Origin of the sequence: Mesorhizobium sp. M0051, from assembly GCF_040323235.1 — a bacterium.
Taxonomy (GTDB): domain Bacteria; phylum Pseudomonadota; class Alphaproteobacteria; order Rhizobiales; family Rhizobiaceae; genus Mesorhizobium.
On sequence record NZ_JAMYUT010000023.1, the window covers coordinates 1 to 54,935 of the forward strand.

The 54,935-nt window shown below is 62.1% G+C and carries 56 protein-coding genes (1 of these 56 running past the window's edge); 32 read left to right on the forward strand and 24 right to left on the reverse strand.

Features of this window, described 5'->3' with window-relative positions; translation table 11 throughout:
- Nucleotides 1–84 precede the first annotated feature (84 nt).
- On the reverse strand, nucleotides 85–942 hold the full coding sequence (locus NKJ90_RS22170; protein WP_023760733.1) for an alpha/beta fold hydrolase: 858 nt from the start codon (nucleotides 940–942) through the stop codon (nucleotides 85–87).
- Nucleotides 943–1,094: 152 nt separating this feature from the next.
- Between NKJ90_RS22170 and NKJ90_RS22175 the strand changes: the two genes are divergently transcribed.
- A complete protein-coding gene (locus NKJ90_RS22175; RefSeq protein WP_023760732.1) occupies nucleotides 1,095–1,523 on the forward strand; it encodes a MarR family winged helix-turn-helix transcriptional regulator in 429 nt (142 codons plus the stop codon).
- 113 nt (nucleotides 1,524–1,636) lie between these two features.
- On the opposite strand, the gene NKJ90_RS22180 is transcribed toward NKJ90_RS22175, so the two are convergent.
- Nucleotides 1,637–3,643 (reverse strand): putative bifunctional diguanylate cyclase/phosphodiesterase, encoded by a 2,007-nt coding sequence (locus NKJ90_RS22180; protein WP_023760731.1) that lies wholly within the window; start codon nucleotides 3,641–3,643, stop codon nucleotides 1,637–1,639.
- A 293-nt stretch (nucleotides 3,644–3,936) separates the two neighbouring features.
- Here NKJ90_RS22180 and NKJ90_RS22185 point away from each other — a divergent pair, with 293 nt between their 5' ends.
- From NKJ90_RS22185 to NKJ90_RS22215, 7 genes are all read left to right on the forward strand, one after another.
- Nucleotides 3,937–4,971: a class I SAM-dependent methyltransferase gene (locus NKJ90_RS22185; protein WP_023760730.1), complete on the forward strand. Its 1,035-nt coding sequence runs from the start codon at nucleotides 3,937–3,939 to the stop codon at nucleotides 4,969–4,971.
- A 264-nt stretch (nucleotides 4,972–5,235) separates the two neighbouring features.
- Nucleotides 5,236–5,877: a 50S ribosomal protein L25/general stress protein Ctc gene (locus NKJ90_RS22190; RefSeq protein ID WP_023760729.1), complete on the forward strand. Its 642-nt coding sequence runs from the start codon at nucleotides 5,236–5,238 to the stop codon at nucleotides 5,875–5,877.
- Between the two features lie 23 nt (nucleotides 5,878–5,900).
- The gene (gene pth, locus NKJ90_RS22195; RefSeq protein ID WP_023760728.1) at nucleotides 5,901–6,626 is read left to right on the forward strand and encodes an aminoacyl-tRNA hydrolase; all 726 of its coding nucleotides are present in this window, start codon (nucleotides 5,901–5,903) and stop codon (nucleotides 6,624–6,626) included.
- A gap of 90 nt (nucleotides 6,627–6,716) precedes the next feature.
- Nucleotides 6,717–7,820 (forward strand): redox-regulated ATPase YchF, encoded by a 1,104-nt coding sequence (gene ychF, locus NKJ90_RS22200; RefSeq protein ID WP_023760727.1) that lies wholly within the window; start codon nucleotides 6,717–6,719, stop codon nucleotides 7,818–7,820.
- A 223-nt stretch (nucleotides 7,821–8,043) separates the two neighbouring features.
- The gene (gene corA / locus NKJ90_RS22205; RefSeq protein WP_023760726.1) at nucleotides 8,044–9,018 is read left to right on the forward strand and encodes a magnesium/cobalt transporter CorA; all 975 of its coding nucleotides are present in this window, start codon (nucleotides 8,044–8,046) and stop codon (nucleotides 9,016–9,018) included.
- A gap of 107 nt (nucleotides 9,019–9,125) precedes the next feature.
- Complete coding sequence (locus NKJ90_RS22210) at nucleotides 9,126–9,602, forward strand: MaoC family dehydratase (RefSeq protein ID WP_352486772.1); 477 nt, start codon at nucleotides 9,126–9,128, stop codon at nucleotides 9,600–9,602.
- Complete coding sequence (locus NKJ90_RS22215; RefSeq protein ID WP_023760725.1) at nucleotides 9,599–10,072, forward strand: MaoC family dehydratase; 474 nt, start codon at nucleotides 9,599–9,601, stop codon at nucleotides 10,070–10,072. The genes NKJ90_RS22210 and NKJ90_RS22215 overlap by 4 nt, the downstream gene beginning before the upstream one ends.
- Before the next feature lie 103 nt (nucleotides 10,073–10,175).
- On the opposite strand, the gene NKJ90_RS22220 is transcribed toward NKJ90_RS22215, so the two are convergent.
- From NKJ90_RS22220 to petA, 5 genes are all read right to left on the reverse strand, one after another.
- Nucleotides 10,176–10,721: an adenine phosphoribosyltransferase gene (locus NKJ90_RS22220; protein ID WP_023760724.1), complete on the reverse strand. Its 546-nt coding sequence runs from the start codon at nucleotides 10,719–10,721 to the stop codon at nucleotides 10,176–10,178.
- Between the two features lie 9 nt (nucleotides 10,722–10,730).
- A complete protein-coding gene (locus NKJ90_RS22225) occupies nucleotides 10,731–11,876 on the reverse strand; it encodes an alpha-hydroxy acid oxidase (protein WP_023760723.1) in 1,146 nt (381 codons plus the stop codon).
- Nucleotides 11,877–12,058: 182 nt separating this feature from the next.
- Entirely contained in the window at nucleotides 12,059–12,931 is an 873-nt protein-coding gene (locus NKJ90_RS22230) for a cytochrome c1 (RefSeq protein WP_023760722.1), read from the reverse strand.
- An 89-nt stretch (nucleotides 12,932–13,020) separates the two neighbouring features.
- Entirely contained in the window at nucleotides 13,021–14,322 is a 1,302-nt protein-coding gene (locus NKJ90_RS22235) for a cytochrome b (RefSeq protein ID WP_023760721.1), read from the reverse strand.
- A 16-nt stretch (nucleotides 14,323–14,338) separates the two neighbouring features.
- A complete protein-coding gene (gene petA, locus NKJ90_RS22240) occupies nucleotides 14,339–14,899 on the reverse strand; it encodes a ubiquinol-cytochrome c reductase iron-sulfur subunit (RefSeq protein WP_013529984.1) in 561 nt (186 codons plus the stop codon).
- A 314-nt stretch (nucleotides 14,900–15,213) separates the two neighbouring features.
- Between petA and NKJ90_RS22245 the strand changes: the two genes are divergently transcribed.
- Nucleotides 15,214–15,558: a cupin domain-containing protein gene (locus NKJ90_RS22245; RefSeq protein WP_023760720.1), complete on the forward strand. Its 345-nt coding sequence runs from the start codon at nucleotides 15,214–15,216 to the stop codon at nucleotides 15,556–15,558.
- Between the two features lie 3 nt (nucleotides 15,559–15,561).
- Here NKJ90_RS22245 and NKJ90_RS22250 read toward each other — a convergent pair whose 3' ends face one another.
- The 5 genes from NKJ90_RS22250 to NKJ90_RS22270 are packed head-to-tail and all read right to left on the reverse strand — an operon-like array spanning nucleotide 15,562 to nucleotide 20,571.
- A complete protein-coding gene (locus NKJ90_RS22250; RefSeq protein ID WP_023760719.1) occupies nucleotides 15,562–15,873 on the reverse strand; it encodes a DUF6665 family protein in 312 nt (103 codons plus the stop codon).
- 1 nt (nucleotide 15,874) lies between these two features.
- Complete coding sequence (locus NKJ90_RS22255) at nucleotides 15,875–16,360, reverse strand: GNAT family N-acetyltransferase (protein WP_023760718.1); 486 nt, start codon at nucleotides 16,358–16,360, stop codon at nucleotides 15,875–15,877.
- A gap of 4 nt (nucleotides 16,361–16,364) precedes the next feature.
- Nucleotides 16,365–18,248, reverse strand: coding sequence for an ABC transporter ATP-binding protein (locus NKJ90_RS22260; RefSeq protein WP_023760717.1), 1,884 nt, complete (start codon nucleotides 18,246–18,248; stop codon nucleotides 16,365–16,367).
- Complete coding sequence (locus NKJ90_RS22265; protein ID WP_352486776.1) at nucleotides 18,245–20,146, reverse strand: ABC transporter ATP-binding protein; 1,902 nt, start codon at nucleotides 20,144–20,146, stop codon at nucleotides 18,245–18,247. Before NKJ90_RS22265 ends, NKJ90_RS22260 begins: the two co-directional genes overlap by 4 nt.
- A gap of 29 nt (nucleotides 20,147–20,175) precedes the next feature.
- The gene (locus tag NKJ90_RS22270) at nucleotides 20,176–20,571 is read right to left on the reverse strand and encodes a hypothetical protein (RefSeq protein ID WP_352486778.1); all 396 of its coding nucleotides are present in this window, start codon (nucleotides 20,569–20,571) and stop codon (nucleotides 20,176–20,178) included.
- 488 nt (nucleotides 20,572–21,059) lie between these two features.
- On the opposite strand from NKJ90_RS22270, the gene NKJ90_RS22275 reads away from it, so the two are divergent.
- The 3 genes from NKJ90_RS22275 (at nucleotide 21,060) to NKJ90_RS22285 (ending at nucleotide 22,339) form a co-directional block, all read left to right on the forward strand.
- Nucleotides 21,060–21,518, forward strand: coding sequence for a tRNA (cytidine(34)-2'-O)-methyltransferase (locus NKJ90_RS22275; protein ID WP_023760714.1), 459 nt, complete (start codon nucleotides 21,060–21,062; stop codon nucleotides 21,516–21,518).
- A gap of 133 nt (nucleotides 21,519–21,651) precedes the next feature.
- Entirely contained in the window at nucleotides 21,652–22,095 is a 444-nt protein-coding gene (soxR, locus tag NKJ90_RS22280; RefSeq protein WP_023760713.1) for a redox-sensitive transcriptional activator SoxR, read from the forward strand.
- A gap of 43 nt (nucleotides 22,096–22,138) precedes the next feature.
- Nucleotides 22,139–22,339 (forward strand): hypothetical protein, encoded by a 201-nt coding sequence (locus NKJ90_RS22285; protein ID WP_023760712.1) that lies wholly within the window; start codon nucleotides 22,139–22,141, stop codon nucleotides 22,337–22,339.
- A gap of 6 nt (nucleotides 22,340–22,345) precedes the next feature.
- Here the strand turns inward: NKJ90_RS22285 and NKJ90_RS22290 are convergent, their stop codons facing one another.
- Nucleotides 22,346–22,603, reverse strand: a complete 258-nt coding sequence (locus NKJ90_RS22290) for a hypothetical protein (RefSeq protein ID WP_023760711.1) — start codon at nucleotides 22,601–22,603, stop codon at nucleotides 22,346–22,348.
- 117 nt (nucleotides 22,604–22,720) lie between these two features.
- On the opposite strand from NKJ90_RS22290, the gene hemF reads away from it, so the two are divergent.
- From hemF to NKJ90_RS22315, 5 genes are all read left to right on the forward strand, one after another.
- Nucleotides 22,721–23,635: an oxygen-dependent coproporphyrinogen oxidase gene (gene hemF, locus NKJ90_RS22295; protein ID WP_023760710.1), complete on the forward strand. Its 915-nt coding sequence runs from the start codon at nucleotides 22,721–22,723 to the stop codon at nucleotides 23,633–23,635.
- Between the two features lie 308 nt (nucleotides 23,636–23,943).
- Nucleotides 23,944–24,204, forward strand: a complete 261-nt coding sequence (locus NKJ90_RS22300) for a DUF1344 domain-containing protein (protein ID WP_023760709.1) — start codon at nucleotides 23,944–23,946, stop codon at nucleotides 24,202–24,204.
- A 233-nt stretch (nucleotides 24,205–24,437) separates the two neighbouring features.
- A complete protein-coding gene (locus tag NKJ90_RS22305) occupies nucleotides 24,438–24,623 on the forward strand; it encodes a DUF1059 domain-containing protein (RefSeq protein WP_023760708.1) in 186 nt (61 codons plus the stop codon).
- Between the two features lie 258 nt (nucleotides 24,624–24,881).
- Nucleotides 24,882–25,460 (forward strand): hypothetical protein, encoded by a 579-nt coding sequence (locus tag NKJ90_RS22310; RefSeq protein ID WP_031260667.1) that lies wholly within the window; start codon nucleotides 24,882–24,884, stop codon nucleotides 25,458–25,460.
- 12 nt (nucleotides 25,461–25,472) lie between these two features.
- Nucleotides 25,473–26,528, forward strand: coding sequence for a S8 family serine peptidase (locus tag NKJ90_RS22315; protein WP_352486782.1), 1,056 nt, complete (start codon nucleotides 25,473–25,475; stop codon nucleotides 26,526–26,528).
- Between the two features lie 55 nt (nucleotides 26,529–26,583).
- Here the strand turns inward: NKJ90_RS22315 and NKJ90_RS22320 are convergent, their stop codons facing one another.
- Genes NKJ90_RS22320 through NKJ90_RS22330 form a run of 3 tightly spaced genes read right to left on the reverse strand, consistent with a single transcriptional unit; the run spans nucleotide 26,584 to nucleotide 29,104 of the window.
- The gene (locus NKJ90_RS22320) at nucleotides 26,584–27,846 is read right to left on the reverse strand and encodes a CCA tRNA nucleotidyltransferase (protein WP_023760705.1); all 1,263 of its coding nucleotides are present in this window, start codon (nucleotides 27,844–27,846) and stop codon (nucleotides 26,584–26,586) included.
- Nucleotides 27,843–28,475 carry a CoA pyrophosphatase gene (locus NKJ90_RS22325; protein WP_023760704.1) on the reverse strand — a complete coding sequence of 211 codons (633 nt, stop codon included), beginning with the start codon at nucleotides 28,473–28,475 and terminating at the stop codon, nucleotides 27,843–27,845. Before NKJ90_RS22325 ends, NKJ90_RS22320 begins: the two co-directional genes overlap by 4 nt.
- Entirely contained in the window at nucleotides 28,475–29,104 is a 630-nt protein-coding gene (locus NKJ90_RS22330; protein ID WP_023760703.1) for a DUF1285 domain-containing protein, read from the reverse strand. The genes NKJ90_RS22325 and NKJ90_RS22330 overlap by 1 nt, the downstream gene beginning before the upstream one ends.
- Nucleotides 29,105–29,245: 141 nt before the next feature.
- Here NKJ90_RS22330 and NKJ90_RS22335 point away from each other — a divergent pair, with 141 nt between their 5' ends.
- From NKJ90_RS22335 to NKJ90_RS22350, 4 genes are read left to right on the forward strand one after another with little or no spacing between them, the layout of a single operon-like run.
- Nucleotides 29,246–30,250 carry an AAA family ATPase gene (locus NKJ90_RS22335; RefSeq protein WP_023760702.1) on the forward strand — a complete coding sequence of 335 codons (1,005 nt, stop codon included), beginning with the start codon at nucleotides 29,246–29,248 and terminating at the stop codon, nucleotides 30,248–30,250.
- Nucleotides 30,250–31,164, forward strand: coding sequence for a DUF58 domain-containing protein (locus NKJ90_RS22340; protein ID WP_023760701.1), 915 nt, complete (start codon nucleotides 30,250–30,252; stop codon nucleotides 31,162–31,164). Before NKJ90_RS22335 ends, NKJ90_RS22340 begins: the two co-directional genes overlap by 1 nt.
- Complete coding sequence (locus tag NKJ90_RS22345) at nucleotides 31,161–33,983, forward strand: DUF4159 domain-containing protein (RefSeq protein WP_023760700.1); 2,823 nt, start codon at nucleotides 31,161–31,163, stop codon at nucleotides 33,981–33,983. The genes NKJ90_RS22340 and NKJ90_RS22345 overlap by 4 nt, the downstream gene beginning before the upstream one ends.
- Before the next feature lie 57 nt (nucleotides 33,984–34,040).
- Nucleotides 34,041–36,119 carry a membrane protein gene (locus NKJ90_RS22350; protein WP_023760699.1) on the forward strand — a complete coding sequence of 693 codons (2,079 nt, stop codon included), beginning with the start codon at nucleotides 34,041–34,043 and terminating at the stop codon, nucleotides 36,117–36,119.
- 124 nt (nucleotides 36,120–36,243) lie between these two features.
- Here the strand turns inward: NKJ90_RS22350 and clpS are convergent, their stop codons facing one another.
- From clpS to NKJ90_RS22370, 4 genes are all read right to left on the reverse strand, one after another.
- Nucleotides 36,244–36,549 (reverse strand): ATP-dependent Clp protease adapter ClpS, encoded by a 306-nt coding sequence (clpS, locus tag NKJ90_RS22355; protein WP_023760698.1) that lies wholly within the window; start codon nucleotides 36,547–36,549, stop codon nucleotides 36,244–36,246.
- A gap of 133 nt (nucleotides 36,550–36,682) precedes the next feature.
- Nucleotides 36,683–36,988, reverse strand: a complete 306-nt coding sequence (locus NKJ90_RS22360) for a hypothetical protein (protein WP_023760697.1) — start codon at nucleotides 36,986–36,988, stop codon at nucleotides 36,683–36,685.
- A gap of 145 nt (nucleotides 36,989–37,133) precedes the next feature.
- Entirely contained in the window at nucleotides 37,134–37,412 is a 279-nt protein-coding gene (locus NKJ90_RS22365) for a hypothetical protein (RefSeq protein ID WP_023760696.1), read from the reverse strand.
- 37 nt (nucleotides 37,413–37,449) lie between these two features.
- Complete coding sequence (locus NKJ90_RS22370; protein ID WP_023760695.1) at nucleotides 37,450–37,749, reverse strand: hypothetical protein; 300 nt, start codon at nucleotides 37,747–37,749, stop codon at nucleotides 37,450–37,452.
- 233 nt (nucleotides 37,750–37,982) lie between these two features.
- Here NKJ90_RS22370 and NKJ90_RS22375 point away from each other — a divergent pair, with 233 nt between their 5' ends.
- On the forward strand, nucleotides 37,983–38,699 hold the full coding sequence (locus NKJ90_RS22375; protein WP_023760694.1) for a response regulator: 717 nt from the start codon (nucleotides 37,983–37,985) through the stop codon (nucleotides 38,697–38,699).
- The gene (locus NKJ90_RS22380; RefSeq protein WP_023760693.1) at nucleotides 38,696–40,102 is read left to right on the forward strand and encodes an ATP-binding protein; all 1,407 of its coding nucleotides are present in this window, start codon (nucleotides 38,696–38,698) and stop codon (nucleotides 40,100–40,102) included. The genes NKJ90_RS22375 and NKJ90_RS22380 overlap by 4 nt, the downstream gene beginning before the upstream one ends.
- A gap of 54 nt (nucleotides 40,103–40,156) precedes the next feature.
- Here NKJ90_RS22380 and choV read toward each other — a convergent pair whose 3' ends face one another.
- The 3 genes from choV to NKJ90_RS22395 all read right to left on the reverse strand — a co-directional run bounded on the left by choV (nucleotide 40,157) and on the right by NKJ90_RS22395 (nucleotide 43,245).
- Nucleotides 40,157–41,338: a choline ABC transporter ATP-binding protein gene (gene choV / locus NKJ90_RS22385; protein WP_023760692.1), complete on the reverse strand. Its 1,182-nt coding sequence runs from the start codon at nucleotides 41,336–41,338 to the stop codon at nucleotides 40,157–40,159.
- A complete protein-coding gene (gene choW / locus NKJ90_RS22390) occupies nucleotides 41,335–42,189 on the reverse strand; it encodes a choline ABC transporter permease subunit (RefSeq protein ID WP_023760691.1) in 855 nt (284 codons plus the stop codon). Before choW ends, choV begins: the two co-directional genes overlap by 4 nt.
- Nucleotides 42,190–42,309: 120 nt before the next feature.
- A complete protein-coding gene (locus tag NKJ90_RS22395) occupies nucleotides 42,310–43,245 on the reverse strand; it encodes a choline ABC transporter substrate-binding protein (RefSeq protein ID WP_023760690.1) in 936 nt (311 codons plus the stop codon).
- Between the two features lie 420 nt (nucleotides 43,246–43,665).
- Here NKJ90_RS22395 and NKJ90_RS22400 point away from each other — a divergent pair, with 420 nt between their 5' ends.
- The 8 genes from NKJ90_RS22400 (at nucleotide 43,666) to NKJ90_RS22435 (ending at nucleotide 54,049) form a co-directional block, all read left to right on the forward strand.
- Nucleotides 43,666–44,277: a thymidine kinase gene (locus NKJ90_RS22400; protein WP_023760689.1), complete on the forward strand. Its 612-nt coding sequence runs from the start codon at nucleotides 43,666–43,668 to the stop codon at nucleotides 44,275–44,277.
- Nucleotides 44,278–44,404: 127 nt separating this feature from the next.
- Entirely contained in the window at nucleotides 44,405–44,794 is a 390-nt protein-coding gene (locus NKJ90_RS22405) for a c-type cytochrome (RefSeq protein ID WP_023760688.1), read from the forward strand.
- A 313-nt stretch (nucleotides 44,795–45,107) separates the two neighbouring features.
- The gene (locus tag NKJ90_RS22410) at nucleotides 45,108–46,196 is read left to right on the forward strand and encodes a hypothetical protein (protein ID WP_352486786.1); all 1,089 of its coding nucleotides are present in this window, start codon (nucleotides 45,108–45,110) and stop codon (nucleotides 46,194–46,196) included.
- Nucleotides 46,197–46,227: 31 nt separating this feature from the next.
- Entirely contained in the window at nucleotides 46,228–47,373 is a 1,146-nt protein-coding gene (locus tag NKJ90_RS22415) for a hypothetical protein (RefSeq protein WP_023760686.1), read from the forward strand.
- 24 nt (nucleotides 47,374–47,397) lie between these two features.
- Nucleotides 47,398–49,308 carry an AAA family ATPase gene (locus NKJ90_RS22420; protein WP_352486787.1) on the forward strand — a complete coding sequence of 637 codons (1,911 nt, stop codon included), beginning with the start codon at nucleotides 47,398–47,400 and terminating at the stop codon, nucleotides 49,306–49,308.
- 219 nt (nucleotides 49,309–49,527) lie between these two features.
- Entirely contained in the window at nucleotides 49,528–50,826 is a 1,299-nt protein-coding gene (locus NKJ90_RS22425) for a DUF6638 family protein (RefSeq protein WP_023760684.1), read from the forward strand.
- 105 nt (nucleotides 50,827–50,931) lie between these two features.
- On the forward strand, nucleotides 50,932–52,056 hold the full coding sequence (locus NKJ90_RS22430) for a DUF2333 family protein (RefSeq protein ID WP_023760683.1): 1,125 nt from the start codon (nucleotides 50,932–50,934) through the stop codon (nucleotides 52,054–52,056).
- A gap of 313 nt (nucleotides 52,057–52,369) precedes the next feature.
- Nucleotides 52,370–54,049, forward strand: a complete 1,680-nt coding sequence (locus NKJ90_RS22435) for a formate--tetrahydrofolate ligase (protein ID WP_352486789.1) — start codon at nucleotides 52,370–52,372, stop codon at nucleotides 54,047–54,049.
- 68 nt (nucleotides 54,050–54,117) lie between these two features.
- On the opposite strand, the gene NKJ90_RS22440 is transcribed toward NKJ90_RS22435, so the two are convergent.
- Nucleotides 54,118–54,762 (reverse strand): cysteine hydrolase family protein, encoded by a 645-nt coding sequence (locus tag NKJ90_RS22440; RefSeq protein WP_023760681.1) that lies wholly within the window; start codon nucleotides 54,760–54,762, stop codon nucleotides 54,118–54,120.
- Nucleotides 54,763–54,889: 127 nt separating this feature from the next.
- Here NKJ90_RS22440 and NKJ90_RS22445 point away from each other — a divergent pair, with 127 nt between their 5' ends.
- Nucleotides 54,890–54,935: the start of a GlxA family transcriptional regulator gene (locus NKJ90_RS22445; protein WP_023760680.1), read on the forward strand. It continues 947 nt past the right edge of the window; only the first 46 of its 993 coding nucleotides appear in the window; it begins with the start codon at nucleotides 54,890–54,892; the stop codon falls past the right edge of the window.

Here is a 54,935-nt window from a genome sequence, read left to right on the forward strand (position 1 = left end):
ACCTGAAACCGCCGGGCCTTGCTCATGCAAAGCTACGATTCACTCAACAAAATCAATTATTTGCCGTTTGTGGACGGAAACTAGCTAGGCCTTGAAGAAGGCCAGCAGGTCGGCGTTGATGACGTCGGCATGGGTCGTGGCCATGCCGTGTGGGAAGCCCTTGTAGACCTTGAGCTCGCCTTTCTTGACCAGCTTGATCGTCAACAGCGCCGAGTCGGCTATTGGGACGATCTGGTCGTCGTCACCGTGCATGACCAGAACCGGCACGTCGATCTTCTTCAGGTCTTCGGTGAAGTCGGTCTCCGAGAAGGCCTTGATGCAATCATAATGCGCCTTGGTACCGCCCATCATGCCCTGGCGCCACCAATTGTCGATGATCCCCTGCGAGATTTCCGCGCCCGGACGGTTGAAGCCGTAGAACGGACCTGCCGGGACATCGCGGAAGAACTGGGCGCGGTTGGCCGCCTGGGCGGAGCGGAAGCCGTCGAAGACCTCGATCGGCAGGCCGCCGGGATTGGCCGCGGTCTTGAGCATGATCGGCGGCACCGCGCCGATCAGCACCGCCTTGGCGACACGGCCGCCCGAGCCGTATTGAGCGACATAGCGCGCCACCTCACCGCCACCGGTCGAATGGCCGACATGGATGGCGTCCTTGAGATCCAGATGGGCGGCGAGTTCCGCGACATCGGCGGCGTACGTATCCATCTCGTTGCCGACGTCCGTCTGGGTCGAGCGGCCGTGCCCACGCCGATCATGGGCAACGACCCTGTAGCCTTGTGACAGGAAGAACAGCATCTGGGCGTCCCAGTCATCGCTGCTCAATGGCCAGCCATGATGGAAGACGATCGGTTGCCCGGTCCCCCAGTCCTTGTAATAAATTTGCGTTCCGTCCTTGGTAGTGATCGTGCCGCTGCCGGAGCTGGGCTTGGGTTGCGAAGTCATCTCAATCTCCGTTCTGTTGATTTCGCGATATACAATATCGCGATAACTATGTAGCTATCGCAGTTCGAAAACCTTGTCCATAAAAATGTATATCGCGATATCGTTTTTCGTGGTATAGAACCGACTGCCGTACCGGCAGAAGGAAATGCGCCGTGCCTCTCCCGTTGGACAATCAACTCTGTTTCACGCTCTATGCCACCAGCATGGCGATCAATCGCACCTATAAGCCGATGCTGGACCAGATGGGCATCACTTATCCGCAATATCTGGTTCTGAACGCGCTTGGAGAGACCGATGGCATGTCGGTTGGCACGGTCGCCCGCCGGCTTGCCCTGGAATCGAGCACCGTCACGCCGCTGGTGAAGCGGATGGAGCAGGCTGGACTGGTGACCCGCCAGCGCAGCCAGACCGACGAGCGCCAGGTGCAGGTCGATCTGACCGCCGCTGGTCGCACACTGCTTGTCCAGTGCAACTGCCTCAACGAGACCTTGATCGAGCGCTCAGGCATGACTCTGGCACAGCTTGATGCGCTGAACCGGCAGATCAGGGCACTGCGCGCCGCGTTGAGCGGCGACCACTAAGCCACACCCCTTGCGTGCCCGCCTGGCTCTGCCATTGGTCGATAGCAATCAGCGCGGCCCTTGAGCCATGGCGGCCAAAGGCAGCTAAGCCAAACCTCGGAGAGCAGGCGCAATCATGCCGATTTAAGCACGGTGAATGGGCGTTTGCGGATGGTCCGCTTTGGCTGGTAACTGACGGCGGGAGCGGGACGGCCGACATGAAAGCCTTGGACCTTGTCTATGCCGAATTCGCGCATGAGGGCCATCTGTTCGTCGGTTTCCACCCCTTCGACCAGGATTTTGTGGCCGCGATTCCGCACCAGAGTGATAATGTCCTGGAGCATTGCCTTGCCGTTCGGGGCGCTGCAGTCGTGCAGGAACGAGCGATCGATCTTTACCGTATCGAAATCGATCAGGCGGAGCCACGAAAGGCCCGCGAAGCCCGTCCCGAAATCGTCAAGCCATATCTTGATCCCCAGCAGCTTCAGGTCGCTGATGCAGCGAAGAATGTCCGAATGCATCTCCATCTCCAGCCCTTCGGTGATCTCGAAGGCCAGCCTGCTTCCGGAGACGCCGGTCTCGCCCAGAATGGTCGCTACCGACGTTGCAAAGCCAGGTGTCTTGAGCTGGATCGGAGAGACGTTGACACTGACGACGCGGACGTAATCGTCCGCCAGGAGCTCGGCGCACACCGTTCTTATTGCCCAGCGCCCGAGTTCTAGGATCGCGCCGGTTCGTTCCGCGACGGGAATGAACAGGCTCGGCGGAACCGATGTGCCGTCCAGCATTTTGAGGCGCATCAGAGCCTCTACGGCCTCGACTCGGTCCGTTTTGACATCCTGGATAGGCTGGTAAACGAGTGAAACGAGGTTCTGGCCGATAGCGATTTTCAGCAAAGCCGCAATGTTCTCGCTCTCGTCGCTGCTCTGGGGATCGGTCGGGTCGAACAGCCGGGCACAGTTTCGGCCACCGGCTTTTGCCAGATAGAGCGCGCGATCAGCCTCGTGGATGATCTTCTCCAGCTTGGCGCCGGTCTGCGTTCTGGTGAATGCAGCGCCAACGCTCACAGTCACGATCGAAACGCCGTCGCGCCGCAGCTCGTGGGTAAGCGCCAGGTTCTCCACCGTGCTGCAAATGGCTTCCGCGATCTCCAGGATCTGCTCTTTGTTCTCCACCCGAGCCAGGATAATGAACTCTTCACCGCCGTAGCGGCCGATGGAGCCATTGTACCGCCTGATCATTTCGCTAAGAGCATTGGCGACATGGATCAGGCAGCGGTCGCCTTCCTGATGGCCGTAACAATCATTGAACTTCTTGAAGAAGTCCACGTCGATGAGGATCGCCCCAAAACTGGTGCCAACCTTTTGCCAGTCGTTCCAGTAGTCCCTTAGCTTCTCGTCGATCGCCCGCCGGTTCTCCAGGCCTGTAAGCGGATCGGTCCGCGACAGTCTCAGCAGGGCCTTACCGCGTTCGGTCGCCTCGTTGTGCTGGATCTTCGCTTCCAGGGCGTTCAGGAAGACGTTGTAGCGCTCTTCATTCAGTTTCCAGTTGACATATGAGGTAAACGTGAAGCAAGAGATATAGAAAGTTCCGAATACCATCTTGTATATTAGCGTCGAAGGCACGAAATAATTTACCACGTACAGTATACACAATATTATTGTGGAAGTTACTATCGAAAGTTTGAAATTGAACGTGAAGAAAAGATTGGCGCTCATCATGAAGATGGTGCCGAAGACCATATAGTAAGAGACGCTTTCTTTGTCCGCACCAAAAACTGCAGGGCACAGCCAACCGACATAGCCAAAGATGATGGCTCCGGCGCAAGTGACGTCAAGCCATTCCGTTGCTACCTCCCGGCGAAGCTGCGCTTCCAGGATCAAAAGCGCAGTCAATCCGACCGCGAAGCGCGCAGTGATCGTGTATGCAGCCACATCGGGGATCAGCAGCAGATCCGTTGCAGAAAACAAGAGATAGATGACAACGGCCATCCAAAGCCCTGGCCGGGCTTCCCCTCTTCGCGTCGCATGAGCTTCCGTACGGTAGAGGGCGCGGAGCTCGTCGGTCCCCAGTTCATAGCGCGGTTCGTACGGCTCCGCATGAACAGTATCGGCCAATGCGGATGACGCGTGATCGTTCATCACAGCAAACCCCGTTTGAAGGGGATTTTCGGCTCCGAACTCATTTCTAGTTTCTGCCCTCACGCAGGCCGACTCCCTGGACGCGACAGCGATTGCGACGCCACGCGTACAAATGCAATCGCGCAGGACAAGTTTCCGTTAACTCGAAACCCGAATCCGGCCCGGAAGAAGTGCAATGATTAAAGATGGTTAGCGGGAAATTAATCATAACGCTAAAATGCGCCCGGCCCATCATTGGCAAATGGAGCATTCTACGCAATAAGTTAACTGACTGTTAACTATGGAGCGTTGGTGTGCAAACCGTTCTTGATGGAAAAAGCCTGATTACTGCCGAGATGCTCGCCGGAAGTCTGCCTCGGGGAAGACCCGAGGATCACGGCGAAGTCTTCGAAACCGCTCGTGCAGAGCTTGCACTCATTCTCCATGCGACCCATCAGCAAATCGAACAAGGAAAGGACCCCGCCGAGGTCATTCGTAGTCTGATGTCGCACCTCAACGCGACACGCGCCAAAGTTCATCCCGACGTTTGGCAAGCATTGATACCGGTGGTGCAGAACCATCCGGTCCTGGAGTATTTTCTCGAGGATCCGCTTACGCGGTGGTCTTTCAGCAAGCCCAGAGGTTATGCTGGTGATGCGGAGTTGCTCGACTACATCTATTGTGATCCGCACGTGGCCGAGAGCGTGGCAAACGCCTCGGAGATCGGCAAGGCGCTCTATACCCATACCCAGGACGTCCCGTCTTGCGTCGCTGCACGGGAACGACGTGACCTATTGACCCGCTATGTCGATGAGATCGCGGCCAAGAACGGACCGGAAACCGAGATCCTGGCGATCGCGGCCGGGCATTTGCGGGAGGCCAATCGCTCGGTCGCCCTGGCGGAAGGACGTCTCAAGCGTTGGGTTGCGCTCGACCAGGATCCACAGAGCGTTGGGTTGATCGCACGTGACTTCCAGGGCACCGCGATCGAGGCGGTCGACGGGTCGGTGCGGACCGTGCTCACGAGGGGCCACAGGCTGGGCAAGTTCGACTTCATCTACGCCTCCGGCCTTTACGACTACCTCCAGCACAACGTCGCCGTAAAACTCACGAAGACCTGCCTGCAGATGTTGAAGCCGAACGGGACATTTCTCTTCGCGAACTACGCCGAGGACAATCCTGACGCCGGCTACCGGGAGACCTTCATGGACTGGGTGTTGCTGCTGCGATCGGAGGTCGACATGTGGAACATCGTCAATGCCAGCGTCGACCGCAACGCCGTCAACGCGCAGGTGTTCTTTGGCGAGAACCGCAACGTGCTCTATGCCGTCATCGAAAAGCGGGGATAATCACCGCCCCGAACTGCGCGCCGGCGGACGTGCCTTTGGCTGACGTGCCTTTGGCTTGCACCTCCGGCCGCCTTCCGCTATAGAGCCGCCACCCGCGTAGACACCCTTGGAGGCAACGCGGCGGAAGGCCGCCTTCCCGCATGATCCCGAAAAGTGGATTCCGGTTTTCGGACCAGGTCATGCATGGGTATGTCGGCTTTCGACGTTTACGGCCAGGCAGGTTGCCAACCGTAAGCGCTCCAGAACAAACCGAAAGGAAATGCCATGAGCCACGACACTTACGAGCTCAAGGCCGAAGCACGCGAACAGGTCGGTAAGGGGTCCGCCCGTGCAGTTCGCCGCAACGGTAAAGTGCCTGCAGTAATCTATGGTGACAAGCAGCCTCCCCTGGCTATCGCACTCACCTACAAGGACATCTATTACAAGATCCATGGCGGCGGGTTTTTGACCACGATCGCCACGATCGATGTCGACGGCAAGAAGATCCAGGTCCTGCCGAAGGACTTCCAGCTCGACCCGGTCAAGGATTTCCCTGTCCATGTCGACTTCCTGCGCATCGGCAAGGACACCCAGGTCAATGTCGACGTGCCTGTCCATTTCATCAATGAGGACAGGTCGCCCGGCATCAAGCGCGGCGGCGTGCTCAACATCGTGCGTCACGAAGTCGAGTTCCACTGCCCGGCCAATGCGATCCCGGAATTCATCACCATCGATCTCACCGGCGCCAACATTGGCGACTCGATCCACATCTCGTCGGTCAAGCTGCCGGCTGGTGTGAAGCCCGTGATCTCCGACCGCGACTTCACCATCGCGACCATTGCCGGTTCGTCGGCGATGAAGCCGGAGGCGGAAGAGACGACTGAAGTGGCTGCACCCGAAGCGGCTCCCGCCGCCGAAGAGAAGTAACTCTTTCCCGCTCGGAGCAGACGATGCTTGTCTTTGCAGGCCTCGGCAATCCGGGCGCGAAATATGCCAACAACCGCCACAATGTCGGTTTCATGGCGGCGGACGCAATCGCCCGCCGCCATTCCTTTTCGCCCTGGTCGAAGAAATTCCAGGGCCTGATTTCAGAAGGCACGCTCGGCGGCGAAAAGATCGTCCTGATCAAGCCGCAGACCTTCATGAACCTGTCCGGCCAGTCGGTCGGCGAAGCGCTGCGCTTCTACAAGCTCGAGCTGTCCGCACTCACCGTCTTCTATGACGAGATCGATCTTGCCGAAGGCAAGCTGCGCATCAAGACCGGCGGCGGCGCCGGCGGCCATAACGGCATCCGCTCGATCGACGGCCATGTCGGCAACGCCTACCGCCGCGTGCGCATCGGCGTCGGTCACCCCGGCGTCAAGGAAATGGTCCAGCACCATGTGCTCGGCGATTTCGACAAGGTCGACCGCGAATGGCTCGAACCGCTGCTCGACGCAATCGCCGAGAACGCCGCCATGATCGCCAAGGGCGACGACTCCGGCTTCATGAACAAGGTCAGCCTCGCCGTCCAGGGCAAGGCCGGCGCGGAACCGGAAAAGCCGGCGCGGAAGCAGCAGGACTCCAAACACCAGAGCCACATTCGCCAGGCACGCCCGCAACAGGCCCCCGCCAAACTGCCTGAGACCGGCCCGATGGCCGCCATGCTGAAGAAGCTGTTCGGCGGCAAGGACTGAGCGGGATCGGCGCCACAGGGCTTGACGTTGATCACCCCTATCGCCCATAGCCCTGATCAAATTTCTATTTCCCTATAGGACCAGACAAAAATGGGTTTCAAATGCGGCATCGTTGGCTTGCCCAACGTCGGCAAGTCGACGCTTTTCAACGCGTTGACCAGGACGGCGGCGGCGCAGGCCGCCAACTATCCGTTCTGCACCATCGAACCGAACACCGGCGAGGTAGCGGTGCCCGATCCGCGCCTGCAGAAGATCGCGGCCATCGGCAAGTCGAAGGAGATCATCCCGACCCGCATCTCCTTCGTCGACATTGCCGGCCTGGTGCGCGGCGCCTCGAAAGGCGAAGGGCTGGGCAACCAGTTCCTCGCCAACATCCGCGAGGTCGACGCCATCGTGCATGTGCTGCGCTGCTTCGAGGATGACGACATCACCCATGTCGAAGGCCGCATCGACCCTGTTGCCGACGCCGAGACGGTCGAAACCGAGCTGATGCTCGCCGACCTCGACAGCCTCGAGCGCCGCATCGTGCAATTCCGCAAGCGCGCCGGCAGCAAAGACAAGGAAGCGACCACCGTGCTGCCGATGATGGAGGCAGCGCTCGAACTGCTGCAAGCCGGCAAGCCGACCCGCATCCTGCTTAAGGGCATCTCGGCGGAAGACCTGCGCATCCTGCAGGGGCTGAACCTTCTGACCTCGCACCCCGTGCTCTACGTCTGCAATGTCGCCGAGGCAGATGCCGCCACCGGCAACGAGCACACCAGCGCCGTGGAAAAGATGGCTGCCGCGCAGGGCGCGGGCACCGTGGTGATCTCGGCGGCGATCGAGGCGGAAGTCGCCCAGCTCTCCGACGAGGAAGAGATGGAATTTCTGTCCTCGCTGGGCCTCGACGAACCCGGCCTGAACAAGGTCATCCGCGCCGGCTACGATCTGTTGCATCTGATCACCTATTTCACCGTCGGGCCGAAGGAGACGCGCGCCTGGACCATCCACAAGGGCGACAAGGCCCCTCAGGCGGCCGGTGTCATCCACACCGATTTCGAGCGCGGCTTCATCCGCGCCCAGACCATCGCCTACAATGATTTCATCACGCTTGGCGGCGAAGTGGCGGCCAAGGAAGCCGGCAAGGCGCGTGACGAAGGCAAGGAATACGTGGTCCAGGACGGCGACATCCTGCTGTTCAAGTTCAACACCTGACGCCTCAAGCGGCCGGGTATCCAAAACATCCCGGCGAGCTTTTTTCTCGACGAGTTCTTCCGAGCGGCCGACGCCCATCCGCCGGGCAGCCGCTTGTCTTGATTTTGTCATGCCACAGGTCTAAGCGGCAGGCGCGAGGTCGGCGCTGGCGCCGAGAACCGTGCAATCCGACACGACGCGTCAATCCGAACGCACCCTTTAATCCAGCAAGGGAGACCCGGCGATGATCAAGGCCTTCGTCGTGGACAATGACCGCCTGCGCGCCGTCGATGAACTCTTGGCAAACAGCGACAATGTCGTCTGGGCCGATCTGCTTAACCCGACCAAGGAAGAGGAAGCGGCGATCGAGGCGTGGCTCGGCGTCGCCATTCCGACGCGCGAGGAGATGGAGGAGATCGAGATTTCGAGCCGCCTCTATGTCGAGGATGGCGCCTACTTCATGACCGCCACCCTGCCCGCCCAGACCGAAATCGACGATCCCCTGATGTCGCCTGTCACCTTCGTGCTGGCCGGCACCAGGCTGATCACCGTGCGCTACCACGAACCGAAGGCCTTCAAGACCTTTCCGCAGCGCGCCGAGAAGGTGGCGACCGGCTGCACCAGCGGCGACACCATCCTGATCGGGCTGCTGGAGGCGATCGTCGACCGTCTCGCCGATATTCTGGAACGCGCCGGCCGCGACATCGAAGTAATCTCGCGCGACATCTTCGAGGCGCGGTCGACCAAGGTCTCCAAGCGCAACCGCGACTTCCAGGAGCTTTTGAAAGCGATCGGCCGCAAGGAGGACATCGCCTCCTCGATCCGCGACAGCCTGATCTCGCTGCAGCGCCTGGCCGGCTTTTTCGCCCATGCCTCGACCCGCACCAAGATGAGCAAGGACACCAAGGCGCGCATCAAGACGCTGTCCCGCGACGTGCTGTCGCTCGCCGACCACGCCACCTTCCTGTCGCAGAAGATTTCCTTCCTGCTCGACGCGACGCTTGGCATGATCTCGATCGAGCAGAACGCCATCATCAAGATCTTCTCGGTTGCCGCCGTCATCTTCCTGCCGCCGACGCTGGTCGCCTCGATCTACGGCATGAACTTCGACGTCATCCCCGAGCTCAAATGGGAACTGGGCTATCCCTTCGCGATTGCCATGATGGTGTTGTCGGCGATCCTGCCGTTCTGGTATTTCCGGCGCCGCGGTTGGCTCTGATCCGCCCGCCAAAGGCCATGCAGCCACGACTTGGCGCTATAGAAATCTCTTGACCAAATGTGCTGCGGCCTGCATCCGGAAACCCTTCGTCAGCCGGATTTCAGACCATGACTGCAAAAACAAAAACCTGGGCCTATGAGGATTTCGTCGAGGGTGCGTCGCTCGATCTCGGTAGCAAGCTGGTGAGCGCCGCCGAGATCGTCGAATTCGCTGGAGAATTCGACCCGCAGCCGATGCATCTCGACGAGGAAGCCGGCAAGGCCAGCATTCTGCGCGGGCTGGCCGCCTCGGGCTGGCACACCTGCGCCATGTTCATGCGCATGCTGTGCGATGCGTTCCTGCTGGACTCCACCTGCCAGGGCGCACCCGGTGTCGACCATGTCAAATGGAAGAAGCCGGTCCTGGCCGGCGACCAGCTCACCGGCACCCTAGTGGTTGTTGCCAAGCGCCTGTCGAAATCGAAGCCGCAACTCGGCTTCGTGACAATGCGCAGCGAGCTGTTCAACCAGCGTGGCGAAAGCGTCTTCGAGCTTGAGAATTCCGCCATGTTCCTCACGCGCGATGCCACGGGGAACCAAGCATGACACTGGACGATTTCTTCCGCATCGGCACCACCGTGACGCTCGGCTCGCACACATTCGAGCCTGAGGCGATCAAGGCGTTCGCACGCAAATACGACCCACAAATCTTCCATGTCGACGAGGACGCAGCCAAGAAGAGCGTGCTCGGCGGGCTCTGCGCATCCGGCTGGCACACGGCGGCAACCTGGATGAAACTCAATCTCGAAAACCGCATGGATGCCGAGATCGCGGCGTGGAGCGGCCCCGGTCCGGTGCCGGAATTCGGCCCTTCGCCCGGTTTCAAGAACCTGAAATGGCTGAAGCCGGTCTATGCCGGGCAAACCATCACCTTCACGCGCACGGCGCTGTCGCACCGCCCGATCGCCTCACGCCCCGGCTGGCGGCTGCTGGCCCTGCGATGTGAGGCTTTTGAGTCGACCGGCGACATGGTGCTGGAGTTCGAGAGCGCGGTGCTGGTGAAGACGGGTGAGTAGCCGGTTCGCGTAAGCGAATTCATCGTGCCAGCAGCACGATGAAAGGCCAACGAATGCTTCGAAGCGGCGGGGACCCGACCGGGCGGTCGTGATCAATCGCCTTTCAAACCCCTTCAAACCCAATCAGCGTCCGCACCGGCACGCCGAGCGCTTCGAGCTTGGCGCGGCCGCCCAGGTCCGGCAGGTCGATGACGAAGCAGGCGGCGAGGATATCCGCGCCGATCTGGCGCAGCAGCTTGACCGCCGCCTCAGCGGTGCCGCCGGTGGCGATCAGATCGTCGACCAGGATCACCTTCTCGCCGGGCGAAACGCCGTCCTTGTGCATCTCCATCTCGTCCAGACCGTATTCCAGGCTGTAGGCGACGCGCACCGTCTCGAAGGGCAGCTTGCCCTTCTTGCGGATCGGTACGAAACCCGCCGAGAGCTGATGAGCGACGGCGCCGCCGAGGATGAAGCCGCGCGCCTCGATGCCGGCGATCTTGTCGACCTTCTGGCCGGCATAAGGATGCACCAGCTCGTCGATGGCGCGGCGGAAGGCGCGCGCATTGCTGAGCAGCGTAGTGATGTCGCGAAACAGGATGCCGGGCTTGGGATAGTCCGGAATGGTGCGAATCGCGGCAAGCAGCGTGTCTTCTAGTGAGGATTTCATGTGTCGAGATTACCTGAAACGGAGGTTGTTGCGCGACAATTGTTCGATCGAACTGCAGCCCATCAGCTTCATGCCGCGTTCGATCTCGGCCCGCATCAGTTCTAGCGCCCGTTCGACGCCGGGCTGGCCGGCCGCTGCCAACGGGAACAGATAATAGCGGCCGACGCCTACGGCCTTGGCGCCGAGCGACAGCGCCTTCAGCACATGCGTGCCACGCTGCACACCGCCATCCATGATGACGTCGATCCTGTCTCCGACCGCATCGACAATCTCGGCAAGCTGGTCGAACGCCGCCCGCGAGCCATCCAGCTGCCGGCCGCCATGATTCGACAGCACAATACCGCTGCAGCCGATGTCGACGGCACGCCTGGCATCCTCCACCGACATGACGCCCTTGAGACAGAACGGCCCCGACCACAGCTTGACCATCTCGGCGACGTCGTCCCATGTCATCGACGGGTCGAGCATCTCGGTGAAGTAGCGGCTGATCGACATCGTGCCGCCACCCATGTCGACATGCTCGTCGAGTTGCGGCAGCTTGAACCCTTCATGGGTGAAATAGTTGATCGCCCAGGCCGGCTTGAGCGCGAACTGCAGCATCCCGGCCAGATTGAGCTTGAAGGGAATGGCGAAGCCGGTGCGCTTGTCGCGCTCGCGGTTTCCCCCGGTGATGCTGTCGACCGTCAGCATCATCACCTCGACGCCAACCGCCTTTGCCCGCTGCATCATCGCCCGATTGAGGCCGCGATCTCTATGGAAATAGAACTGATAGACCTGCGGGCTGCTGCTGATCCGGCGCGCTTCTTCAAGGCTGACGGTGCCAAGCGAGGAGACCCCGAACATCGTGCCATATTTGGCGGCGGCCTTGGCGACCGCGCGCTCGCCCTGATGGTGGAACAGCCGCTGCAAGGCGGTCGGCGAGCAATAGAACGGCATCGCCAGCTTCTGGCCCATGACCGTCACCGACATGTCAATCTCGCTCACCCCGCGCAAGACATTGGGAACCAGGTCGCAGGTGTCAAAGCTTTCAGTGTTGCGGCGGTAAGTGACCTCATCGTCCGCCGCGCCGTCGATGTAGTTGAAGATCGGTCCCGGCAGCCGCTGCTGCGCCATGCGGCGGAAATCGGAAAAGTTGTGACAGTCGCTGAGCCGCATCATCGAAATCCAAACACCATGCCGTCGACAATTCTTTTTTCAAAGATGCTGTGTGGCATACCACAGGGCGCCGTGCCAACGGACCTGTGCGACAAGAACGCACCTGACCACCAGATCGCCAACCCCCGTTCAGCAAAAAGGGCGCCCCTCGGCGCCCTTTTGTGATCAATTGGCTGTGTCGCTTAATGCGCCACGCCTTCCCACACCTTGCGCTTGGTGAGATAGACCAGCGCACCGAACAGCAACAGGAACACCAGAACGCGGAAGCCGGTCTTCTTACGGTCTTCCATGTGCGGCTCGGCCGCCCACATCAGGAAGGCCGCAACGTCGCGGGAATACTGGTCGACGGTCTGTGGCGAGCCGTCGTCATAAGTCACCTGACCATCGGACAACGGCTTTGGCATTTTCAGCGACACGCTGGACATGAAGTACGGATTGTAGTGGGTGCCTTCCGGGATCACCATGCCGGCCGGCGGCGTCTGGTCGTAGCCGGTCAGCAGCGAATGGATATAGTCGGGACCGCCCGCGTCGTACTGCGTGAAGATGTCGAAGACGAATTGCGGAAAGCCGCGCTCGACGCCGCGTGCCTTGGCCAGCAGCGACATGTCGGGCGGTGCAGCACCGCCATTGGAGGCAGCGGCGGCCTCGTCATTGGCGAAGGGCGCCGGGAAATGATCGGACGGCTTGCCGGGACGGTCGAACATGTCGCCGGCATCGTTGGGGCCGTCATGAATCGTGTACTCCGCCGACAGCGTCTTGATCTGGGCATCGGAATAGCCGAGGTCCGACAGCGTGCGGAAGGCCACCAGGTTCATCGAATGGCAGGCCGAGCAGACTTCCTTGTAGACCTTGAGGCCGCGCTGCAGCTGCGCCTTGTCATAGGTGCCGAACGGGCCGGTGAAGCTCCAGCTCATTTCCTTCGGCTCGTTGATCGGGAAATGCGTCGGATTGGCCGCGTTGTGTGCCTCTTCGGCGGCGACCGCCCAAGTGCTTGCTGCCCCGGTGCCGGCGGCCACAAGGCCGATCAGCGCCATCGAGGTGAGAATCTTTTTCATGCCAAATCCCCTTAGATTCTCTACCCGTCCGTCTTCCTGCTTGAGCATGGCCTTGTCCGGAAACCGGTTCCCACTTTTCGGGATCATGCTCAGCCCTTGGTCTCTGGTGCGGCCGTGGCGCCAGCCAGATGTCCGCCACCGCCCTTGTTCTTCTCGAGCACTGCTTCGGTGATCGAGTTCGGCAGCCTTCGCGGCGTCTCGATCAGACCGAGCACAGGCAGGGCGACCAGGAAGAAGGCGAAGTAGACCAGCGTCGCCATCTGCGCCATGAACACATAGCTGCCTTCCGCCGGCTGCGAGCCCAACCAGCCCAGCAGGACGGCATCGGCCACGAACACCCAGAAGAACAGCTTGTACCAGGGCCGATAGACGGCCGACCGCACCTTCGAGGTGTCGAGCCACGGCACCAGGAACAACATGACGATCGCGCCGAACAGGCACAGAACGCCGCCGAGCTTGGAGTTGATCGGCCCGACATTGAAGGTGATGGCGCGCAGGATGGCGTAGAACGGCAGGAAGTACCATTCCGGCACGATATGGGCCGGGGTCTTCAGCGGGTTGGCGACCGTGTAGTTGTCGGGATGGCCGAGATAGTTCGGCAGGTAGAAGACGAAATAGGCGAAGAAGAACAAGAACACGAGCATGCCGAACGCGTCCTTGATGGTCGCATAAGGGGTGAACGCAACGGTGTCGGTCTTCGACTTGACCTCGATGCCGGTCGGGTTCGACTGGCCGACGACATGCAGCGCCCAGACGTGCAGCACGACGACGCCGGCGATCATGAACGGCAGCAGGTAATGCAGCGCAAAGAAGCGATTCAGCGTCGGGTTATCGACGGCAAAGCCGCCGAGCAGCAGCTGCTGGATCCAGTCGCCGACCAGCGGAATGGCCGTGAAGAAGCCGGTGATGACCGTGGCGCCCCAGAAGCTCATCTGGCCCCAGGGCAGCACGTAGCCCATGAAGCCGGTCGCCATCATCAGGAGATAGATGATGCAGCCGAGGATCCACAGCAGCTCCCGCGGCGCCTTGTAGGAGCCGTAATAAAGGCCACGGAAGATGTGGATATAAACGGCGATGAAGAAGAACGACGCGCCGTTCGAATGCAAGTAGCGCAGCAGCCAGCCCGAATTCACGTCGCGCATGATCTTTTCGACTGAGCCGAAGGCAAGATTGCTATCGGCCGTGTAGTGCATGGCCAGCACGATGCCGGTCAGCATCTGTGCTACCAGCATGATCGCCAGGATGCCGCCGAAGGTCCACGCATAGTTGAGGTTGCGCGGCACCGGATAGGCGATGAAGCTGTCATAGACCAGCCGCGGCAGCGGCATGCGGGCGTCGAACCAGCGTCCGAGACCGGTTTTGGGCGTATAGGTCGAGTGTCCCTCGCTCATCGAAATATCCCCTGCCTCAACCGATAAGGATCTTGGTATCGGAAATGAACTTGAATACCGGCACCGCCATGTTCTCCGGGGCCGGGCCTTTGCGGATGCGTCCGGCGGTATCGTATTGCGATCCGTGGCACGGGCAGAACCAGCCGCCGAAATCGCCTTCCTGGCCGAGCGGAATGCAGCCCAGATGCGTGCAGACCTGAACCATCACCATCCAGGCTTCCTTGCCGGGCGTGGTGCGGTTGGCATCGGTCGCCGGTGCGTCGGCCGGCAGATTGGCGTTGCGCGCGATCGGGTCCTTGAGATCGGCCAGCTTGACCGCCTCGCCGTCCTTCATTTCCTGTTCGGTGCGGTTGCGCACCACGACGGGCTTGCCGCGCCACTTGACGATCAGCGACATGCCCGGCGTCAGCGAGGCGACGTCGACCTCGACCGATGCGAGCGCCAGCGTCGAGGCATCGGGGCGCATCTGGTCGATGAACGGCCACGCGAATGCACCCGCGCCGACCACTGCGGCCATGCCGGTGGCGACGTAGAGAAAATCACGACGGTTGGGATCCTGGGTGTCGGTTGCGCTCACGGGTGCCTGATCCTTTCGCCTCTTCCGTGCCGGTGGCTGAGCCTTTTTCCCCGCTCAATTACGCCAACCCGACAGCGCATGGCGAACAGGCTTGCGAATTCCTCCGGCATTTGGACCTCGGTTTATGCGTGAAGCCCGTTTTTGTCCAGACGGATCAAGGCACAAGGGCAGATTGTCGCGGGGACAAAATCCGCCGCCGGGCAATGCGACGCCGGATAGCCGTCAAACATCGCTAAGCAGCAGGGAAACAACCGCAAATCCGATGCCCTTGTGCGCCTCGACGCAAGGCGCCAGCCGGGTCTATCCTTACCATCATGGCACACGTGATAGACCGCGACACCTGGGCCGTTCGCTCCGACCGCTGGAAGGGCGAACTGCAATGCGGCGCCTACGGCTCCAACTCCTGCCTGATCTTCAACTACCTGCCCGATGTCGGCGGCGGTCCTCGGCTGCACACGCATCCCTACGCAGAGATATTCATCATCCGTCAGGGCACCGGACTGTTCACGGTCGGCGACAAGGAGATCGAAGCCTCCTCCGGCCAGATCCTGATCGTGCCGCCCAACACGCCGCACAAATTCACCAATCTCGGCCCAGGCCCGCTGGAGACGACCGACATCCACGAGAACGGCAGCTTCATTACCGAATGGCTTGAGTAATTCTTATTTGGCGCCGAGCCTCGCAAGCACGGCCCTCGGGATGTTGTATTCGCGGATGACGGCGTCATGCCTACGCAATCCGCACAGTTCGCGCTGGATGAAATAGCCGTGCACCGCCTCGGCGGCATCCTTGAGCAGCCGGGGGCGCAGTTGTTCGTCAGCATTGTCGCGCAGCCTGGCCAGTGTTTCCTCGACCCGTTGGCCGGCACGGCCGAGTGCGGCCGCCTTTTCCGCCAGAATTTCATGGCCAAGGGCGTCGAAGGCGACCTCGGCAGCCGAGGCGCCGGCAAGATGAGATGGCGGACGCAAGGACATTTCAGCCTCCTTTCCTGAAAATCATGTGGTGGGTGACGAATTCTTCGCCTTCCACGCGCAGAAAGCCAAGCCGTTCATAGAAACCGAAGGCTTCGTGCGGCGCGCGTGTGTTCAGCACGGCGAAATGGCGACGCGCCCTGTCGACGACGGTCTCGACCAGCATGCGGCCGAGGCCGGTGCGACGGTGACGCGCACTGACGAACAGGTGCCGAACCCTGCCTTTGTCCCCGCGCTCGAAATAAGGATCGATATTGAGCCCACAAACACCGACGAGTTCCCGGCCATTCCAGGCGCCGTACAGCGCCTCGCCGCGCCTCAGGAACTTATTGCGGCCGCTTGCCCAGCCATCTCCCAGGCGCACCAGCATCCAGTAGCCTTCCAGCCGGCTTTCCTGCTTCAGCGTATCGAAGGCCGCGGTGGTTGGCCGGAGCCGCTTGAGCACATAGCTCACCCCGGGGCCGATCTCTGGGTCCGCAGATCCAACCATGGAGCTACTCCGCCGGGCGTGTCTCTTCGAGCATGCTGTCCTCGTTATAGAGAAAACCGCCGGACTGGCGTTTCCACAGCCGCGCATAGAGCCCATCGAACGCCACCAGCTGGTCATGCGTGCCTTGTTCGACGATGCGGCCACCGTCGAGCACCACCAACCGGTCGAGTGCGGCGATCGTCGACAGCCGGTGGGCGATGGCGATGACCGTCTTGTTCTCCATCAGCCGCGTGAGATTCTCCTGGATCGCCGCCTCGATGTCGGAATCGAGCGCCGAGGTTGCTTCATCGAGAATCAGGATCGGCGCGTCCTTGAGAAAGACGCGGGCGATCGCCACGCGTTGGCGCTGGCCGCCCGATAGTTTGACACCGCGCTCGCCGACGAAGGCCTCGTAGCCGACACGATCCCTATTGTCGCGCAGGCCCAGGATGAACTCGTGCGCCTCGGCCTTCTTTGCCGCCGCGATCACTTGCGTCTCGGTCGCGCCAGGCATGCCGAGCTTGATGTTGTCGCGCAGCGAACGGTGGAACAGGGTCGTGTCCTGGCTGACGACGCCGATATTGGCGCGCAGCGAATTCTGGGTGACCTCAGAAACGTTCTGACCGTCGATGGTGATCCACCCGCCTTCCAGGTCGTAGAGCCGCAGGATCAAATTGGCGAGCGTCGTCTTGCCGGCGCCCGACGGCCCGACCAGCCCGACCTTTTCGCCCGGCCGCACCGTAAGGTCGATGCCGTTAAGCACGCCGGATCCTTTGCCGTAATGGAACTCGACGTTCTTCACCTCGATGCGACCGCCGGCCACCACGAGTTCCTTCGCGTCGGGTGCATCGACCAGGCCGAGCGGCTGCGAGATCAATGCCTTGGAATTTTCCAGCACGCCGAGGTTTCGCAATATGCTGTTAAGCTGCATCATCAGCCGCCCGAGCAGCATGTTGAGCCGCAGCACCAGCGACAGCGTGAAAGCGACCGCGCCGACGGTGATCGAGCCTTCGACCCAGAGATAGACGGCAAAGCAGCCGATTGCCGTGATCATAGTGCCCGACAGCGTCGTCAGCGCCATTCGCACGCCGGTCAGCCGGCGGGTGAAGGGGCGCAGCGCGTCGAGATAGATGTCGAAGCCGTTTTTGATGTAGCGGTCGTCGCCGTCGGCCGAGAACAGTTTCAGCGTCTGCACGTTGGAATAGGAATCGACGATGCGGCCAGTGATCATCGAGCCGGCTTCGGCGGTTTCCTCCGCGTGCTTGCGGATCGCCGGCAGATAGAGCTTGGCCAGCCAGCCGAAGGCGGAAATCCAGATCACCACCAGCACCGCCAGCCTGAGATCGAGGCCGGCGACCAGCGCCAGCGTCGTCACCGTGTAGACGATCATGAACCAGACGACCTCGATGAAGCTTTCCATCAGGTCGCCGGTCGCCTGGCCTGCCTGCCAGACCTTGGTGGCAATGCGGCCGGCAAAATCGTTCTGGAAGAAGGCGTAGGACTGGCGCGACACATGCCTGTGCGCCTGCCAGCGCACCAGATTGTAGAAGCCGGGCGTGATCGTCTGTTCGTCGACCAGCGCCGACAGGCCGACGACGATGGTGCGGATGACCAGCACCACCGCGATCATGAACAGCAGTTCAGGGCCGGCGGCATTCCGCAAGGCATGCCAGCTGCGCTCGGCCGGAAGCTGGTCGAGAATATCGACCAGCCGCCCGACGAAGTAGAACAGGCCGGCCTCCACCAGCGGCGCGATGCCGCCGATGGCCAGCATGGCGAAGAAGGCGAACTTCGCCTGGCCGACATAGTGCCAGAGAAAGCCGCCGACGCTGGTCGGTGGCCGAAGATTCGCTGGCTCCCTGAACGGATAGACCCAGTTCTCGAACCAGCGATAGACGGCAGTCATCATTCGGCAGCTTGGCCCTTTGCAAGTGCGTCATTTGCGGCGTCAGCTGGGGCGGCGTCGGCCGGACCGTCCTCGAGCAGGAACCCGCCCGACTGGCGCTGCCAGAGCTGCGTGTAGAGCCCGCCCTTGGCGACGAGTTCGTCGTGCGAACCTTCCTCGATGACGCGGCCCTTGTCCATCACCACCAGCCTGTCCATCGCCGCGATGGTCGACAGCCGGTGCGCGATGGCGATGACGGTCTTGCCTTGCATAAGCTTGTAGAGATTCTCCTGGATTGCCGCCTCGGCTTCGGAATCAAGCGCCGAGGTGGCCTCGTCAAGGATAAGTATGGGCGCGTCTTTCAACATAACGCGAGCAATTGCGATGCGTTGCCGCTGGCCACCGGACAATTTGACACCGCGATCGCCGACATGGGCATCGAAGCCCTTGCGGTCGCTGGCGTCCGAAAGCCCTGATATGAAATCCAGCGCCTCGGCGCGCCGCGCTGCCTCGACAAGCATTTCTTCCGCGGCGTCGGGCCGGCCATAGAGGATGTTCTCGCGCACGGAACGATGCAGCAGCGAGGTGTCCTGCGTGACCATGCCGATCTGGGCGCGCAGCGAATCCTGCGTCACACCGGCGATCTCTTGGCCGTCGATCAGGATCTTTCCGCTCTCCAGGTCGTAGAAACGCAGCAGGAGATTGACCAGCGTCGACTTGCCGGCGCCCGAGCGGCCGACGATACCGACCTTTTCTCCCGGCTTCACCGCCAGCGACAGGTCCTCGATCACCCCTTTCCGCTTGCCATAATGGAAGCGGATATTCTCGAAGCGGATCTCGCCCTTGGAGACGGCGATGTCCTTGGCGCCCGGCCTGTCCTCGACCAGACGCGGCAACGAGATCGAGGCGATGCCGTCCTGCACCGTGCCGATATTCTCGAACAGGCCCGACATTTCCCACATGATCCATTGCGACATGCCCCACAGCCTGAGCACGAGTCCGATGACCACGGCGACAGCGCCGATCGTGACCGACTGCCCGAGCCACAGCCACAGCGCCATCGCCGTGACCGAAAACAAGAGCAGCGAATTCATGATGTAGAGCAGGCCGAAAAGCACCGTCACCAGCCGCATCGACCGATAGACGGTCTGGAGGAAGCCGGCCATGCCTTCCCGCGCAAACGAAGCCTCGCGGCGTGCATGGCTGAACAGCTTGACCGTCTGGATGTTGGAGTAGCTGTCGACGACACGCCCGGTCATGGTCGAGCGCGCATTGGCCTGCTCCTCGCCGACCTTGCCCAGCTTCGGAATGAAATAGCGCAGCAACAGGACGTAGCCGACCAGCCAGACGCCGAGCGGCGACGCCAGCCGCCAGTCGGCCGAACCGACGATGAACAGCATGCCAAGAAAATAGACGATGACGTAGTTCAGGACGTCGATCAACTTGATGACGCATTCGCGCACGGCGAGCGCGGTCTGCATCAGCTTGGTCGCTATGCGGCCGGCGAACTCGTCCTGGTAGAAGCTCATCGACTGCTTGAGCAGGTAGCGATGCACCTGCCAGCGGATGCGCATGGGATAGTTGCCCATCAATGTCTGCTGGTTGAGAAGCGAATGCAGCCATACCGTGCCCGGCAACGCGAACAGCACGATGAAGGCCATGCCGGCGAGCTTCCAGGCTTCCGTCTGCAGGAAGGTTTCGCGATTCTGCCCCGACAGCCAGTCGACGATGCGGCCGAGGAAGCCGAACATCCACACTTCCGCGATCGCGATGGCCGTCACCAGCACCGCGTCGAGAAGGATGTAGGGCCAGGCACCGCGCGTATAATGCACGCAGAAGGCCACCAGCGTCCTGGGCGGCTCGACCGGTTCCGCCGCGGGGAACGGATCGAGCCGTCTTTCAAACCAGCTAAACAACAACATAGGTCATGCTCATGAAATCTGCTTTCCGCTTATGCGGCGCGCGAACGTACAAGGTCCGCAGAACGAATGGCGCCGAGGGCCGACGGTCCGTAATCATCCGTACCGTCGGCCTTGCTTCGCGCAATATAGGGACTCGCGGGCTTTTCACCGACAGGTGCGCCTGACGATCCTGATGGCGCACTGTTCACGATCCGGACTTTCGCGCCAGGCCTGATCAGCCGGATGATCCGGCGCACCAGCGACGACCGGCTGTGGTCGGGAACCGCGCGCGAGAAATCGACATCCGGCAGCATGCCGCGATGCGGCCGGCGGCGGACTTCGGCGTGAACCGCCGACGAATAGGTCTCGCCGATGAGCAGCGCCCAGGTCGGCAGTCGGTGGATATGCAGGCTTCTTGAGCCCGGTATTCTGTAGGGATCGAACATCGGTCCGTCCTCCGTGTGAAAATCGAGATAAAAAGGCGAAGCAACATCGTCCGCCGGCATTCGGCCGGAGGCACGCATTGGATCGGTCTGGACACGATAAGCATCGGTCCGGACACGATAAGCATCGGTCTGGACACGACGGACAGCATCGGTCCGGACAGGTTCAGGTGGGGCGTTCAGCCCTTTTGACTTTTTGAAAAACATCGCAGGATTCCTTCGAGAGCCGAAAAATCGTTTCGGCGGGAATCGGTGCGATCAAGTCTTAGAGAGTCAGGAGAATTGTCGTACCGAAGCCGCCAGCAGGCAGGTAAGCCCACGAGAGGGGCGCTGAGTGTGCATGGTCATCATGAATTACCCCTCCATCGGTTCGGGTTGACAATGGAGCTGACATACCCGACTTCGCAGAAAATGGCCACCCGCAGGTCCAGCATTTTCCAAAACCGCGAGCCCTCTGTGGCCGATCTGCCACTTATTAGAAGGACGCGGAAATGAACTGTCGTCTCCGCATCGCGCTCTACCAGCCGGATATCGCCGGCAACACCGGGACAACCCTGCGTTTCGCCGCTTGCCTCGGGCTCGGCGTCGACATCATCGAACCGGCCGGCTTTCCGCTCTCCGACAAAACGCTCAAGCGAGCCGGCATGGATTACCTCGAAATGGCTGCTCTGACCCGGCATGTCGACTGGTACGCCTTCGAGGACTGGCGCAAAGCCCGCGCGTGCCGGCTGGTGCTGCTGTCTACCAAAGCCACGACCCCTTACACCAGCTTCGCGTTCGGCGATGGCGACATTCTTCTGTTCGGCCGCGAATCCGCAGGCGTTCCGGATCTTGTCCATCAAGCGGCGGATGCGCAATTGACCATTCCCATGCAGGGCGCTGCGCGCAGCATCAACGTCGCGCTTTCCGTCGCCATGGTGGCGGGTGAAGCCATCCGGCAACTCGGATAACGGCACTCCGTCTCCCGTCATCTTGACCCAGGCGCACATCGCCTTCTCCTTCGTTTGCAGATCCCGGGTTTCTTCGCTACAAGCTCAACTTAACTTGAGGTCAAGCCAAAAAAATCGGAACGGAGAAAGAGGGATGGCACCGATAACGGAACTGACGGTCGGCCAACTGGCCATGCGCAGCGGGGTGGCTGTGTCGGCGCTGCATTTCTACGAGGCCCGCGGGCTGATCCGCAGCCACCGCACGTCAGGCAACCAGCGCCGCTACGGCCGCGACGTGCTGCGGCGCGTGGCGATCATCAAGGTGGCGCAAGAGGTCGGTATCTCACTGGCCGAGATCGGCATCGCCCTTGCGTCGCTGCCCGAGGGTCGCACACCGACGCGCGATGACTGGAACCTGCTGTCGACCGCCTGGCGCGACGGGCTCGACCGCAAGATCGCCCAGCTGAAGAAACTGCGCGACGGTCTGACCGACTGCATCGGCTGCGGCTGCATGTCGATCGACAAATGCCCGCTGCGAAACAAAGGCGACCGGCTGGCAAGGGAGGGGACGGGCGCGAGAAGGCTAGTAGCGACCTGAATGGAAGCAATGCGACTATGAGGCGATATGGAAGGAAACATCTGTGCTGGGACATCTTATCCAACCAGAAGAAGAGACACAGCTCATTACGATCTATCGGGTCGACTCCGGCGGCATGCCAACGCTCTACACGTCCGTGAGCTTCGATGAGGCGCGGAAAATGGGCTTTGAAAAATTCGGCAAGCTACTTGGCGAGAACCTGATCCTGGATTCTCCAAGATTGCGCGACCTATTTTTCTCGTGACATTCCTCAGTCCGCCGCCGGCAACCGCCTGATGGTGAACTCGATCACATCGCCCGGCCGCTCGAACCAGCTTTCGATCTCGGTCCAGTAGGCCTGCTTGGGAAAGCGATCGAACCATTCCTTGGCTTTGAGCCGCGCATCGGAGCGCGGCAGGACGAAGGTCTCGCGCAGGAAACCGTCGCGCGGCATGCGTGCGCGTTCGGCCCGGCTTTGGTCCAGCCGCTTCTTCAGGCCATCCAGCGGTGGTCTTGCCGGGGTGCGCACGAAACGACTCCTTGCACCTTAATGACACTTGACCCTTGCCCTTAAGAGATTAGGGATCGCGCCGGCAAAAGACGAGTCATTTGTAGGGCTCATCGCCCCCGCAACCGGAGACGGCACTTGGAACGACCTGAAATACCGGCTGGCCTGCCCGCCGACATCGAGCAGAAGAAGATGAAGGCGCGCCTGTGGTTCGAGGCATTGCGCGAACGCATCTGCGCCGGGCTTGAACAGATCGAACAAGATCTTGGCGGTCCGCTGGCCTCGTGGTCGCCAGGCCGTTTCGAAAAGACGCCCTGGGAACGCGACGAGGGCCGCGGCGGTGGCGGCACCATGTCGATGATGTACGGCCGCGTCTTCGAGAAGGTCGGCGTTCATACCTCGACGGTTTACGGCGAGTTCTCGCCCGAATTCAGGAAGCAGATGCCCGGCGCCGAGGAAGATCCGCGCTTTTGGGCATCCGGCATTTCGCTGATCGCCCATCCCTGGAATCCCAATGTTCCCGCCGTGCACATGAACACGCGCATGGTGGTCACATCCAGCCAATGGTTCGGCGGCGGCGCCGATCTGACGCCGGTTCTCGAGCGCCGCCGCACACAGGACGATCCCGATACCGTCGCCTTCCATCGCGCCATGCAGTTCGCTTGCGAGAAGAATGCCGGCGTCGCCGACTACCCGAAATTCAAGGCCTGGTGCGACGAGTACTTCTATCTTCCGCACCGCAACGAACCGCGCGGCACCGGCGGCATCTTCTTCGACTGGCTGCATTCGGGCGAGGACAGAGGCGGCTGGAATGCCGACTTCAACTTCGTCCAGGATGTCGGCCGCTCTTTTCTCGTCGTCTACGGCCACCTCGTGCGCGCCAACTTCAACGAGAACTGGACCGACGGTGATCGCGACGAGCAGCTCATCCGCCGCGGCCGCTACGTCGAATTCAACCTGCTTCACGATCGCGGCACCATCTTCGGCCTGAAGACCGGCGGCAATGTCGAAGCGATCCTCTCCAGCCTTCCACCTGAGGTCCGCTGGCCGTAACAAAATGGTGAGCGCGGCGTGAGCCGCATTGATGTCCCATTCGCTCGAAATGCGGCGTCGAATGTGGCATGAGGTGCGGCGAAAATTTATTTTTCGTCTAATAGGCTCTTGAAAAGGCTGGTCTATTTGTTGCGCCGGGTCGGGAAGCGCCGGCGGTTCGCCTGAGCGCAATTCCAGGAAAGCGTTAAACGATTTTCCGTTCGGAATTGCCTCAAAACAAGCGAGCCGCGACCCGACGCGACCGGACGGCCCAGACGATGCGGGACACATTCGTCAAAAGGATACCCGCCCTTCAGGAGTACTTCACAATGCGCAAGATCATTGTTTCGGCTGCCGCCGCTGCCCTTCTCGCTTCCGGTTCGGTGGCGTTCGCCGCCATCAAGCACACCACCGGCACGATCAAGACCTTTGACGCAACGGCCATGAGCCTTGTCCTCGATGACGGATCGTCCTTTACGCTTCCCAAGACCTTCAAGGATCCTGGCCTGCAGGTCGGTGAAAAGGTCCGCGTCTCATGGGAGATGAGCGGCAAGAAAAAAGTCGCCGAGGCCGTCAAGATCGCGAAGTGATGGCCTGCCAAAGCAGGGCAAGATGATGATGTCTGGTCCTGCTTCGGGCTAGCGCGAAAGGGCGGAGCAGAGCTGTTTCGCCCTTTTTGCCGTTGACGGCAACCGATACCACCCCATCTGTGTTATGCTTTCCACCCGCTCGCGGCTCCACGGATTCAACCCTGAAATCGGACCATGAGCCAGGAAAGTGCCGGAGCCTCGATCGGGCTCCACGGAGGAAAAGGAGAAATCGCATGAAGGAATTTCACTGCGGGTCGCTCGTGCCCGGCTGTGACTGGCACACGCGTGCCGACGAGGAGGCCGAGGTCATGCGTCGTGTCGTCGAGCACATGCGCGAAACGCATGGCGAGACGGTTATCCGTGAAACGATGATCGAGGCGATCCGCTCGCGCATCGAAAAGACCCGCGACGCGGCCTAGTCTTTGCCGCTCGGATTCATCCACAACACCAAACGAGCCGCGTTGGCGCCTCAAGATTGGTTGAAAAGCGCCATCGCGGACGTCCTGCCGGCCAGATCGCGCAGGTCAAAGAATTATATTTTCCTCGGCTAAAATAAACCCTGCGGTAACCGAACCCATGCCACTGTCGGGCAGATAATCCGGCTACAGTGGGGCTGCAAGAGAAGCCCGTCGCCACCAGGCACTGGTCCGGGATCGGTGGGGCGAGGTGTTTCGCGCATGCGCGAAAAGTCCGGCAATCGAGTGAGTCTTCGCACGACGGCGCTCCTGCTGTACGGGCTCCTTTCAGCGTATCCGGCGATAGCCCAGGAAGTGACCACATCGCTGGTCGACCTCCACCAAGGCTCGCCGCTCAGCGATCGCGCGCACGACCTTGGCGGCGGCGGTTATGAACTGCAGGACGGAAGCCGGATATCGTTCAACCAATGGTACCACGCAAGCTGGGTCGACATGCACGTCGAACTTTTGACCCAGATCACGGAAGACACCGGCATCCTCTGGGGATTTGGCACCGGAGAAGAAGGTGAGAAATATCGCATCGAGCCCAGCCTGAAGCTGGGCTTCCTCACGCAGATGCATCCGGGTCCGAACAGTACTCTTTCCTTGTCGCTCACCACCACCCTCGGCGGCAAGCTCACCGAAAAGCCATGCGAAGCGAACTACGGCGATTTGGGTACCTACAGCGTCAATTGCCGGCTCGCGGCCAGCGAGATGGCGCCAGAGGAAACTTTGAAATATCTGGTTAACGCTAAACCGGAGAGCCAGCACCTCTGGCTGAATTACCGTGTTACTTTCTGATCGCCGGGGAGGATGCAAATGAGAAAATCATCCCATCCCGAAATTCGCGTTCGCCCGTCCTGGTTCCTGTTTGAACGGAGTAAGAGCATGTCCGGTAGTTGCTTGAAATTCGTTTTCGTTGCGGCTCTCACCACCCTGTCGGCGCCGATGGCTTCGGCACAGGAGGCGGTCAATGCGGATGAGATGGCCGCGCTGTGTCACGGCGGCGGCCGGTCCACATGCGCGAGTGCAACGATACCGGCTGCGACCACACAAGCGGTGCAGGGGTGGATGAGCCCCGACGTCGGCGCGGCATGGGCCGCGGGGTACAAGGGCAAGGGCGTCACGATTACCATTGTCGACGATTTCTCTAGTACATCGCGCTTCTCGGGCAATTTCGGTGTCGGGGTTCAAACCCAGCGCCACGGTGAATGGACGCGCGAGGAAGCTGGCATGATCGCGCCCTTGGCGACCATCAGGTCGAAGGACTTTTCAACCAGCTCGGCCGTCAGCCTGGCGCCTGGCCTGAACGTGCTCAATCTGAGCTATGGCATGTACGCCAAAGCGGGCTACAGCCCGAACCAGATCGGATGGAGCCCCGAGGAAGCCTCCATCATCTCCTATGCCACCAAAGGGTCGGCTGTTGTTTCGAAGGCGGCGGGCAACGATTCGGTTGCCGTGGGCGGAGAAACAGGCGGTCAGCAGGACTATCTCGATATCGCCCTGGTTGGCAAAGCCTCTGCGATCTTCGTCGGCGCCCTGTCGACGAACGGCGCAACAACCAACAAGGCCCAGCTTGCCTGGTACTCCAACTATGCCGGCTCCGACCCGCTCGTGCAAAGCCACTTTCTTGTGGTTGGCGTCGATGGGAGCAAGACAGGCCTATATGGCACCTCCTTCGCAGCGCCGATCATTTCAGGATATGCGGCGATACTAGGCAGCAAATTCACCAAGGCCACGCCGACCCAGATCACCAACGATCTGCTCAATACGGCTCGCACCGACACCCTGGTCAACTATAGTGCTTCCACGTACGGCAAGGGCGAAGCGAGCCTTTCACGCGCCCTGGCTCCCGTGGCAATCAGGTAGTTTCGCTCGTTCGACGACATTTGACCGTCACGGAGCACGGGCTTCGAGCCAAGGCCTAGGTTTCCAGTGCCTTCGCGGCGCGATCAAGCAGTGCGCCGCGATCGGGCGCAAATCCCGTTTCGATCCATTCCGCCTCGAGGTTCTTGAGGATCTCGCCCAGCTTCGGTCCTGGCGTTGCACCGAGCGCCGTCAGATCGGCGCCTTTCAGCGGGAACACCGGTTTTTTCCATTTGAGCGCGAAGGCCAGCAAGCGCGAGAAGCCGCCCGCTTCAAGCAGCGCGTCATTGTCGTCGACAGCACGAACGCGGGCCGCAGCCAGCGACAGGCGCAAGCGGTCGACAAATCCCTGCCGATCGCCGCGATAGAGCCTTTTCGCCAGTTCGCCCTCGGTCGTCTTCGGCTCGACAGCGGTGGCAAGCGCCCAGTGGCGCAGGCGATCCGCTTCGGCAGTCGAAAATCTGAGCCGCTCGGCGAGCGTCTTCATGCGTGCGGCATCCGGCGGCACGATCGCTTCCAGCCGCAGCAGCGGGTCGGGCGCCCAGCCCAGATCTTTCTCGGCCTTGGCCAGCCCATGGATCGCATCGATGCCCCATTTCTCGCTTTCCGGCAGCGCGGCGGTCAAGACGCCAGCCTGCCGCATCCAGAGCAGCGCCCGTGAGGGATCAGGCGCCGACAAAAGCTTCTTCAATTCGGACCAGATGCGCTCGGCCGAAAGCTGGGCCAGACCTTCCTTCAGCCGGGCACAGGCTTTCAGCCCATTGGCATCCGGCCGGCCGTCGCCATACCAGGCGAAGAAGCGGAAGAAGCGCAGGATGCGCAGATAGTCCTCACGGATGCGCGCTTCCGCATCGCCAATGAAGCGCAGCCGGCGAGCCTCGATGTCGGCAATGCCGCCGACAAGGTCGACAACCCGGCCATCGGCCTCCGCATAGAGCGCATTGATGGTGAAATCGCGCCTCTCGGCGTCAAGCTTCCAATCGCGCCCGAACGACACTTTGGCCCGCCGCCCGTCAGTCTCGATGTCGGCTCGCAACGTGGTGACCTCATAGGGCTTGCCGCCGGCGACCACCGTGATCGTGCCGTGCTCGAAGCCGGTCGGCACCGCCTTGAAACCTCCCGCCTCGGCGCGGCGGATGGTTTCCCGCGGCAAGCAGGTGGTGGCGATGTCGATGTCGGCGACCAGTTGGCCCATCAGCGTGTTGCGCACGGCGCCGCCCGCAACGCGCGCCTCTTCACCGCCCTCGCTCAGTGCGGCCAACAGGCGTTGCAGATGCTTGTCGCCGAGCCAATCGGCCCTGCCCGCGATCGTGACGCTCACGCATAGAGCCTTTCATAGAGGGTACGGATGATGCCGGCGGTGACGCCCCAGATGCGCCGGTCGCCATAGGGCATGTCGTAGAAGAACCATTCGAGATCGTTCCACATGCGGCTGTCGCGCTTGTGGTTGGCCGGGTCCATCAGGAAGCGCAGCGGAACTTCGAAGGCGGCATCGACTTCGTCGGCGTTCAAGCTCAGCTGGAAACCCGGCCGCACGATGCCCAGCACCGGCGCGATGCGGTAGCCGCTGCCGGCGACATAGTCGGGCATGCGGCCGATGATCTCGATGTGATCGCGGCCAAGGCCGATCTCCTCGAAGGTCTCGCGCAGCGCCGCCGCCTCCGGGCTTGGATCGGTCTGATCGATGGTGCCGCCGGGAAAGGCCACCTGCCCCGAATGATTGCGCAGCTTTTCGGCCCGTTTTGTCAGTAGAACCGTCGCATCGCCTTCGTGGTCGACCACCGGGATCAGCACGGCGGCATTGCGCAGCGCCTTGCCCTGGTTGAGGCGTGGATGACCGGGGTTGAAGCGATGATCGCCATAGTCATCGCTGGCATGCGCATCCGGCTGCGCGGCAAAGCGCGCGCGAAAATCCGCTGATGAAAAAGGCGCCGGAGACACCTGGTCCATCACGCGCTCAGCCGCTTCAACTGGTCCGCCGGCATGATCGGGAACACAGCCTTTTTCGAGCGCACCGCGAACATGGTCTTGCCGCCGATCTCGACCTCCTCGCCATGGCCGACCAGCTCATACATCACCGGCCGCGCAACCAACGCCTCCAGCCGGCCCCGCACCAGCACATAGGGCTTCAGCCCGCCAGTACCGTTCTCGTCGACGAAACGCAGCGGCCGCTCCGGCCCGGCCTCGACGACGTCGCCGACATTGGTGCGGAAGGTGATGACCTGCCCGTCACCGTCGCCCGAAACGTCCATTTCGACGGCAATGAACGGCGCATCGGCGACCCGAATGCCGACTCGCTCCACCGGTGTCACCAGATAGGTCCTGCCGTCGGCATCCTTGCGCAGCACCGAGGAGAAAAGCTGAACCAGCGGTATGCGCCCGATCGGCGTGCCCAGATAGAACCAGGTGCCATCGGCCTTGATCTCCATGTCGAGATCGCCGCAGAAGTCGGGATTCCAGCGTTCGACCGGCGCCGCACCCTTGCCGGCGCGGGTGGCGCGCGAGATCAACGCCTCGAGACCGCGCGCCTCGGTGGCACTCGTAAGGCCCTGTTCGAGATCTTCGGAGTGTTCCGTCATGGTCACGAAATAGTCACTGTTGTTCCGCTTGTCAGCCTAAGTCTGTGATTTAAATTCTAATGCAGACGCTAGGCGAGGCCGAATCGCGGCAGTCATGGTATGCTGCAGGCAGGCATTTCCAATCACAAGGATCGATGCGGCATGAGCGTAATGGTCAAGGAAAGCCCGATCAGCGAAACGGACATGATCGCCGAGGCCGAGAAAGCGCTGGCCGACATCTCCAGGATCCGCGACGGGGTCGGCCGGGTCATCTTCGGCCAGGAGAGCGTCGTCGAGCGCACGCTGGTGGCGCTGCTCGCCGGCGGCCATGCGCTGCTGGTCGGCGTGCCGGGCCTCGCCAAGACCAAGCTGGTCGAAACACTTGGCATCGTGCTCGGCCTCAATTCGCGCCGCATCCAGTTCACCCCCGACCTGATGCCGTCCGATATCCTTGGCTCCGAGGTGATGGAGCAGGACGAGGCCGGCAAGCGCTCCTTCCGCTTCATTTCCGGCCCGATCTTCGCCCAGCTGCTGATGGCCGACGAGATCAACCGCGCTTCGCCGCGCACCCAGTCTGCGCTGCTGCAGGCGATGCAGGAGTACCACGTCACCATTGCCGGCGCCCGCTACGACCTGCCGGCGCCCTTCCACGTGCTGGCGACGCAGAACCCGCTGGAGCAGGAAGGCACCTATCCGCTGCCCGAGGCCCAGCTCGACCGCTTCCTGATGCAGGTCGACATCCTCTATCCCGAAATCGAGGCCGAGCGCCGCATTCTGCTGGAAACGACCGGCGTCGAGGACGCGAAAGCCCAGAACGTTCTGCAGCCGGCGCGGCTGAAGGAAATCCAGACACTCATCCGCCGCATGCCGGTACCCGAAAGCGTCGTCGAGGCGATCCTTACGCTGGTGCGCTCAGCGCGTCCGGGCCAGGGCAATGCCGAGACCGACAAGCACGTCGCCTGGGGCCCCGGCCCACGCGCCAGCCAGGCGCTGATGCTGTGCACCAGGGCGCGCGCACTTTACGATGGACGGCTGGCGCCGTCGACCGACGATGTCCGCGCGCTCGCCGAGCCGGTGCTGCAGCATCGCATGGCGCTGACCTTCGCCGCTCGCGCCGAAGGCACCAGCGTGCGCGACGTTGTGGCGAAACTGGCCAAAGGTATCTGATGGCGCATATCGGCGAGGTCCAGGCTCCGGCAGCGACGCGCGACGCGCTCGCCCGTGGCCGGTTGCGGGCCTCTCTTGTGCCCGACCTGCTGGTCGAGGCGCGGCGCATCGTCAACACCGTGATCGCCGGCTGGCACGGCCGCCGCAAGCGCGGCATCGGCGAGAATTTCTGGCAGTTCCGGCCTTATGTCGAAGGCGATTCCTCGCGGATCGACTGGCGCCGCTCTGCGCGAGACGACCACACCTATGTGCGCGACCGCGAATGGGAAGCCGCCCACACGGTCTGGCTATGGGCGGATCCTTCGCCGTCGATGCTCTACAAATCGACCGCCGCCAGCGTCTCCAAGCAATCGCGTGCGCTGGTGCTGGCGCTGGCCATGGCCGAGCTGTTGTCGCGCAGCGGTGAGCGTATTGCCTGGCCCGGTCTCACCGATCCGTTCACCGCCCGCAACGGCGCCGAGCGCATCGCCGCCCAGCTCATGCATGCCGGCGATTTGCCGGCAAAACCCGATCTTTCCGACATCCGCCGCTTCTGCGACATCGTCATTGTCAGCGATTTCCTCGATCCCGTCGAGGAGACGATGGCCTGGCTCGACGTTCTGGCTCGCCACGGCGTGCGCGCCCACCTGATCGAGGTTGCCGACCCGGCCGAGGAAACCTTCCCCTATGCCGGCCGCACCGAATTCACGGACCCCGAGACCGGCGACAAGCTGACCGCCGGGCGCGCCGAAATGCTGGGCGATGAGTATCGCCTGCTCTACACCGCCCGCCGCCACGAATTGGCTGTCTGGTGCAAGCGCCTCGGCTGGAGCTTCACCGTCAACCACACCGATCGGCTGGCTTCCGACGCGCTGGTGCGCCTGCACATGGCGATGACCGCCGATGGCGCCGCTGCCGGAAGGGTCAGCGCATGAGCTGGCTGCCGCTCTCCTTTGGCGCCCCCATGGTGCTGTGGGGTCTGCTGGCACTGCCGGTGATCTGGTGGCTGTTGCGGCTGACACCGCCCAAACCGCAAACCGAGATCTTCCCGCCGCTGAGGATCCTGGCGCGCGTCCTGAAGCGCGAGGAGACGCCGCAACAGAGCCCGTGGTGGCTGACGCTGCTGAGACTGCTGATGGCGGCGCTCATCGTCGCCGCATTGGCCGACCCGGTCTTCAACCCGCGCGAGAAACTGCCGGCCGAGGGTGCTGCCCTGGCCCTGGTTATCGACAATGACTGGGCAAGTGCCGCCGACTGGGGCAAGCGCGTCGCCACCGCCGAGCGGCTGATCAACGATGCTGGCTCGAACGGCGTGCCCGTCATCATCGCCTTCACCGCCGAAAAAGCCAATGCCGAGATCGGCCCGTTCGATGCCGCCGCCGCGCTCGACCGGCTGCGCGCCGCCAAGCCGCGGCCGATTCCGACCGACCGGCCGGCCGTCTATGCTCGCGTCGCCGGCGTGCTGGAAAGCTTGCCCGGCGCCAGTGTTGCCGTGCTTGCCGACGGACTTGCGGCAAAAGGCGACGAAGCCGCCTTCAACACGCTGTTGTCCAGGAATGCCGCCCGTGTTGTTTGGGCAACCGCCGACAGGCTGTCGCTGACCGGCCTGACCGCCGCCGACAATCAGGTTGACGGCTTTGCGCTTACCGCCATTCGCGCGCCGGGCGATCCTGCCCCGGCGCAGGTCACCGCCGGTGCCTTCGACGACAAGGGCCGGCGCATCGCCGATGCGACGCTGACCTTTTCACCTGGCGAAACCACTGCCACTGGCATTATGGCGGTGCCGTTTGAACTGCGCAACGACTTCGCCTCGGTCGCGCTCGACGGCGAGCGCCAGGCCGGCGCGGTGCGCGTCCTCGACGAAAGCTCCAAGCGGCGGCGCGTCGGGCTGTTGTCGCAGGCCGAGGCCGACCAGGCGCAGCCGCTTTTGTCGCCGCTCTATTACATCAGGCGCGCGCTGCAGCCCTTCGCCGATCTGGTCGAGCCCTCAAGTGCCGATCTCGCCGATGCCATCCCGCAGATCCTCGACCAGAAGCCGGCGATGATCGTCATGGCCGACATCGGCACCATTCCCGCGCAAGTCCGGCAGAGGTTGGTCGACTGGGTCGACAATGGCGGCACGCTGGTGCGTTTCGCCGGATCGCGGCTGGCCGCCGCCGGCAATGACGACGACCTGCTGCCGGTCCGTCTGCGCACCGGCGAACGTTCGCTCGGCGGCGCGCTGTCGTGGACGTCGCCGCAGCCGGTCACCGAATTCCCCAAGGCCGGCCCGTTCGCCGATCTTGCGCCGCCGACGGAGGTCACCGTCAGCAGGCAGGTGCTGGCAGAACCAACCCCCGACATCGTCGAGCGCACCTGGGCGGCTCTTGCCGACGGCACGCCGTTGGTCACCGGACTGAAGAAGGGGAAGGGCACGCTGGCGCTGTTCCATGTCACGCCCGAGGCGACCTGGTCGAACCTGCCGATCTCGGGCAGCTTCGTCGAGATGCTGCGCCGCATCGTGCAACTGTCGCGCAACCAGGGCGCGGCGATCGCCAATGCCGAAGCCGCCGCCACCTCGCTGGCGCCCTATCGAATGATTGCAGCCGACGGCTCGCTGGTGCCGCCGACGCCTGACGCACGGCCGCTGGTGCCGGGCGCAGGCGCGTTGCCAGTGACGTTCGAGAACCCGCCCGGGCTCTATGGTTCCGAGACGGGTGTGTTTGCCCACAATCTGCTTCAAGCCGACAGCACGTTTGCGCCGCTGGCGCGGCCGCAGATCACGGTTCCCGTCACATCGATCCAGTATGCCTTCGACGAATCGCGCAATTTGAAGGGCGCGCTGGTCGCGGCTGCCCTGGTGCTGATGCTGCTCGACACGCTGGCGGTGTTCTGGATAGGCGGCCTGTTTACCCGCCGACCGCGCCGCTCAGGCGCCGTGGCAACCACTTCTGCGATCCTGATTGCGCTTGGTGTGCTGTTCGGCCATGCCGACCTCGCTCGCGCCGATGACGCCAAGGCGGGCGACGAGGTTGCAATAGAGGCGATTTCAAAGACCCGCATCGCCTATGTGCTGACCGGGGTGCCGGGCGACGATTCGATCAGCCGCGCCGGGCTCGAAGGCCTGACCCGCTTCCTGATCGAGAAGACGGCTCTCGAACCGGGCGCGCCGACCGGCGTCGACATCTCCAAGGACGAGCTGTCGTTCTATCCGCTGATCTACTGGCCGATCGATCCAGCTGCACCGATGCCGAACCAGGCCGCGATCGCCCGCATCGACGCCTATATGCAACAGGGCGGCACGGTGCTGTTCGATACGCGCGACCAGTTCGCCAACGGCATCGGCGCCGATTCGACCAGCCCGGCGACGGAGCGGCTGCGCGACATCCTCGGCAATCTGAACGTGCCGCCGCTGGAGCCGGTGCCATCCGACCACGTGCTGACCAAATCCTTCTTCATCCTGCCCGAATTTCCCGGCCGCTTCAGTGGCAGCCCGCTCTGGGTCGAGGCTTCGCTCGACGCCAGCAATGTCGAGAACCGGCCGGTGCGCACGGGCGACGGCGTCTCCCCGATCATGATCACCGCCAATGACTTCGCGGGCGCCTGGGCGGTCGACGAGAATGGCGACCCGCTGCTGCCGACCGTACCGGCGGATCCGATGCAGCGCATCTACGCGCTACGCGCCGGCGTCAACATCATGATGTACATGCTGACCGGCAACTACAAATCCGATCAGGTCCACGTGCCGATACTGCTCGAACGGCTGGGGCAGTAAGATGATGTCTTTTGTTGCACCTCCGCGGATCGACCCTCCCAAATGGGAGGGTAAGGAATGAACTGGTCGATCTCCTTCGAACCGCTGATCTCCTGGCTTTGGCTGTTCTTGGCGCTGGTGCCGCTGGCGCTGCTTGCGCTGGTCGGCCTGTGGTTTCGTCAGCGCGGCTCGGTCTTTCGTTTCATCGCTCTGATGGCGCTCGCCGCCGCCCTGTTCAACCCGGTGTTCCTCAACGAGGAGCGCGAGCCCCTGAAAAGCATTGTCGCCCTCGTTGTCGACCGCAGCCAGAGCCAGGATATCGGCGACCGCACGAAACAGACCGACGAGGCGCTGGCCGGGCTGCAGGAGCGTCTTGGCCGCTTCAAGCAGTTCGACGTGCGCGTCGTCGAGGCCGGCAAGTCCGAGGCCGCCGAGGAGCGCACCGAGACACGGCTGTTCAGCGCGCTCGATGGCGCCTTCCGCGATGTGCCGCCGTTACGCATCGGCGGTGCCATCATGATCACCGATGGCGAGGTGCATGATGCGCCTCCGGGCGCCCCCGATTTCAACGCCCCGCTGCATGCGCTGATCACTGGCAACGACCACGAAAAGGATCGCCGCATCCGCTTCGAGAATGCGCCGCGCTTCGGCCTCGTCGGCAAGCCGCTCGACATGACCTACCGCGTCATCTCGACCGAAAACGAGACCGGTCCGGTTGACGTGCGGGTCTCTGTCAATGGCGAGCAGGTCACGGTCGAGCATGCCACCGTCGGCCAGGCGATGCCGCTGCAGGTGACCATTCCCGCTGCCGGCCGCAACATCGTCGAACTCGCCATCGACCGCGAACCGGGCGAACTGACCGACACCAACAACCGCGCCATCGCGCTCATCGATGGCATCCGCGAGAACCTGCGTGTGCTGCTGGTCTCCGGCGAGCCGCATGCCGGCGAGCGCACCTGGCGCAATCTGTTGAAATCCGACGCCTCTGTCGACCTCGTGCATTTCACCATTCTGCGGCCACCGGAAAAGCAGGACGGCACGCCGATCAATGAATTGTCGCTGATCGCCTTCCCGACACGCGAGCTGTTCGTCGAGAAGATCAAGGATTTCGACCTTATCATATTCGACCGCTACCAGCACCGCGACGTGCTGCCGATCCTCTATTACGACTACATCTCCGAATATGTCGAAAAGGGCGGCGCGCTGCTGATCGCGGCCGGCCCCGAATATGCCGGTGAAAGCTCCATCGCGCGCACGCCGCTGATGTCGGCCCTGCCGGCGATGCCGACGGGCGAGGTTGTCGACAAGGCCTTCTATCCCCGCCTCACCGATCTTGGCCAGCGCCATCCGGTGACGCGCGGCCTGGATGGCTCGGCCGCCGAGCCGCCGCACTGGAGCCGCTGGTTCCGCACCATCGGCGTGCAGAACCCGGAAGGCGAGGTGGTGATGAAAGGCGCAGACAACCGGCCCCTGCTGTTGCTCGACCGCAAGGGCGAAGGCCGCGTCGGCATGCTTCTGTCCGACCAGGGCTGGCTGTGGGCGCGCGGCTTCGAAGGCGGCGGCCCGCATGTCCAGCTCTATCGGCGCATCGCGCACTGGCTGATGAAGGAGCCAGAACTCGAGGAGGAGCGGCTGACCGCCGACGGTCGCGGCATGGTGCTGGAAATCCGTCGCCAGACGATGGCCGACGATCCCGGCCCCGCCCAGATCATCACCCCTTCCGGCAAGACCTTGACCGTCAAGCTCGAGAAATCCGAGCCCGGCGTTTTCCTTGGCAGTGTCGAGACAAACGAGATCGGCCTTTATCAGGTTGCCAATGGCGACCTGACCGCGCTCGCCCATGTCGGACCGGTCAACGCACCGGAATTCGCAGATGTCATCTCCACCGAAAACCGGCTGAAGGCGCCGGCGGAAGCCACCGGCGGCAGCGTGCGCCGGCTGGCGTCGTCCTCGACCCTTGGCAGCGACGTGACGCTGCCCTCCATCGTGCCGGTGCGCTCGGCCGGCGCCGCGTCCGGCAGCGACTGGATCGGCCTGCGCACCACGGACGACAGCGTGCTCAAGGCCGTCTCGCGCGTGCCGCTTTTCGGTGGCTTCCTCGGCCTCGGCCTGTTGCTTCTGGCGATGGGTTCGATGTGGTATCGCGAGGGACGGTAGCGCCAAGACGGTTGAGGGGTGCCGGCCGGAATAAGGCGTTGGTGCTTTCTGGAACACCCTCATCCGACCGAGCTTCGCTCGGCCACCTTCTCCCACAGGGAGAGAAAGGAGAGAGCGAGCAGCCCTACTCCTCCGGCTCGGTCGTGAACATCAGCGGATAGCCCTTGGCCTTGCCGGCATCGGTAGCCCGCATCGCCTTGGTCTCGGCGACATCCTTGGTAAAGACGGCGACGACGCAGACGCCGCGCCGATGCGCGGTGATCATCACCCGGTGCGCCTGGTCTTCGCTGAGCTTGAACTCCCCCTTCAGCACCGTCACCACGAATTCGCGCGGGGTGAAATCGTCATTGATGAGGATGACCTTGTAGAGCTTCGGCCGTTCGATCTGCGGCTTGACCTGTACGCGCGGTTTTGTGGTGATTTCAGGCATTGGAACCGACAATTTGCGTAAACGACGTGGCCGCCATTCTGGCACCGGGGAAAGCGGCAGTCCATTTTGATCGCGGCGCCAACCGGTGTCCGCGGGCGCGGCCATTCCTATGTGGGAAACTGTCGGTTGCCGTTCAACGGCCGGGCCGGAAGCGTTTTCCCCCGGCATCCGCCCGACGTTCCAGGAAGGCTGCGATCGGCCAGGCAATGACACAGATCAGGGTCGCGCCGGTCAGCACGATCAGCGACCAGGTCTGTGCCGGCGTGATGTAGTCCCAATTGGTGGAAATAACCGGCGCGAAAAGCGAAGGCTCGGTGCGCCCGCTCGCCGGATCCGGCACCGGGCTGGCGGTGAACAGGATAAGTGCCCTGGAGATACCGGTGGCAACCAGGCCACCAAGCACCAACGAGCGCAGAATGGACGAAAGCCGCTTCTTCATGCGGATTGTCCTACACAACTGGCGTTGCAAACGGGTTAGGCGCGATCGAGATACGCGTTCAGTTTATCGACCATGCACTTGGCAAAAGACCGTCCCAGCCGATTTACGGCTGGAACGGCCTTGCTGGAATTGACCTCGAAGCTGATCAGGGCTTCTTCGGAGCAGCCTTCGGGGCCGCCTTCGAGGGCGCCTTCTTGACCGGGCACTTGTGCGTCTTGGTCACCTTGCAGACAGTCTTCTTGGCGACCTTTTTCGGAGCAGCCTTGGCGGCAGGAGCGGTGGTCGTCGCGGCAGCGGCCGGAGCGGTGGTCGTGGTGGCAGCAGCCGGCGCAGCGGTCGTAGTGGCGGCTGCGTTGCCGAGAACCGGCATCGAGAAGGCGAGAGCGACGGAGAGGCCGAGGGCGGACAGGAGGGACTTTTTCATGGCTTCGTTTCCTTTTTATGCGGGTCGAATTCTGATGTCACTGAACCGGGTCGTTCGGTGTCACTCCAAGCAACTTCAAAGCGTTGGCAAGCATCCGGATGCCCTGTGCCTGTTTCTTGGCGGCGCAGTACCGGTTACCCTTTCTCTGAAGTGCCTTTGCCGCGGTGACCTGCGTTGCCGTGGCATGGGTTTCGAGGGCTTCATCAAATTGGTGGCTGAGATTGGCGCACCGTTCGCTCCGAGTGAGCGGCGCCTTTGCGTCCGATTGTCCGGCAGCGGCGGTGACCAGGCCAAGGCCCAGCAACGCACCCAACAAACTGATCGACAACCTTGGCATTGGTTTATCCGTAAACCCGGAGACTAGCGTCGCAGCCGATGACCTGACCGCCACGAGATCAGTTATGCCTTTGAAATTTTTCAGGAGTTTTTCTGAACTGTAGAATTTTGTTTCTGGATTGTGTCTGAGAAAGCCGGTGTGAACCCATCATCACCACTGGCCAACATATGGCCTGAATTCTATCGTGTGGGTGGCGACAGAACGGCTTGGCAATCAACAACGACAGGGCTCAAGTGAAATCCGACGCGCACATACTGATCGTCGACGACGACAAGGGCATTCGCGACCTGCTGCAGGAATTCTTCCAGAAGCGGGGCCTGCACACCTCGGTTGCCGCCGACGGTGTCGAGATGGAGGCCATCCTGCGCCGCGCGCAAGTCGATCTCATCGTCCTCGACGTGATGCTGCCGGGCAAGAGCGGGCTGGAGCTGTGCCGCGACCTGCGCGCCCAGTATTCGACGCCGATCATCATGCTGACCGCGGTCACCGAGACCACCGATCGCGTCGTCGGCCTGGAAATGGGCGCCGACGACTACGTGCCCAAACCCTTCGATCCGCGCGAGCTTTTGGCGCGCATCCGCGCCGTGCTGCGCCGCAATGGCGGCGCCGAGGCCAAGCGCGCCACCACCAGGCAGATCTACCGCTTCGCCGGCTGGACGATGGATTGCTCGCGGCGCCGGCTGATCGCGCCCGACGATGTCAGGGTCGAACTGACCATGGCCGAATTCAACCTGCTGCAGACCTTCGTCAAGAGTGCGCAGCGCGTGCTGACCCGTGACCAGCTCATCGAACTGTCCGGCGGCGATAGCGACTACTCCTTCGACCGCAGCATCGACATCCTGGTCAGCCGGTTGCGGCGTAAGATGGAAGACGACCCGAAAACGCCCCAGTTCATCCTGACGGTGCGCAGCGGCGGCTACCAGTTTCTGCCTGAGACGACCTCCGAATGAAACGTTTCCTGCCGCAGACCTTGCCTGTCTGGGTGCTGCTGATCGTCATTGCCGGCCTGCTGATCAGTCAGGTCGCTACCCTCTATATCGTGTCGCGCGACCGCGCCGTCGCCAACGGCATCGTCGACCTCTACCGTCTCAACGACCGCGCCTTTTCCCTGGTGCAGCTGATGCATGACGCCACGCCGGAGCAACGCCGGGCGACGGCGACAGGCCTGTTCAATTCCACTTACGCGCTCACTATCTCGGACACGCCGGCGGTCACCTCGTCGATCGCAAGCGACGACGAACTGGCGGAACTCGAAGACATCCTTGTCGGCCGACTGTCGAAGTTCGGCATCACCGATGCGCGCGTGCGGCGCGACCCGGCCACGCGCGAGGCCGACGACGCCGACGGCACGGCGCCGGGGCCCGATATCGGCCAGGTCGAACGCGACCTTCTGGTGCTGGCCGCCAACTTTGCCCAGAGCGAGAAGCTGACGGCGTCGCTGCGTTTCGCCGACGGCCATTGGCTGAACTTCACCGAGCCGATCACGCCCGTCGGCCCGATCCTGAGCTTCGACAGTCTGCCGCTCTATTCGCTGATCGCCGGACTGGTGGTGATCATGTCGATCTGGTCGTTGCGCCGGCTGACAGCGCCCTACCGGATGATGGAAACCGCCGTGAACCGGATCGGCAAGGATCTGAAGAGCCCGCCGATCGCTGAAGGGGGCAGCCGCGAGGTCCGTGCCGCCGCCAAGGCGATCAACGCCATGCAGGCCCGGCTGCGCGAATATGTCGAGGATCGCGAACATCTGGCGGCGGCACTTGCGCATGATCTACGCACGCCGATGACCAGAATGCGCCTGCGCCTGGAGCTATTGCGCAAATCGGCGGTTCGCGAAGCGCTGGCGCATGATCTCGCCGACGTCGAGAGCATTGCCAGCTCGGTGATCGACTTCGCCACCTTCGAGGTGACCGAGGAGAAGAACGAGCGCATCGACTTCTGGTCGCTCGTGGAGTCGATCGCCGACGCCTATCCGGACGTGTCGTTCGAAGATGATACCCGCTCACGCGGGCTCATCTGCATGGCCCGGCCGGTCGCGCTCAAGCGCTGCGTCACCAATCTGCTGCAGAACGCGGTCACCTACGGCAAGAAGGCGCACCTCAGCCTCGGCCGGTCGGACAACACGATCCTGCTCACCATCCGCGATGAGGGACCGGGCATACCTCAGGCGCAGATCGACGCCGTGTTCGGCTCTTTCGTGCGCCTCGAACAATCCCGCAACCGCCAGACCGGCGGTCTCGGGCTCGGCCTGACCATTGCCCGCAACATCGCGCGCGCCGCCGGCGGTGAGGTCAGCCTGTCCAACAACCCGGGCGGTGGCCTGCTGACGCAACTGCGCCTGCCGCTGGCGGCTTAGAACGAGGCGCGCGCTCAATCGCAGCGCCTCGTCGACTTTGGTATCCGACGAACTTTACCGCCGCAGCACCGCGCTCAACACATCGCGGATGCCGATGGCGCCGACAAAGCGCGACTGGTCGTCGAACAGCGCCACGGGGGCTGTCTGCGAGCGGTGCATGGCCAGCATCACGGTTTTCAGCGAGGTGCCGGGATTGGCCCAGAACACTTGCGCTGCTTCCTCTGACTGGGTCTCGACATCCGCGCACGAAACCCACACCGCCGGCTTGCCGTCGCGTTCGGCCGCCGCCACCAGCCCGTGATCGTCGATCTTGAAGCGCGTCGTCTTGCGCCGATCGAGCCAGACCCAGCCATTGTCGCCGTGTTCCAGATCGCGGCGGTCGCGCATCACGTTCCAGGCGGTCAGCACCGACAACGGGTTCACATTGGCGATGAAGTCGCGGACATAGTCGTTGGCGGGCCGCAGCACGATGTCTTCCGGCGCGCCGGTCTGCACGATGCGTCCGCCTTCCATGATGGTGATGTGGCTGCCGATCTTCAGCGCTTCCTCGAGGTCGTGGCTGACGAAGATGATGGTCTTCTTCAACTCGGCCTGCAATTGCAGCAACTCGTCCTGCAGCTTGGTGCGGATCAGCGGGTCGAGCGCCGAGAACGGCTCGTCCATCAGAAGGATCGGCGCCTCGGTTGCGAACGCACGGGCCAGGCCGACGCGCTGTTGCATGCCGCCCGAAAGCTCATGCGCGTATTTCTTCGACCACTGGTCGAGATTGACCAGCTTGAGCTGGCGTTGCACGCGTTCCTTGCGCTCTAGCTCCGGCACGCCAGCGAGTTCGAGGCCCAGGCCGACATTCTCCTCCACCGTGCGCCACGGCAGCAGGCCGAACTGCTGGAACACCATTGCCACCTGCTTCTGGCGCAGGCGCCGCAAGGTCGCCTCATCGCAAGTGACGACATCGACGGTCTTGTCGCCATCCTTGACCAGGACCTGGCCGCGCGACACCACGTTGAGTCGATTGACCGCCCGCAGCAATGTCGACTTGCCCGAACCGGACAGGCCCATCAGCACCGAGATCTCGCCCTCGTTCACGGTCAGGCTGGCGCCGGCGCAGCCAAGCACATTACCGGTCTTTTCGAGGATATCGGCTCGGCTGGCGCCGGCGTCGATCATCGCCAAAGATCCGGCCTGGTCGGCGCCGAAGACGATATCGACGTTCCTGAAATCAACGGCGACGGTCATTTCTTGCCTCCAACGCCGATGCGCGTCATGCGGTCGAGCACGATGGCCAGCACGACGATGGCCAGGCCGGCTTCAAGGCCGAGGTCGATCTTGCGCGAACCGAGCGCCCGGTTGATCTCGGTGCCGAGGCCGCCGGCACCGATGAGAGCCGCGAACACCACCATCGACAGCGACAGCATGATCGACTGGGTAAGACCGGCCATGATGGTCGGCAGGGCCGAGGGCAGTTCCACCTTCCAGAGCAACTGGCTCTTAGTGGCGCCGAATGCCTCGCCTGCCTCGATGATCGACTTCGGCACCGAGACGACGCCCAGATGCGTGAGACGAACCGATGTCGGGATGACGAAGATGATGGTGACGATGAGGCCGGGCGCGTTGCCAAGGCCGAACAGCGTCAGCACTGGGATCAGGTAGACGAAGGTCGGCAACGTCTGCATCAGGTCGAGCACCGGCAGCATGATGCGGTAGACCTTCGGCTTGTGAGCCGCCCAGATACCGAGTGGCACACCGATGGCCATCGACGCGGCGGCGGCGGCAACCACCAGCACCAGCGTCTCCACAGTCTGCTTCCAGAGGTTCTGGTTGAGGATGAACAGCAATCCGAAAAAGACCGCCACAGCCAGGCCTCTCGATCGCTGCAGATAATAGGCAAGCAGCGCAATCAGGGCGATGAGAAGGACGGGCGGTATATGCAGCAGCATATCGACCACGCCGTCGAGCAGGAAATTCAGGCCGCCCGAGAGGCCACGGAAGAAGGTGTTGAAATTGTCGGTGAGGAAGGTGAAGAACGCTTTGCCCCACTCACCGATTGGAATCTTGTAACCGACAAAGAATTTTGAAATCGGATCCATCTAGCCCCTCTTTGGCAGTCGCCGTCCTTGCCGGACAGTCATCTTGTCACAGGATATGAAAAAGGGCAGCCCTTTCTATATGGCTGCCCTCGCTCGGGTCATGTCGGATTCAAAATCGGCTCAGCTCCCGAGTGCGGTCTTTACCGCCGCAGCCGCGTCGCCGCCATCGAAGGTGGTCACGCCGGCGATCCACGGAGCGACCGCGTCCGGATGCTTCTTCAACCAGTCGGTCGCGGCCGTGTTGGCGTCGCCGCCCTTGAGGATCGCGTCCATCATCTCGCCTTCCATATCGAGGTTGAACTTCAGGTTGGCGATGAACTTGCCGGCATTCGGGCACTCGGTGGTATAGCCCTTGCGCACATTGGTATGCACGGTGGCGGCGCCGAAGCCGCTGTCGCCCATGCCATCGAGATAGGTGATCTTCATGGCGCCCATCACCGGATGCGGCGTCCAGCCGAGGAACGCGATCCACTCATTGCTCTTCATCGACTGCTCGGCCTGCGTCAGCATGCCGGCTTCCGAGGATTCGACCAGTTCGAAGCCTTCGAGATTGTCCTTCGGGTTCTTGATCATGTCGAGGATGATGCGGTTGCCATCGTTGCCGGCCTCGATGCCGTAGATCTTGCCGTTGAACTTGTCCTTGAACTTGCCGAGGTCGGTCAGCGTCTTGACGCCGGCGTCCGCCACATAGGTCGGCACGACGATGCCATAGCCGGCGCCGCTGAGGTTTTCGCTGATGGTCTCGACGGAGCCGTCGGCGGTGTAGTCCTTGATGTCGTTGGTCATCGACGGCATCCAGTTGCCGAGGAAGACGTCGAGGTCCTTGTTTTTCAGCGACGCATAGGTCACCGGAACCGATAGCTGGATCACCTGCGGCTCGTAGCCGAGTGCGGTCAGCAGTACGGAAGCGATGCCGGTCGTCGCCTGGATGTCGGTCCACCCGACATCGGAAAGACGCACCGCCTTGCAGCTCGCCGGATCACCGGCGAAGGCAGCGCTCGTGGACAAAAAAGCCGCCAGGCCGAGGCCGGCGACGAAAGAGTTCATACGCGACATAGGTAGTCTCCCATTGTGATTCTTTGGCGAAGCATAGCTACGGTTTCTCTGCCCGCCTTGTTTCGTCAGCCAAACACCATTCTGGTGCGGTTTCAAGCACTAAGGCAATCACGATCAACGGCGCAGACTGGCCAATCAGCGACACGGCTGACGCTTTTGTCTTGCCAGACAGTTTTTCAGGGCCAGACAGTTTTTTCAGGGGCGAGACGGCTTTTTCGGGGAAAGCCTGCCGTGGCCCCTCCCCGTATCAGGCCAAGTCGGCATAAGGTCTGTTTAGATTCAGGTCAGGCCGAGACGAAAATGGTGGACTCCGAGAACCGGAGCGGAGCGTACTTTTGGCTACGTGAGCACCGGAAGCGCAGGAACCGCCATTTGCAGGCCGGCATCACCTGAATATCAACAGACCGTAAAAAGGGCGGCATGGCTAAGCTCTACTTCCACTATGCAACGATGAACGCCGGCAAGACCACGATGCTGTTGCAGGCGTCGTACAATTATCGCGAGCGCGGCATGGGCACGATGCTGTTCGTCGCCGGCCATTACCGCAAGGGCGATACCGGCCTGATCTCGTCGCGCATCGGCCTGGAGACGGAAGCCGACATGTTCCGCGACGGTGACGATCTGTTCGCCCGCGTCGCCGATCACCACGCGCATACATCGGTGCATTGCGTCTTCGTCGACGAGGCACAGTTTCTCGAAGAGGAGCAGGTCTGGCAGCTCGCCCGCATCGCCGACCGGCTGAACATTCCGGTCATGTGTTACGGCTTGCGCACCGATTTCCAGGGCAATCTGTTCTCCGGTTCTCGCGCGCTGCTGGCCATCGCCGACGATTTGCGCGAAGTGCGCACCATCTGCCGCTGCGGCCGCAAGGCGACGATGGTGGTGCGCCTCGGACCTGACGGCAAGGTGGCGCGTCAGGGCGAGCAGGTGGCGATCGGCAAGGACGTCTATGTCTCGCTCTGCCGTCGCCACTGGGAGGAAGAGATGGGCCGCGCCGCGCCCGACGACTTCATCGGCTTTATTAAGGGCTGATCGCCCGGCGACCTTGCCCAGGCCCCGATGCAACCCGATCGGCATCTTCCGCAATCGCGCCATGATGCAGCGTTTGTTAAGGCCTCGGTCCTATAACGCCGCCAGCCAGAGCTCTCCGGAGACAGCCATGTTTCGCGCCGCTTCGTTCGCCAGCATTCTTCTCCTTGCCACCTCGCTTGCCGCTCATGCGGGCGGTGACCCGACCCTTGGCAAGAAGGTCTTCAACCGGTGCATCGCCTGTCATGAAGCAGCCACCGACCGCGACAAGGTCGGTCCGCATTTGATGGGCGTCGTCGGCCGCGCAGCCGGTAGTGCCGAGAGCTTTCTTGGTCATTACTCCGAGGCGATGAAGAGTGCCGGTGGCGCCGGCCTGGTCTGGGACGAAGCCAACCTTGCCGAATATCTCAAAGCACCCCGGCTCAAGGTGCCCGGTAACAAAATGGCGTTTGCCGGCCTGACCAACGACGACGACATCGCCAACGTCATCGCCTATCTGAAGGCCGATCCTAAGCCCTGACCCGCTGCACGCGCGTCTCGGTGACGCCGGCGTTCGCTTCGCATGTCGCCGCCGCTATCGCTGTATTGATTTGCCAACTACAAAGGCATCCCGTGCGCCGTCGTTTTGCGGAATAGAAGTTCAATGGCAGTTGAACTATGACTGACCGGCAGGCTAGTCACGCCGTGACCTCGCTTCCATTGCCTTTCAAGACCGTGACCGAATATTTTGTTTTCGGGGCGGGTCTTGTCTTGCGTCTTTCAATCCCAGGATGCCCCACATATATTCGCCGCTGTTCGCGACCAGCGACGTGATGCCGAAGCGGGAGGCCCCAATGGCGACATTGCAGAATTTCGATGCCGAAATTGCCAAGACCAAGCAGGTCGTGCAGGACATGCGCAGCAAGATCGAGCAGTCCGGCACCGTGCTTGATACGCTCGCGACCGCCGACAAGAAGATCGGCGACGCGAATTTCGACATCGAGAACGCCCGCATCGAGGATGTGCTGAAGCAGCAGAAGGTCATGGAAGGCAACATCGCCGACCTGATCATCGGGCTGGAGGACGCCACCAACGTCTTTGGCGCCGAGTTCGAGAGCATGAAGAACTACACCGGCTGGGAAAAATTCATCGGCGTCTTTTCCAGCCAGAGCAAGCAGCGCATGCGTACCGACCGCGTCCGCAACATGTCGCTGGCGGGCAATCTGCAGGAACTGCTGGTCAAGTCCGACACCATCGTCGGCATCCTGAAGGCCCAGAAAGGGGTCCTCGACCAGCGCTACAAGACTTCCGAGTCCAGCCTGTCGCAGGTCATCGAGCGGCGCAAGACCACCATGACCAACCTCGAAGCTGTGCAAAAGCGCATCGAGGAACTCAATCCGATGCTGCTCGACATCGAAAACAAGATCGCCGCCTCGACCAGCCAGAAGGAGCGCACGCAGCTCGAAGGCGAGCGCTCCAAGCTGGCGACGGAATACAATGAAAAGCAAGCCAAGGAACAGGAACTGCTGGCCGAGAGCCAGACGCTCGAGCGCTACACCTCGATGTTCCAGACCTTTGTCGATTCGCTCAACAACCAGATCGCCGCGCAGTCGACGCTGATCAACAAGCTGACCATCGATACCGAGCAACGTATCGTCCTCTACAAGGCGCTCGAAGATTCGCTGAAGACCGCCGCCCAGCAGGACGTCGCGCACAAGATCAACACGCTGGGCAGCCAGGTCGACAACACCGCCGAGGAAACCATGGCCGGCATCGGTGCTGCTTCGCAAAAGCACATCGGCGACCTGCTTGAGATGCACGAGAAGAACATGGTCGCCACTGCCGACATCCAGCGCCGCAAGAAGCTGGCCGACGATGCTTTTGCCCGCCGCTTCGACGAAGTGTTGAAGAAGCACAATTCGGCAAATTACGTGCAGTCCTAGGAGTGGCAGAACTGCCCGCGAGCGTACAGGCATGACCCCCGAAAACGAAGCGGCGGCACGGTATTTCTCTGCCATCACGGCCGCGCTCAGCGGCCTTGAAGTGTTCATGCGCGACGATCGCTCGCCGCTCTACCGGCATGGCATCGTCGCCAAGATCGTCGCCGAATACATCGCCCGGCTCGACAAGTCTTTTTCCTGCTGGCGCAATCGGCTGGGCTTCATGGACACTTTCCGCATTTCGCGCGCCGAGAGCGGATTTCCGGTGTTCCAGAACCTGCTCGAACTGGAAAATGACCGCCGCCAGGCGGACACACGGCTCGCCAACATTCCGCTGGCCGGCGAGTTGCGCGAGGAGATGGCCGACTTCATCCTGCGCCACAAGGAGTTCCCCGAGGCGTTGCAGAAGTCGATGGCCGAACGGCTTTACCTTGAGGACGTGAAAAGCGAAAACACGTTCGGCTCGTTCACACTGGCGCAAACGGCCAAGGTCTCGGTCAACCCGAAGACGGGGCGTCCCTACTATCTCGTCCACTGGGCGACGTTCGACGGCAGCGCCAACCTGCCGCTGGTCTACATGGTGACGGTCGAGGATTCTTCCGAAGACATGGTCCGACAGCTTGTCGACAGAAACGGCAAGCTGAACGAGACGATCGACATCCCTCTGCCGGTCGATGGCCTGCTCAATCCCGAGCTCGCCCATCGTTTCGACGATTTCACCGAGAAGAATTCGGCCTATACGCTGTCGCCAGCGACCATCGCGGTCAACCTCGACAAGGATTTCGAGCCGCTGCACCCCAAGCAGCTGCGCCGCGTCGTGCTCGGTCCATTCTATTCGGCCGGCATTACCGACAACAATTCGACGGTGACCGAGGTGCTCGCCAAGGTGCGCAAGCCGGAAAACGCCTGGCTGCTGACCTGGACCATCCAGGAGGTCTATTCCAAAGCCGAGAAGCCCGGTCGCAAGGGGCTGTTTTCAAGCGAGAAGACGACGCAGGAATTCTTCATCAACACCGACGATCTGGAAGCCGCGCGCCAGGGTGTGTCGAGCTACGAAAACCACGCGCTGATCCCGCACGAAGCTTACCAGGCACTCTACGCCGTCGGCGAGGCGCAGAAGATTTTTGCCGGCTACAAGGTTCACATCCTGTCCAACGGGCAGGTCATCTCAGATGTCTGACCGTCACACCACGGAGCACCCTTCATGGATACCGGCCTGACCACCATCCCGGAAGCTGCGATCGAGAAGCACCGCGCCACCGCGCAGAGCTTCATCACCCGTATTGTCGTGCTGGAGGATCCGTCACGCGAGTCCGGCACGGCACTTGCCGGCACCAATCGCCGCTTCGTCTCGACCGTCTCGGTCGGCTCGGTGCGCCGCACACGCGAGGTCGAGCTGTCGAAGACCGTCGGCGCCGTCCATCCCGACGATCAGTTGCTGACCATCCCGCAGCACACGCTTCTGTTTCGCGCCCGGCGCGGCACGGCGATCGCGCTCGCAATATCGGACGTTTTTGCTGAAGGCTCGGACCTCGAAAGCCTGCAAGCCAGGAACACCCGCGCCCCGCTCGAGGGCGACGAGGCGTCCACCTTCAAGAAGCTTCTGTCGGCCTCGGCCTACGTCTCCGCCTTCAGCCTCGCCTCCTATCTGTTGCAGTTGATCGACAGCGACGGCGAGGCACCCAACGATATCCCCGAGCCGGATTTCCTGTTCGACACGCCGCAAGATGCGGTGAAGTCGATCCTGGCCGGGCTCGACAAGGCGATCTCAGGCTCGTCCGATGATGCCGACTTGATGACCAGGGCGCGGGCCTTTTCCCGCGTCGCCATCGATGGGCTTTTGGCCCGCAAGGGTCGCTTCGACGGCATCGGCCCGTTCGAGGACGCCCATATCCGCATCGATGTCGATGACTTCACCCTCGATGGCTTTGACGTTGCCCCGGGCAAGCGCTCCAAGCCGCTGGTGATGACCTTCAAGAAGCCGGAGGAGGTCGTCGGCAATCACATCGCCAAATACCAGTCGGTCAAGCTCGCCAAGATGCTGATGGCCTACGACTTCGAGCGCGAGATGAACCCGTTCGTCGAGCTCGGCGGCTTCCTGTTCACCTTCATCGGCGACGGCGCGCCCGGCACCGGCAAGACGACGCTGATCCAGATGATCGCCGGCCTCGTCAACGGCTATTGCCAGGTCGCCGGCTATCCCTTCTCCTATGAGAATTTCGGCGTCGACCAGATCTCGTCCTATCAGGGCAAGTCCGGCCAGAACTGCCGTCAGTTCATCAACAATGTCTTGAACCCGCGCGTCATCGGCTTCGGCACCATCGACGACATCGACCAGGTGGCGGCGCGCCGCTCCGACGACCGCGCCTCGGCCGGCCAGCAGGAGATCACCGGCGTCTTGATGGATGCCTTCGCGGGCGCCGCCACCGTGGTGCGCGGCAATTGCTCGTTCGGCATGTTTTCCAACTATCCCGAGAACGTCGACGATGCGCTGCGCCAGCGCGCCGGCGCGCGCTGGCTGGTCGACGGGCCGCAGAGCCGCGACGACTACATCGACATCTTCGTGCTGCTTGCCGGCAAGAACCACAAGATACCGCTCGGCGACCACAAGCTCTACGCCGCGCAGGAGGTCCAGCGCGCCGTGACCGAAGCCTATGAGGAGCATGAGAAGCCGAGGGAAGACGGGCTGATGAAGGTCTACGAGCGCTACATGAAAGAGAACGGCGCGCCGAAATCGATGGCCGACATCGGCACCTATCTGCACCTGATCAAGGATGCCGAGCCGCGCTTCACCGGCCGCGCCATCAAGAACGTCACCGACGCCATCAAGATGCGCGCCATGGACATCGAGCTGCCCGACGACTGGTTCGAGAAGCCGGAAGTCTTCATGCACAAGGGCTACGACGAGAAGAAAGCGATGATCGAGGAACTGCGCGGGCCGTTCTCGATGGACATGGTCATGCAGGAGATCAACCGCTACGCCGACTCTGAGTTCCGCTACTCCGACAAGTCCGACGACTCAGCGGTGGAAAAACTGCTGCGCGACGCGCGGCTGCGCGAACGGGCTGCACGGGAGATGGAGGAGATGAAAAAGAAGGGGCTTTGGAATGCGTGAGCTGAGCCGTCCTTCCCTTCTCCCCTTGTGGGAGAAGGTGTCGCCAAAGGCGACGGATGAGGGGTGTTCCAGCTTGGCACCAACAGCGCTCCGGCCAACACCCCTCAACCGTCTCGGCGCTTCGCGCCGATCCACCTTCTCCCACAAGGGGAGAAGGAAGATCCGCGCCCCTCATCCGCTCTTCGGGCACCTTCTCCCCGTGAACGGGGAGAAGGGAAGATGACCAAGAAACCCGACCTTCTACGCGACAACGAGCTGATCTACGGCCGGCTGCTGACGGTCGACGAGTCGCACCTGATCCAGCGCTACAACAAGGCGCTCGCCGCATTCGGCTTGAAGCCCACCAAGCTGAAAAGCTTTCAGATTGACCGCACCGGCTTCTCGCCCGAAGTGGCCGAGGAATGCGGCGACTACGATTATCTCGATCCCAACGAGGTCAACCGCCGCTTCATCATCCTGACGCCGTCGCAGATCGACCTGCCGGTGGTGCATACGGCCTTCTCCAACACCTCGCAGCTGATGTTCGAGTTCATGTCCAAGAACCAGCGCGCCATCGACGCGCTGACCATCAAGGACGTGATCTACGGCGAGATCGAGGATTCCATTCCGAAGGTCAACGACATCGAGGATTTGCTGTCGATCAACCAGGTCGAGTTCAAGGTGCTGTCGGCCGAGGATGTGCTAGGCAAGGCCGCCGAGCTCGGCAAGCTCGTCGACCGGCTTAGGCAGGAGCCCGACGCCTGGCGCGACAACGCCATGCTGACCCGCATGGTGGAGCTTGCCAAGATCTGCGGTGACATCCGCGAAAACGCGCTGGTGCCAGACCAGGTGATCTTCCGCCACAGCGCCTATTGGACCAGCCATTTCGGCGGCCTCTACGTGTTCGTCGACCCTGATATGACGACCGTGATCAGCGATCCGGCGGCTCCCGGTTTCCGCCGTTCGCGACCGTGGCAAGTGAGCTACATCTCGATCAGCGACGCCGACAAGGTGTTCAAATTCCTCGCCACCACCGGGCGGATCGAGCTGCCGCGTGCCTCCTGGGTCGAGACATCGGGCTATCTCGAGCACCGGGCCGAGATGGTGGTGCGCGCGCTGATCCGCGACGCCGACCCGAACCGCAACCTGACCGACGTCGACAAGGTCTGGCTGCAGACCTGGATCCAGAGCCATGCCGACCTGATCACCGAAGACGGCAACTTTCCCTTTCTCAACGCCGCCAAGCGCGAGATCGCCCAGCTCGGCCACCTCAAGATCGAGGATGTCTCCCCGCAGCAGCGCTTCCTGGTGATCCGCGCCAAATCAGAACATCCCGACGCCTGGCTGACCAACCGGCTGATCTCGGATTTCGTGCCGTCGGATTTCGTCTCGCGCTACATCTTCAACAAGGACGGCTTCTACAGGGACTATGACGGCTTCAGCGACGCCTGGCGCTCGCATGTTGTAGACGTTCTCAAAACCACATATTTGAAGGACAAGGTGGCGTTTCGCACACGCCTCTATGGCTTGACCGACTAGAACGAAATGAACTGTCACTTCGTTCTAACTTACTGTTTTGGCGCATGATGTTATCCAAACAGTCTGCAACTTTTTGGCATCATGCTTTGAGGGGATAACATTGCCATGCTCGATCCGATCGTGAACTTCTTCACCCGGATTTTCCAGTGGATCGGCCGCGGCATTGGGCTTGTGATCGGCGCGATCCTGTGGCCGTTCCTGTGGGCCGGGCGCTGGTACACGCAACGTGGCTGGATCCTAAAGGCGGCGCTCGGCCTGGCTTTGCTGGTGCTGATCGGCCTCTACGCCAATTTCTTCTACGCCACCCAGTGGTGGAACAATTTCAACCCGAACTACCCCGACACATACACTTTCGAGAAACGCAACGTCTCCGCCGGCGAACAGGTCTCGGCGGGCTCCGGCACCGACACTGCCAAGACCTGCGGCAACTCCGGCATCGCCCAGGTGGCGGCCGACCTGACCGATTTCAACGTCAACCAGAATGCCTGGATCTCGTCGATGATCCTCTACAAGCTCGGCCTGTTCGGGATCGACTGGGATAACACGCCGTGGATGGACAACAAGGCCTCGTTCCAGCGCGGCATCAACCAGGCGGTGCGGCGCACCGCAACCGAACTCGCCGACAATCTCGGCCGTGTGCGCACCACCTCGCAGATCGACAGCGATCTGCAGAATGCTCGCGGCAATCTGCAGTTCGATGAGGAGACCTGGTATTTCGGCCTGAACCCGTTCGGCCCCAAGACGCCGACACCAAGCTACTATCGCGACGCCGTCCGCATGCTGCGTTCCTTCAACGCTCGCCTTGCCACCTGCCAGGCGACGTTCGACGCCCGCGCCGACAATTTGAAACAATATATCGACCGTATCTCGTCCGACATCGGCTCGACCTCGGCGATCCTCAAGGAACGCGCTGAAAACCACAACAATGGCTGGTTCGATTTCCGCGCCGACGACCGTTTCTGGTTCGCCTATGGCCAACTCTATGGCTATTACGGGCTGATGAAGGGTGCCCAGGCCGACTTCGACGACGTCATCAAGGAAAAGCATCTGCAGAACCTGTGGGACACGATGGACTCGCAGTTCGTTTCGGCGCTGCGCATCCAGCCCTTTATCATCGCCAACGGCCGCGAGGACGGCTGGATCCTGCCAACGCACCTGACGACAATGGGCTTCTACGTGCTCAGGGTGCGCTCCAACATGGTCGAAATCAGCAACGTGCTGACTCAGTAGCGCTGTTCCGTTGGGCACCACGCGATGGCGAATTTGCGCCGTCGCCTCTGTCGCATTCCGTGCATTGTGCGGCTGTTTTGAGACGGCGGCGCGACGCGTCCTCTGGCTTGTATACGGCGCGGCAACGGAGCCAGGAAGAACCGATGACAGGTCGGCCGGTCCGCAGAGGAATTTTCTCTATAGGAAACATAGTTGCATGCAAGTTGACGCCGCGGCAGCGAGAGGGTTAGAACATGCCCGCGCCCGGTTCCAACCTGCTTGCGAGTGACATCAAACCCGTCCCCTCCACCGTCCAATCCAGAGGAAAGCCGTCATGGCCGAAGTGAAGTCCGACATCGAGATCGCGCGCGGCGCCAGGAAAAAGCAGATCCAGGAGATCGGCCAGAAGATCGGCATCCCGACCGAACATCTGCTGCCCTATGGCCACGACAAGGCCAAGATCTCCGCCGAGTTCATAAAGTCGGTGAAGGGCAACAAGGATGGCAAGCTGATCCTCGTCACCGCCATCAACCCGACGCCGGCCGGCGAAGGCAAGACGACGACCACGGTCGGCCTCGGCGACGGCCTGAACCGCATCGGCAGGAAGGCGATCGTCTGCATCCGCGAGGCCTCGCTCGGCCCGAACTTCGGCGTCAAGGGCGGCGCTGCCGGCGGCGGTTACGCGCAGGTCGTGCCGATGGAGGACATGAACCTCCACTTCACCGGTGACTTCCACGCCATCACCACGGCGCACAACTTGCTTTCGGCGCTCATCGACAACCACATCTACTGGGGCAATGAGCTCGGCATCGACACCCGCCGCGTCGTCTGGCGCCGCGTTATGGACATGAACGACCGTGCGCTGCGCGAGATGATCTGCTCGCTCGGCGGCGTCGCCAACGGTTTTCCGCGCGAGGGCGGCTTCGACATCACCGTCGCCTCGGAAGTCATGGCGATCCTTTGCCTGTCGACCGACCTGAAGGACCTTGAAAAGCGCCTTGGCGACATCATCGTCGCCTATCGCCGCGACAAGTCGGCGGTCTATGCGCGCGACCTCAAGGCCGACGGCGCCATGGCCGTTCTGCTGAAGGACGCCGTGCAGCCGAACCTGGTGCAGACGCTGGAGAACAACCCGGCCTTCGTGCATGGCGGCCCGTTCGCCAACATCGCGCATGGCTGCAACTCGGTCGTCGCCACCACGACGGCGCTCAAGCTTGCCGACTACGTCGTCACCGAAGCCGGCTTCGGCGCCGATCTCGGCGCGGAAAAGTTCTTCGACATCAAGTGCCGCAAGGCTGGGCTGAAGCCGGCAGCAGCCGTCATTGTCGCCACCGTGCGCGCCATGAAGATGAATGGCGGCGTCAAGAAGGAAGACCTCGGCAAGGAAAATGTCGAAGCGGTGAAGAAGGGCTGCGCCAACCTTGGCCGCCACATCGAGAACATCAGGCAGTTCGGCGTGCCGGCGGTGGTCGCCATCAATCACTTCTATTCCGACACCGACGCCGAGATCCAGGCGATGAAGGACTATGTCGCCTCGATGGGTGAGGAAGCCATCCTGTGCAAGCACTGGGCCCACGGCTCGGCCGGCATCGAAGACCTCGCCAACAAGGTGGTGGCGCTGGCCGAATCCGGCGCTTCGCAGTTCGCGCCGCTCTATCCCGATGCCATGCCGCTGTTCGAGAAGATCAACACCATCGTCCAGCGCATCTATCGCGGCTCGGAGGCGATTGCCGACAAGTCGGTGCGCGACCAGCTGCACGCCTGGGAGCAGGCCGGCTATGGCCACCTGCCGGTATGCATGGCCAAGACCCAGTACTCGTTCTCGACCGACCCGAACCTGCGCGGTGCGCCGACCGGTCACACCGTGCCGGTGCGCGAGGTCAGGCTTTCGGCCGGTGCCGGCTTCGTCGTCATCATCTGCGGCGAGGTTATGACTATGCCCGGCCTGCCCAAGGCTCCGTCCTCGGAGAAGATCTTCCTCAACGAAATGGGCCAGATCGAAGGCCTGTTCTGAGACTTAAGTCTCGACATATCAAAAGGGCGCCGCAGCGATGCGGCGCCCTTTGCATTTTCCGCTGATGCTTATGCGGCGCTCCGCGACAGCGCCCGCTGGTTGGAGCCGACGATCGTGTCACGCTCCGGCAGCGCTCCTGTCTTCAGGCACTCGACCCATTCGGCGGTCTTGAGCACGGCGGCGAAGCGCGACTGCAGGATGATCGTGACCACGCGGTGGATCTCCTCAGCCGAGGCGTAGCCGGCGCTGTTGGCGTATGGCACCGAGCCGGTGGCGTCGGACAGGAACTCGACGGCGAAGCCCATATGGACGGCGTGGATGATGGTCGACAGGTCGCAATTATGCGTCATGTAGCCGACCACCGTGATCGTATCGATGGCGTTGGCATGCAGCCAGTCCTCGAGGTCGGTTCCGGTGAAGGCGGAGGGCAGGTTCTTTTCGACATAATGGTCGCGACTGCGCCTGGCGATTTCGGGATGCAGTTCGCCGCCATGGCTGCCCTTGGCGAAGATCGGCGATGTCTCGGGCGCCATCTGCTTGACGACCGCCACCTTGATGCCGGCGGCTGCGGCGGCATCCATGGCCCGGGCGACGTTGACCACGCTGTCGCGGAATGGCGGATGCTGGATGGCAAGATTGCCGCCGTCATAGTCGTTCTGGACATCGATGACGATCAGCGCCCGGCGTGGCGTGGCGTTGGCTGGGTCAGACATTGTGTTTTCCTTTCCGGCTTGAATGCGATCGTCCGAAAATAGGCAGGCTGCCAAGCCATCGAAAGTGTCCCGATTGACATCATTCGAAAGAATTGGGACAATATACACTCACTCGCTGGAGGCATCCATGACCGACCCGATCGTTGCCGTCCTCGCCTTCGACGGCATCAGCC

What these genes read in the sequence shown, in the direction of transcription:
- NKJ90_RS22255 (WP_023760718.1), bottom strand. Translation starts at nt 16,360, where the DNA reads ATGGTTGGATCTGCGGACCCAGAGATCGGCCCCGGGGTGAGCTATGTG.
- NKJ90_RS22435 (WP_352486789.1), top strand. Translation starts at nt 52,370, where the DNA reads ATGGCCGAAGTGAAGTCCGACATCGAGATCGCGCGCGGCGCCAGGAAA.
- NKJ90_RS22250 (WP_023760719.1), bottom strand. Translation starts at nt 15,873, where the DNA reads ATGTCCTTGCGTCCGCCATCTCATCTTGCCGGCGCCTCGGCTGCCGAG.
- NKJ90_RS22340 (WP_023760701.1), top strand. Translation starts at nt 30,250, where the DNA reads ATGGCGCATATCGGCGAGGTCCAGGCTCCGGCAGCGACGCGCGACGCG.
- NKJ90_RS22440 (WP_023760681.1), bottom strand. Translation starts at nt 54,762, where the DNA reads ATGTCTGACCCAGCCAACGCCACGCCACGCCGGGCGCTGATCGTCATC.
- NKJ90_RS22180 (WP_023760731.1), bottom strand. Translation starts at nt 3,643, where the DNA reads ATGAACGATCACGCGTCATCCGCATTGGCCGATACTGTTCATGCGGAG.
- NKJ90_RS22425 (WP_023760684.1), top strand. Translation starts at nt 49,528, where the DNA reads ATGACCAAGAAACCCGACCTTCTACGCGACAACGAGCTGATCTACGGC.
- NKJ90_RS22360 (WP_023760697.1), bottom strand. Translation starts at nt 36,988, where the DNA reads ATGAAGAAGCGGCTTTCGTCCATTCTGCGCTCGTTGGTGCTTGGTGGC.
- NKJ90_RS22330 (WP_023760703.1), bottom strand. Translation starts at nt 29,104, where the DNA reads ATGACGGAACACTCCGAAGATCTCGAACAGGGCCTTACGAGTGCCACC.
- clpS (WP_023760698.1), bottom strand. Translation starts at nt 36,549, where the DNA reads ATGCCTGAAATCACCACAAAACCGCGCGTACAGGTCAAGCCGCAGATC.
- NKJ90_RS22420 (WP_352486787.1), top strand. Translation starts at nt 47,398, where the DNA reads ATGGATACCGGCCTGACCACCATCCCGGAAGCTGCGATCGAGAAGCAC.
- soxR (WP_023760713.1), top strand. Translation starts at nt 21,652, where the DNA reads ATGGCACCGATAACGGAACTGACGGTCGGCCAACTGGCCATGCGCAGC.
- NKJ90_RS22215 (WP_023760725.1), top strand. Translation starts at nt 9,599, where the DNA reads ATGACACTGGACGATTTCTTCCGCATCGGCACCACCGTGACGCTCGGC.
- NKJ90_RS22365 (WP_023760696.1), bottom strand. Translation starts at nt 37,412, where the DNA reads ATGAAAAAGTCCCTCCTGTCCGCCCTCGGCCTCTCCGTCGCTCTCGCC.
- NKJ90_RS22325 (WP_023760704.1), bottom strand. Translation starts at nt 28,475, where the DNA reads ATGGACCAGGTGTCTCCGGCGCCTTTTTCATCAGCGGATTTTCGCGCG.
- NKJ90_RS22345 (WP_023760700.1), top strand. Translation starts at nt 31,161, where the DNA reads ATGAGCTGGCTGCCGCTCTCCTTTGGCGCCCCCATGGTGCTGTGGGGT.
- NKJ90_RS22310 (WP_031260667.1), top strand. Translation starts at nt 24,882, where the DNA reads ATGCGCGAAAAGTCCGGCAATCGAGTGAGTCTTCGCACGACGGCGCTC.
- NKJ90_RS22260 (WP_023760717.1), bottom strand. Translation starts at nt 18,248, where the DNA reads ATGATGACTGCCGTCTATCGCTGGTTCGAGAACTGGGTCTATCCGTTC.
- NKJ90_RS22170 (WP_023760733.1), bottom strand. Translation starts at nt 942, where the DNA reads ATGACTTCGCAACCCAAGCCCAGCTCCGGCAGCGGCACGATCACTACC.
- NKJ90_RS22245 (WP_023760720.1), top strand. Translation starts at nt 15,214, where the DNA reads ATGGCACACGTGATAGACCGCGACACCTGGGCCGTTCGCTCCGACCGC.
- ychF (WP_023760727.1), top strand. Translation starts at nt 6,717, where the DNA reads ATGGGTTTCAAATGCGGCATCGTTGGCTTGCCCAACGTCGGCAAGTCG.
- NKJ90_RS22220 (WP_023760724.1), bottom strand. Translation starts at nt 10,721, where the DNA reads ATGAAATCCTCACTAGAAGACACGCTGCTTGCCGCGATTCGCACCATT.
- NKJ90_RS22270 (WP_352486778.1), bottom strand. Translation starts at nt 20,571, where the DNA reads ATGTTCGATCCCTACAGAATACCGGGCTCAAGAAGCCTGCATATCCAC.
- NKJ90_RS22430 (WP_023760683.1), top strand. Translation starts at nt 50,932, where the DNA reads ATGCTCGATCCGATCGTGAACTTCTTCACCCGGATTTTCCAGTGGATC.
- NKJ90_RS22305 (WP_023760708.1), top strand. Translation starts at nt 24,438, where the DNA reads ATGAAGGAATTTCACTGCGGGTCGCTCGTGCCCGGCTGTGACTGGCAC.
- NKJ90_RS22370 (WP_023760695.1), bottom strand. Translation starts at nt 37,749, where the DNA reads ATGCCAAGGTTGTCGATCAGTTTGTTGGGTGCGTTGCTGGGCCTTGGC.
- choW (WP_023760691.1), bottom strand. Translation starts at nt 42,189, where the DNA reads ATGGATCCGATTTCAAAATTCTTTGTCGGTTACAAGATTCCAATCGGT.
- NKJ90_RS22335 (WP_023760702.1), top strand. Translation starts at nt 29,246, where the DNA reads ATGAGCGTAATGGTCAAGGAAAGCCCGATCAGCGAAACGGACATGATC.
- NKJ90_RS22380 (WP_023760693.1), top strand. Translation starts at nt 38,696, where the DNA reads ATGAAACGTTTCCTGCCGCAGACCTTGCCTGTCTGGGTGCTGCTGATC.
- NKJ90_RS22265 (WP_352486776.1), bottom strand. Translation starts at nt 20,146, where the DNA reads ATGTTGTTGTTTAGCTGGTTTGAAAGACGGCTCGATCCGTTCCCCGCG.
- corA (WP_023760726.1), top strand. Translation starts at nt 8,044, where the DNA reads ATGATCAAGGCCTTCGTCGTGGACAATGACCGCCTGCGCGCCGTCGAT.
- NKJ90_RS22350 (WP_023760699.1), top strand. Translation starts at nt 34,041, where the DNA reads ATGAACTGGTCGATCTCCTTCGAACCGCTGATCTCCTGGCTTTGGCTG.
- NKJ90_RS22415 (WP_023760686.1), top strand. Translation starts at nt 46,228, where the DNA reads ATGACCCCCGAAAACGAAGCGGCGGCACGGTATTTCTCTGCCATCACG.
- NKJ90_RS22230 (WP_023760722.1), bottom strand. Translation starts at nt 12,931, where the DNA reads ATGAAAAAGATTCTCACCTCGATGGCGCTGATCGGCCTTGTGGCCGCC.
- NKJ90_RS22300 (WP_023760709.1), top strand. Translation starts at nt 23,944, where the DNA reads ATGCGCAAGATCATTGTTTCGGCTGCCGCCGCTGCCCTTCTCGCTTCC.
- NKJ90_RS22275 (WP_023760714.1), top strand. Translation starts at nt 21,060, where the DNA reads ATGAACTGTCGTCTCCGCATCGCGCTCTACCAGCCGGATATCGCCGGC.
- choV (WP_023760692.1), bottom strand. Translation starts at nt 41,338, where the DNA reads ATGACCGTCGCCGTTGATTTCAGGAACGTCGATATCGTCTTCGGCGCC.
- pth (WP_023760728.1), top strand. Translation starts at nt 5,901, where the DNA reads ATGCTTGTCTTTGCAGGCCTCGGCAATCCGGGCGCGAAATATGCCAAC.
- NKJ90_RS22315 (WP_352486782.1), top strand. Translation starts at nt 25,473, where the DNA reads ATGCAAATGAGAAAATCATCCCATCCCGAAATTCGCGTTCGCCCGTCC.
- NKJ90_RS22395 (WP_023760690.1), bottom strand. Translation starts at nt 43,245, where the DNA reads ATGTCGCGTATGAACTCTTTCGTCGCCGGCCTCGGCCTGGCGGCTTTT.
- NKJ90_RS22190 (WP_023760729.1), top strand. Translation starts at nt 5,236, where the DNA reads ATGAGCCACGACACTTACGAGCTCAAGGCCGAAGCACGCGAACAGGTC.
- NKJ90_RS22400 (WP_023760689.1), top strand. Translation starts at nt 43,666, where the DNA reads ATGGCTAAGCTCTACTTCCACTATGCAACGATGAACGCCGGCAAGACC.
- NKJ90_RS22225 (WP_023760723.1), bottom strand. Translation starts at nt 11,876, where the DNA reads ATGCGGCTCAGCGACTGTCACAACTTTTCCGATTTCCGCCGCATGGCG.
- NKJ90_RS22210 (WP_352486772.1), top strand. Translation starts at nt 9,126, where the DNA reads ATGACTGCAAAAACAAAAACCTGGGCCTATGAGGATTTCGTCGAGGGT.
- NKJ90_RS22235 (WP_023760721.1), bottom strand. Translation starts at nt 14,322, where the DNA reads ATGAGCGAGGGACACTCGACCTATACGCCCAAAACCGGTCTCGGACGC.
- NKJ90_RS22410 (WP_352486786.1), top strand. Translation starts at nt 45,108, where the DNA reads ATGGCGACATTGCAGAATTTCGATGCCGAAATTGCCAAGACCAAGCAG.
- NKJ90_RS22405 (WP_023760688.1), top strand. Translation starts at nt 44,405, where the DNA reads ATGTTTCGCGCCGCTTCGTTCGCCAGCATTCTTCTCCTTGCCACCTCG.